The organism is Mycetocola zhadangensis (assembly GCF_003668565.1).
GTDB lineage: Bacteria > Actinomycetota > Actinomycetes > Actinomycetales > Microbacteriaceae > Mycetocola_A > Mycetocola_A zhadangensis.
In genome coordinates this window covers 511,591-567,990 of record NZ_RCWJ01000002.1, presented here as the reverse complement: position 1 = coordinate 567,990, position 56,400 = coordinate 511,591, and the positions used below count along the sequence as shown (strand labels likewise).

57 protein-coding genes and 1 tRNA gene (2 of these 58 cut by a window edge) are annotated in these 56,400 nt (G+C 63.2%); 20 read left to right on the top strand and 38 right to left on the bottom strand.

The features are described 5' to 3' along the window. From D9V28_RS09315 to D9V28_RS09300, 4 genes are all read right to left on the bottom strand, one after another. On the bottom strand, positions 1-53 hold the 5' portion of the coding sequence (locus D9V28_RS09315) for a nucleotide exchange factor GrpE (protein ID WP_121659421.1). The gene continues 577 nt to the left of window position 1, outside the view; the window shows 53 of its 630 coding nt (coding positions 1-53); its start codon is at positions 51-53; the stop codon falls past the left edge of the window. A gap of 2 nt (positions 54-55) precedes the next feature. Beyond that, on the bottom strand, positions 56-1,918 hold the full coding sequence (gene dnaK / locus D9V28_RS09310) for a molecular chaperone DnaK (protein ID WP_121659420.1): 1,863 nt from the start codon (positions 1,916-1,918) through the stop codon (positions 56-58). 247 nt (positions 1,919-2,165) lie between these two features. Further along, positions 2,166-2,567 (bottom strand): hypothetical protein, encoded by a 402-nt coding sequence (locus D9V28_RS09305; RefSeq protein WP_121659419.1) that lies wholly within the window; start codon positions 2,565-2,567, stop codon positions 2,166-2,168. Next, a complete protein-coding gene (locus D9V28_RS09300) occupies positions 2,564-4,054 on the bottom strand; it encodes a PspC domain-containing protein (protein WP_121659418.1) in 1,491 nt (496 codons plus the stop codon). The genes D9V28_RS09305 and D9V28_RS09300 overlap by 4 nt, the downstream gene beginning before the upstream one ends. Before the next feature lie 114 nt (positions 4,055-4,168). On the opposite strand from D9V28_RS09300, the gene D9V28_RS09295 reads away from it, so the two are divergent. The 4 genes from D9V28_RS09295 (at position 4,169) to D9V28_RS09280 (ending at position 8,623) form a co-directional block, all read left to right on the top strand. After that, on the top strand, positions 4,169-5,383 hold the full coding sequence (locus D9V28_RS09295; RefSeq protein ID WP_121659417.1) for an ATP-binding protein: 1,215 nt from the start codon (positions 4,169-4,171) through the stop codon (positions 5,381-5,383). Beyond that, positions 5,370-6,044, top strand: a complete 675-nt coding sequence (locus tag D9V28_RS09290) for a LuxR C-terminal-related transcriptional regulator (protein ID WP_121659416.1) — start codon at positions 5,370-5,372, stop codon at positions 6,042-6,044. Before D9V28_RS09295 ends, D9V28_RS09290 begins: the two co-directional genes overlap by 14 nt. Before the next feature lie 159 nt (positions 6,045-6,203). Further along, positions 6,204-7,553: an MFS transporter gene (locus tag D9V28_RS09285; protein ID WP_121659415.1), complete on the top strand. Its 1,350-nt coding sequence runs from the start codon at positions 6,204-6,206 to the stop codon at positions 7,551-7,553. Between the two features lie 125 nt (positions 7,554-7,678). Continuing rightward, a complete protein-coding gene (locus tag D9V28_RS09280) occupies positions 7,679-8,623 on the top strand; it encodes a ribokinase (RefSeq protein WP_121659414.1) in 945 nt (314 codons plus the stop codon). 79 nt (positions 8,624-8,702) lie between these two features. On the opposite strand, the gene D9V28_RS09275 is transcribed toward D9V28_RS09280, so the two are convergent. The 3 genes from D9V28_RS09275 to D9V28_RS09265 form a co-directional block, all read right to left on the bottom strand. Beyond that, a complete protein-coding gene (locus D9V28_RS09275; protein ID WP_121659413.1) occupies positions 8,703-9,689 on the bottom strand; it encodes an ABC transporter substrate-binding protein in 987 nt (328 codons plus the stop codon). Positions 9,690-9,864: 175 nt separating this feature from the next. Beyond that, positions 9,865-10,887 (bottom strand): ABC transporter permease, encoded by a 1,023-nt coding sequence (locus tag D9V28_RS09270; protein WP_121659412.1) that lies wholly within the window; start codon positions 10,885-10,887, stop codon positions 9,865-9,867. A gap of 2 nt (positions 10,888-10,889) precedes the next feature. Beyond that, positions 10,890-12,398 carry a sugar ABC transporter ATP-binding protein gene (locus tag D9V28_RS09265; RefSeq protein ID WP_121659411.1) on the bottom strand — a complete coding sequence of 503 codons (1,509 nt, stop codon included), beginning with the start codon at positions 12,396-12,398 and terminating at the stop codon, positions 10,890-10,892. Between the two features lie 406 nt (positions 12,399-12,804). On the opposite strand from D9V28_RS09265, the gene D9V28_RS09260 reads away from it, so the two are divergent. Further along, complete coding sequence (locus D9V28_RS09260; RefSeq protein ID WP_121659410.1) at positions 12,805-13,431, top strand: bifunctional 4-hydroxy-2-oxoglutarate aldolase/2-dehydro-3-deoxy-phosphogluconate aldolase; 627 nt, start codon at positions 12,805-12,807, stop codon at positions 13,429-13,431. Positions 13,432-13,439: 8 nt separating this feature from the next. On the opposite strand, the gene D9V28_RS09255 is transcribed toward D9V28_RS09260, so the two are convergent. Further along, positions 13,440-14,279 (bottom strand): oxidoreductase, encoded by an 840-nt coding sequence (locus D9V28_RS09255; RefSeq protein ID WP_121659409.1) that lies wholly within the window; start codon positions 14,277-14,279, stop codon positions 13,440-13,442. A 129-nt stretch (positions 14,280-14,408) separates the two neighbouring features. Here D9V28_RS09255 and D9V28_RS09250 point away from each other — a divergent pair, with 129 nt between their 5' ends. Further along, positions 14,409-14,921 carry a GNAT family N-acetyltransferase gene (locus D9V28_RS09250; RefSeq protein WP_121659408.1) on the top strand — a complete coding sequence of 171 codons (513 nt, stop codon included), beginning with the start codon at positions 14,409-14,411 and terminating at the stop codon, positions 14,919-14,921. A 16-nt stretch (positions 14,922-14,937) separates the two neighbouring features. On the opposite strand, the gene D9V28_RS09245 is transcribed toward D9V28_RS09250, so the two are convergent. Next, positions 14,938-16,800 (bottom strand): MinD/ParA family ATP-binding protein, encoded by a 1,863-nt coding sequence (locus D9V28_RS09245; RefSeq protein ID WP_121659407.1) that lies wholly within the window; start codon positions 16,798-16,800, stop codon positions 14,938-14,940. 202 nt (positions 16,801-17,002) lie between these two features. Here D9V28_RS09245 and D9V28_RS09240 point away from each other — a divergent pair, with 202 nt between their 5' ends. After that, positions 17,003-17,800, top strand: a complete 798-nt coding sequence (locus D9V28_RS09240; protein ID WP_121659406.1) for an isocitrate lyase/PEP mutase family protein — start codon at positions 17,003-17,005, stop codon at positions 17,798-17,800. Between the two features lie 48 nt (positions 17,801-17,848). Here the strand turns inward: D9V28_RS09240 and D9V28_RS09235 are convergent, their stop codons facing one another. Both D9V28_RS09235 and dcd read right to left on the bottom strand, forming a co-directional pair. Then, positions 17,849-18,367 (bottom strand): hypothetical protein, encoded by a 519-nt coding sequence (locus D9V28_RS09235; RefSeq protein WP_121659405.1) that lies wholly within the window; start codon positions 18,365-18,367, stop codon positions 17,849-17,851. Between the two features lie 18 nt (positions 18,368-18,385). After that, on the bottom strand, positions 18,386-18,991 hold the full coding sequence (gene dcd / locus D9V28_RS09230; protein WP_121659404.1) for a dCTP deaminase: 606 nt from the start codon (positions 18,989-18,991) through the stop codon (positions 18,386-18,388). 58 nt (positions 18,992-19,049) lie between these two features. Here dcd and D9V28_RS09225 point away from each other — a divergent pair. Continuing rightward, positions 19,050-19,120: transfer RNA gene (locus D9V28_RS09225), tRNA-Gly, on the top strand. On the opposite strand, the gene D9V28_RS09220 is transcribed toward D9V28_RS09225, so the two are convergent. The 3 genes from D9V28_RS09220 to D9V28_RS09210 form a co-directional block, all read right to left on the bottom strand. Continuing rightward, complete coding sequence (locus D9V28_RS09220) at positions 19,112-19,924, bottom strand: hypothetical protein (RefSeq protein ID WP_121659403.1); 813 nt, start codon at positions 19,922-19,924, stop codon at positions 19,112-19,114. The genes D9V28_RS09225 and D9V28_RS09220 overlap by 9 nt on opposite strands. Positions 19,925-20,376: 452 nt before the next feature. Then, positions 20,377-22,272: an FAD-dependent monooxygenase gene (locus tag D9V28_RS09215; protein ID WP_121659402.1), complete on the bottom strand. Its 1,896-nt coding sequence runs from the start codon at positions 22,270-22,272 to the stop codon at positions 20,377-20,379. A gap of 24 nt (positions 22,273-22,296) precedes the next feature. Next, the gene (locus D9V28_RS09210) at positions 22,297-23,676 is read right to left on the bottom strand and encodes an MFS transporter (protein ID WP_121659401.1); all 1,380 of its coding nucleotides are present in this window, start codon (positions 23,674-23,676) and stop codon (positions 22,297-22,299) included. Positions 23,677-23,868: 192 nt separating this feature from the next. Here D9V28_RS09210 and D9V28_RS09205 point away from each other — a divergent pair, with 192 nt between their 5' ends. Next, the gene (locus tag D9V28_RS09205) at positions 23,869-24,333 is read left to right on the top strand and encodes a hypothetical protein (protein ID WP_121659400.1); all 465 of its coding nucleotides are present in this window, start codon (positions 23,869-23,871) and stop codon (positions 24,331-24,333) included. 21 nt (positions 24,334-24,354) lie between these two features. Here the strand turns inward: D9V28_RS09205 and nhaA are convergent, their stop codons facing one another. Further along, complete coding sequence (nhaA, locus tag D9V28_RS09200; protein WP_121659721.1) at positions 24,355-25,686, bottom strand: Na+/H+ antiporter NhaA; 1,332 nt, start codon at positions 25,684-25,686, stop codon at positions 24,355-24,357. Between the two features lie 169 nt (positions 25,687-25,855). Between nhaA and D9V28_RS09195 the strand changes: the two genes are divergently transcribed. Next, positions 25,856-26,191: a Rossmann-fold NAD(P)-binding domain-containing protein gene (locus D9V28_RS09195; protein ID WP_147440958.1), complete on the top strand. Its 336-nt coding sequence runs from the start codon at positions 25,856-25,858 to the stop codon at positions 26,189-26,191. Between the two features lie 200 nt (positions 26,192-26,391). Here the strand turns inward: D9V28_RS09195 and D9V28_RS09190 are convergent, their stop codons facing one another. Further along, positions 26,392-26,646 (bottom strand): hypothetical protein, encoded by a 255-nt coding sequence (locus D9V28_RS09190; RefSeq protein WP_147440957.1) that lies wholly within the window; start codon positions 26,644-26,646, stop codon positions 26,392-26,394. Between the two features lie 311 nt (positions 26,647-26,957). On the opposite strand from D9V28_RS09190, the gene D9V28_RS09185 reads away from it, so the two are divergent. Together D9V28_RS09185 and D9V28_RS09180 are read left to right on the top strand one after the other, a co-directional pair. Next, positions 26,958-27,386, top strand: a complete 429-nt coding sequence (locus D9V28_RS09185; protein WP_121659397.1) for a VOC family protein — start codon at positions 26,958-26,960, stop codon at positions 27,384-27,386. A gap of 68 nt (positions 27,387-27,454) precedes the next feature. Then, positions 27,455-27,685, top strand: coding sequence for a PLDc N-terminal domain-containing protein (locus D9V28_RS09180; protein WP_121659396.1), 231 nt, complete (start codon positions 27,455-27,457; stop codon positions 27,683-27,685). Here D9V28_RS09180 and D9V28_RS09175 read toward each other — a convergent pair. From D9V28_RS09175 to D9V28_RS09160, 4 genes are all read right to left on the bottom strand, one after another. Then, the gene (locus D9V28_RS09175) at positions 27,672-28,277 is read right to left on the bottom strand and encodes a hypothetical protein (protein WP_147440956.1); all 606 of its coding nucleotides are present in this window, start codon (positions 28,275-28,277) and stop codon (positions 27,672-27,674) included. The genes D9V28_RS09180 and D9V28_RS09175 overlap by 14 nt on opposite strands. A 67-nt stretch (positions 28,278-28,344) precedes the next feature. After that, on the bottom strand, positions 28,345-28,956 hold the full coding sequence (locus D9V28_RS09170) for a DUF2238 domain-containing protein (protein WP_121659394.1): 612 nt from the start codon (positions 28,954-28,956) through the stop codon (positions 28,345-28,347). Positions 28,957-28,962: 6 nt separating this feature from the next. Further along, positions 28,963-29,847, bottom strand: coding sequence for an endonuclease/exonuclease/phosphatase family protein (locus D9V28_RS09165; RefSeq protein ID WP_121659393.1), 885 nt, complete (start codon positions 29,845-29,847; stop codon positions 28,963-28,965). Between the two features lie 73 nt (positions 29,848-29,920). After that, entirely contained in the window at positions 29,921-30,610 is a 690-nt protein-coding gene (locus D9V28_RS09160) for an NUDIX domain-containing protein (protein ID WP_229727849.1), read from the bottom strand. A 111-nt stretch (positions 30,611-30,721) separates the two neighbouring features. On the opposite strand from D9V28_RS09160, the gene D9V28_RS09155 reads away from it, so the two are divergent. Further along, positions 30,722-31,567, top strand: a complete 846-nt coding sequence (locus tag D9V28_RS09155) for an SDR family NAD(P)-dependent oxidoreductase (protein ID WP_121659391.1) — start codon at positions 30,722-30,724, stop codon at positions 31,565-31,567. A gap of 38 nt (positions 31,568-31,605) precedes the next feature. Next, positions 31,606-32,112 carry a universal stress protein gene (locus D9V28_RS09150; RefSeq protein WP_121659390.1) on the top strand — a complete coding sequence of 169 codons (507 nt, stop codon included), beginning with the start codon at positions 31,606-31,608 and terminating at the stop codon, positions 32,110-32,112. Positions 32,113-32,155: 43 nt separating this feature from the next. Here D9V28_RS09150 and D9V28_RS09145 read toward each other — a convergent pair whose 3' ends face one another. The 4 genes from D9V28_RS09145 to D9V28_RS09130 all read right to left on the bottom strand — a co-directional run bounded on the left by D9V28_RS09145 (position 32,156) and on the right by D9V28_RS09130 (position 36,762). Further along, positions 32,156-32,683 (bottom strand): DinB family protein, encoded by a 528-nt coding sequence (locus D9V28_RS09145; RefSeq protein WP_121659389.1) that lies wholly within the window; start codon positions 32,681-32,683, stop codon positions 32,156-32,158. 75 nt (positions 32,684-32,758) lie between these two features. Then, on the bottom strand, positions 32,759-34,033 hold the full coding sequence (locus tag D9V28_RS09140; RefSeq protein WP_183086480.1) for a serine hydrolase domain-containing protein: 1,275 nt from the start codon (positions 34,031-34,033) through the stop codon (positions 32,759-32,761). 93 nt (positions 34,034-34,126) lie between these two features. Then, positions 34,127-35,803, bottom strand: coding sequence for an alpha-amylase family protein (locus D9V28_RS09135; RefSeq protein ID WP_121659720.1), 1,677 nt, complete (start codon positions 35,801-35,803; stop codon positions 34,127-34,129). Positions 35,804-35,808: 5 nt separating this feature from the next. Continuing rightward, entirely contained in the window at positions 35,809-36,762 is a 954-nt protein-coding gene (locus D9V28_RS09130; RefSeq protein ID WP_121659387.1) for a TIGR03885 family FMN-dependent LLM class oxidoreductase, read from the bottom strand. Between the two features lie 132 nt (positions 36,763-36,894). On the opposite strand from D9V28_RS09130, the gene D9V28_RS09125 reads away from it, so the two are divergent. The 5 genes from D9V28_RS09125 to D9V28_RS09105 all read left to right on the top strand — a co-directional run bounded on the left by D9V28_RS09125 (position 36,895) and on the right by D9V28_RS09105 (position 40,816). Next, on the top strand, positions 36,895-37,197 hold the full coding sequence (locus D9V28_RS09125; protein ID WP_121659386.1) for a DUF2470 domain-containing protein: 303 nt from the start codon (positions 36,895-36,897) through the stop codon (positions 37,195-37,197). A gap of 103 nt (positions 37,198-37,300) precedes the next feature. Continuing rightward, positions 37,301-37,717 (top strand): DUF4383 domain-containing protein, encoded by a 417-nt coding sequence (locus tag D9V28_RS09120; RefSeq protein ID WP_121659385.1) that lies wholly within the window; start codon positions 37,301-37,303, stop codon positions 37,715-37,717. 46 nt (positions 37,718-37,763) lie between these two features. Beyond that, entirely contained in the window at positions 37,764-38,336 is a 573-nt protein-coding gene (locus D9V28_RS09115) for a hypothetical protein (RefSeq protein ID WP_121659384.1), read from the top strand. 74 nt (positions 38,337-38,410) lie between these two features. Continuing rightward, a complete protein-coding gene (locus D9V28_RS09110) occupies positions 38,411-39,061 on the top strand; it encodes a biliverdin-producing heme oxygenase (protein ID WP_121659383.1) in 651 nt (216 codons plus the stop codon). 57 nt (positions 39,062-39,118) lie between these two features. Further along, positions 39,119-40,816 carry a long-chain-fatty-acid--CoA ligase gene (locus D9V28_RS09105; RefSeq protein ID WP_121659382.1) on the top strand — a complete coding sequence of 566 codons (1,698 nt, stop codon included), beginning with the start codon at positions 39,119-39,121 and terminating at the stop codon, positions 40,814-40,816. A gap of 17 nt (positions 40,817-40,833) precedes the next feature. On the opposite strand, the gene D9V28_RS09100 is transcribed toward D9V28_RS09105, so the two are convergent. Beyond that, positions 40,834-42,162, bottom strand: a complete 1,329-nt coding sequence (locus tag D9V28_RS09100) for an ATP-dependent DNA helicase (RefSeq protein ID WP_121659381.1) — start codon at positions 42,160-42,162, stop codon at positions 40,834-40,836. Positions 42,163-42,262: 100 nt separating this feature from the next. On the opposite strand from D9V28_RS09100, the gene D9V28_RS16305 reads away from it, so the two are divergent. Next, positions 42,263-43,384, top strand: a complete 1,122-nt coding sequence (locus tag D9V28_RS16305) for a hypothetical protein (protein ID WP_229727851.1) — start codon at positions 42,263-42,265, stop codon at positions 43,382-43,384. 6 nt (positions 43,385-43,390) lie between these two features. On the opposite strand, the gene D9V28_RS09090 is transcribed toward D9V28_RS16305, so the two are convergent. The 13 genes from D9V28_RS09090 to D9V28_RS16510 all read right to left on the bottom strand — a co-directional run. Beyond that, positions 43,391-45,364 carry a bifunctional copper resistance protein CopD/cytochrome c oxidase assembly protein gene (locus D9V28_RS09090; protein ID WP_220700477.1) on the bottom strand — a complete coding sequence of 658 codons (1,974 nt, stop codon included), beginning with the start codon at positions 45,362-45,364 and terminating at the stop codon, positions 43,391-43,393. A gap of 150 nt (positions 45,365-45,514) precedes the next feature. Continuing rightward, entirely contained in the window at positions 45,515-45,802 is a 288-nt protein-coding gene (locus D9V28_RS09085; protein ID WP_108392266.1) for an HU family DNA-binding protein, read from the bottom strand. Positions 45,803-46,065: 263 nt separating this feature from the next. Further along, positions 46,066-48,510 (bottom strand): glycoside hydrolase family 65 protein, encoded by a 2,445-nt coding sequence (locus D9V28_RS09080; protein ID WP_121659380.1) that lies wholly within the window; start codon positions 48,508-48,510, stop codon positions 46,066-46,068. 59 nt (positions 48,511-48,569) lie between these two features. Beyond that, on the bottom strand, positions 48,570-49,280 hold the full coding sequence (locus D9V28_RS09075) for an HAD family hydrolase (RefSeq protein ID WP_308472479.1): 711 nt from the start codon (positions 49,278-49,280) through the stop codon (positions 48,570-48,572). A 218-nt stretch (positions 49,281-49,498) separates the two neighbouring features. Then, positions 49,499-49,804, bottom strand: coding sequence for a 30S ribosomal protein S14 (rpsN, locus tag D9V28_RS09070; protein WP_108392272.1), 306 nt, complete (start codon positions 49,802-49,804; stop codon positions 49,499-49,501). A 3-nt stretch (positions 49,805-49,807) separates the two neighbouring features. Next, a complete protein-coding gene (gene rpmG / locus D9V28_RS09065; protein ID WP_108392274.1) occupies positions 49,808-49,975 on the bottom strand; it encodes a 50S ribosomal protein L33 in 168 nt (55 codons plus the stop codon). Then, entirely contained in the window at positions 49,975-50,211 is a 237-nt protein-coding gene (gene rpmB / locus D9V28_RS09060; protein WP_090711639.1) for a 50S ribosomal protein L28, read from the bottom strand. The genes rpmG and rpmB overlap by 1 nt, the downstream gene beginning before the upstream one ends. 186 nt (positions 50,212-50,397) lie before the next feature. Next, entirely contained in the window at positions 50,398-50,835 is a 438-nt protein-coding gene (locus tag D9V28_RS09055; protein WP_229727853.1) for a Fur family transcriptional regulator, read from the bottom strand. A gap of 9 nt (positions 50,836-50,844) precedes the next feature. Then, the gene (locus D9V28_RS09050; RefSeq protein ID WP_183086500.1) at positions 50,845-51,675 is read right to left on the bottom strand and encodes a metal ABC transporter permease; all 831 of its coding nucleotides are present in this window, start codon (positions 51,673-51,675) and stop codon (positions 50,845-50,847) included. 26 nt (positions 51,676-51,701) lie between these two features. Further along, entirely contained in the window at positions 51,702-52,541 is an 840-nt protein-coding gene (locus D9V28_RS09045; protein ID WP_121659378.1) for a metal ABC transporter ATP-binding protein, read from the bottom strand. After that, positions 52,538-53,506 (bottom strand): metal ABC transporter solute-binding protein, Zn/Mn family, encoded by a 969-nt coding sequence (locus D9V28_RS09040; protein WP_229727855.1) that lies wholly within the window; start codon positions 53,504-53,506, stop codon positions 52,538-52,540. Before D9V28_RS09040 ends, D9V28_RS09045 begins: the two co-directional genes overlap by 4 nt. Before the next feature lie 104 nt (positions 53,507-53,610). Further along, positions 53,611-54,504, bottom strand: coding sequence for a glycine betaine ABC transporter substrate-binding protein (locus tag D9V28_RS09035; RefSeq protein WP_121659377.1), 894 nt, complete (start codon positions 54,502-54,504; stop codon positions 53,611-53,613). A 106-nt stretch (positions 54,505-54,610) separates the two neighbouring features. Beyond that, positions 54,611-56,400: the 3' portion of an ABC transporter permease/substrate binding protein gene (locus D9V28_RS16510; protein ID WP_121659376.1), read on the bottom strand. Its footprint extends 28 nt past the window's final position; the window shows 1,790 of its 1,818 coding nt (coding positions 29-1,818); its start codon lies beyond the right edge, outside the window; it ends in the stop codon at positions 54,611-54,613.

Sequence of the window (56,400 nt, the reverse complement as noted above, 5' to 3'; positions counted from 1 at the left end):
TCCACTGGCTGAACCTCGTCACCGTCTTCTGGAGTCGGGTTCGTGTCAGTCATTGTTACTTCTTGTCACTTTCCTCGTCGTCGACAACTTCGGCGTCCACAACATCCTCGTCGGATGCGGTGTCGGCCGGCTGCTCAGCTCCGGCTTCGCCAGCGGCAGCTTCCTGCTGCGCCTGGGCGTAGATGGCCTCGCCGAGCTTGGTCTGGCTTTCGTTGAGCTTATCGAAGGCGGTCTTCACCGCTGCGTCGTCGTCGCCAGCGAGGGCGGACTTCAGTGCGTCGACGTCGCCCTGCACCTCGCTCTTGACGTCTTCGGGCAGCTTGTCGTCGTTCTCCTTGATCAACTTGTCGATCGAGTAGGCGAGCTGCTCAGCGCTGTTGCGGGTCTCGGCCGATTCACGACGGGCCTTGTCCTCAGCAGCGTGCTCTTCAGCCTCGCGCACCATGCGCTCGATGTCTTCCTTCGCGAGCGAAGAACCACCGGTGATGGTCATCGACTGCTCCTTGCCGGTGCCCTTGTCCTTTGCGGACACGTGCACGATGCCGTTGGCGTCGATGTCGAAGGTCACTTCAACCTGGGGGATGCCACGTGGTGCCGGAGCGATACCGGTCAGCTCGAAGGTTCCGAGGTTCTTGTTGTCGCGGGTGAACTCGCGCTCGCCCTGGAACACCTGGATCGCAACCGACGGCTGGTTGTCGTCTGCCGTGGTGAAGGTTTCGCTTCGCTTGGTCGGGATGGCCGTGTTGCGCTCGATGAGCTTGGTCATGATGCCACCCTTGGTCTCGATACCGAGAGACAGCGGGGTGACGTCGATGAGCAAAACGTCCTTGCGCTCACCCTTCAGTACACCGGCCTGCAGTGCGGCGCCAACGGCGACGACCTCATCGGGGTTGACACCCTTGTTCGGGTCCTTGCCGCCGGTCTCCTGCTTGACGAGCTCGTAGATGGCGGGCATACGGGTCGATCCGCCGACGAGCACAACGTGTGCGATGTCATTGACCGAAACGCCTGCTTCACGAATGACGTCCTGGAAGGGCTTCTTCGTGCGGTCGACGAGGTCAGAGGTCATCTGCTCGAACTGTGCGCGGGTCAGGGTCTCGTCGAGGTTCGCCGGGCCGTTCTCGGTGAGCGAGAGGTACGGCAGCTGGATCGACGTGGACATGCCCGAGGACAGTTCCTTCTTGGCCTGCTCAGCAGCTTCCTTGAGACGCTGCTTGGCGATCTTGTCGTTCGAGACGTCGACGCCTGTGGTCTCCTTGAAGCGCTTGATGAGGTGCTCAACAACACGCTGGTCCCAGTCGTCTCCACCGAGGCGGTTGTCACCGGAGGTCGCGCGAACCTGAATGGTCGAGAAGTCGTCGTCCTTGCCCACTTCGAGGAGGGAGACGTCGAACGTTCCTCCACCGAGGTCGAAGACGAGGATGAGCTCGTCTTCCTTACCCTTGTCGAGTCCGTACGCCAGAGCCGCAGCGGTCGGCTCGTTGATGATGCGGAGAACGTTGAGTCCGGCGATCTCGCCGGCTTCCTTGGTTGCCTGACGCTCAGCGTCGTTGAAGTATGCGGGAACCGTGATGACGGCATCCGTCACCGTGTCGCCCAGGTACTGCTCAGCGTCACGCTTCAGCTTGGCGAGGATGCGGGACGAGATCTCCTGCGGGGTGTACTTCTTCTCGTCGACCGCGAACTTCCAGTCGGTGCCCATGTGGCGCTTGACCGACGCGATGGTGCGGTCAACGTTGGTGACAGCCTGGCGCTTTGCGGTCTCACCGACGAGCACCTCGCCGTCCTTCGTGTATGCAACGACCGAAGGGGTGGTGCGGAGTCCCTCAGCGTTCGCAATGACGGTGGGCTCGCCACCCTCAAGAACGGCCACACACGAGTTGGTGGTTCCGAGGTCAATTCCTACTGCACGTGCCATGTGTCTTTTTCTCCTTTGAGACCGCGGACGGTCTGGTTTCGATGATGGCCGATAATCTGGCCGGCAATTCGAAGTTGTGGGAGCCGCTCGTAGTTGAGCGGCGATGGCTCAAGTTTACCGGCCCACATTTCGATGTCAACTTCTCCCAGCTAATCCTGAGCCTTGTGGACTCAACTTTGGAACTCCGCCAGCTCGCACAAAAGGCGGTCACGCGAGTGACCGCCTTTTATGTGCGAAGCGGATGCTGTCAGTCGGTTCTCCGGACGGCCGCCGCGATTCCCGCGATCACCAGCACCACTCCACCGGCGACGAGTCCAGCGATGATCCATGTGCTCGGGTCGAGCACGATCGGCACAAGCGCGCTCGTCACCATGAAGGCCGCGAACACCAGGAGGATCACTCCCCAGAAGATCGTGCCGAATCGGGCACGAAGTCGTTCGGGCTCGCTCGCCGACGCTGGGTACTGAACTGTCGGAGTGTTCGGGACGGTCGGTGTGCCCGGGGTGGACGCTCCTATCGGGGCCGTCGGGGTGATCGGAGGAATCGGTGTTGCGTCCGGGAACAGGACGTCCGTGGCATCCGTCGCATTTCCGTCCTCAGGCTTCGAGGCGGAGGCAGGAAGCGGCGTCGTGTTGTTGTTGTCGCTCATCGGGGGCTCCTCGTCGTTGTCGAAAGGTCGACGCTTCCGGCGCCGAGCCAGATTCGGACCGTTGTTGTCTCGTCGTCTGAGGTATCGCCGAACCGCAGTACCTCGCGATAGAGGGGTGCGCCGCGCTCGCGCATTTCGCCGTCGTCGGTGTAGCTGAGCCCCGCGACACCACCGGCCACCTCTAGGACGATGGGCACGTCCTCCGGCAGGTCGAGGGTGACGGTTCCCGCTCCGAGCCAGAGTTCGACGAGTCCGCCAACGTCAGCTCCGCGGTCATCGAGCGCTGTCAGGTCGAGGGTCGGTGACCCAGCCGCCATCGAGAACCCGGTCGACGAGCCCGGAGGAGCATCTGCCACCTCCCAGACGGTGTTGCCGACGACAGAGACCGCCGTGCCGCGCGGGAAGACCCCAACGAACAGCAGAACCAGGATGGCGATGAACGCGAAGAACCCAAGCATTCCGCTTTCCTTGCCTCGGATGCCCGCGATGATCGTGGCGAGTGCGATCACGCCGAGCGCGGTGCCGACACCGACGAGCACAGCGGTGTCGGAGATACTGGTGTAGCCGAGTGCCAGAACGGTGAAGACTCCGGCGAGGAGCGCGAGCCCGAGGGCGATGGAGACGAACGCTGCTCCTGGCTGGCGGCGGCGATAACGTTCCTCGTGTTCGCGCCGCTGCTCGGCGCGAATGGCGTCCCGTTCGCGTCGCTGAGCTTCCCGTTGGGCTGCGCTGACGCCCGGGTTCCAGGTTGCTCCGTACACCCGGGGCTCCGGTTCACCCGAGTGAGCGGCTTCTGGTGTTGGGAACCACGCCGCTGAGGCAGCACCGTTCGGAGCGGTGCCCGATGTGCTTGCGGAGGTGGGTGGTGCGCTCGCCGTTGCCGGAGCATCCGTCGCTGATGTGAAGATCGTGCTCGTGGACGGCGCCTCGGGACTGGTCCAGAAGTCGGCGTGCGAGCGGGCGGCCGGTGCTTCTGCCACTCCGCCCGGTGTGCGACGGGCGATGACGATCGTGAGCCAGATGAGGCCAGCGACGAGCACGAGGATCCAGGCGGAGCGGAGTGTCGACTCGAGCCACTCGGGCATGTTCCAGAACTCAGGGGCACCCTGCCACCAGATGCCCCGCATGAACGGCAGGAAGGTGAGGCCGATCATCACGGTGATCGCGATCACGGCCGGGTCGAAGATGCCTTTGAGCGCCCGCTCGGTGTGGATGCGGCCTGAGCTGTCCGGGAGCAGTGCCCATGCGATTGCGTAGAGGAAGAGGGCTGGACCGCCGAGCAGCGCGACAACAAGGACGACGCCGCGGACGATGAGCGGGTCGAGTCCCGTGTGACGGGCGATGCCGCCGGCGACGCCGCCAAGCCAGGCGTCGTCACTGCGGGAGATCCCGGTTCCGCGAATCCAGTCGAAGAAGTTCGACTGCGGCGGAGGCGTCGGCGTTGAAGTCGCCGTCGAAGCATTCGAGGGAGGGGGTGTGTCGTTCATGCTTGAAGTCTGGCGTTCGAACCGACCCCCGGGCCATGGGGTATTGCCCTGACCGACCCCTGAGATTTGTCCATCCTGCCCCGGTACTGGCTCTCGGGGTGCTTGTATTGCAGCATGGACGCTGCACTCATGACCCGCCCGCGTGTGCGGCTCGTCGGTGGAGTGTGCGCGGGATTCGCCGAGCACACAGGGCTTCCGCTTCCTCTGGTGCGCACGCTGACGGTGGTTCTGAGCCTCTGCGGTGGTGCCGGACTGCTGATGTATTGCTGGTTGTGGGTGGTGACGCCTGTCGCCGGGGATTCGATCGAGCCGCTCAAAAGCGTGCTGACCCGCCCGAGTGACGAGGCGCAGGTCGAGCGCAGCGCCCGCAACGCACCGATCACCGAAATCCTGCTCGGCCTTGCCCTGTTGGCCGCTGCCGCCGCGCTCGTTGCGTCCCGCTTTGGTGTGAATGTTCCCCTGAGCTTTGTGATTCCGGCGATCGTGGTTCTTGGCGGGGCCGGGCTTGCGTGGCGGCAGTTCGACGACCTCCGTCAGCAACGGTCGTCATCGTCGTCGGCGCTCGTCGTGCGTGCGCTCGGTGCCCTGATCCTGGTGGCACTCGGCATCCTCCTGTTTTTTGTCACAGGTGAAGAGCCCAACGTCTGGACGGTGTTCGCTGCGTCAATTGCCGTTCTGGTCGGAGTGGCCATCGTTGTGGCACCGTGGGCGTTGAGACTCACCCGCGACCTCGCCGACGAACGCGCGGCGCGGGTGCGCGAGGCGGATCGCGCGGAGTTCGCCGCCCACCTGCACGACTCCGTGCTGCAGACCCTCGCCCTGATCCAGCAGAAGGCCGACCCAGCCAGTGAGGCCTCACGCCTGGCTCGAGCGCAGGAACGTGAGCTCCGCGACTGGCTGTTTGCCGGCTCCCCAGGCGCATCCGTCGACCTCGCCGACGAGCTGCGGCGGATCGCCGCGGTGATCGAGCAGGAGTACGCGGCGCGAATCGACGTTGTTGCCGCCGGGCAGAGCCCGAGCGCGGTGCCCGACGCACTCCTCGGTGCCGCACGCGAGGCCATGCTCAACGCAGCACGGCACGCCGGAGGCACTGTGTCTGTGTACCTCGAGTCGTCCCCCACCACCGTCGAACTGACGATCACCGACCGCGGCCCCGGCTTCGCGCTCGCCGACGTTCCCTCCGATCGAATGGGCGTGCGCGAATCGATCCTCGGCCGCATGCGCCGCATCGGTGGCAGCGCAGACCTATCCCCCGGCCCCGGCGGCGCTGGAACCGAGGTTCGACTCTCCCTGCCACTGACCGATGGAGGATCCCATGACGACAGTTGACCCTCACGCGACCGATCTCACGGTCGTGATCGTTGACGACCATTCGATTTTCCGCTCAGGCCTGCGTGCCGACCTGGCCCATGGCATCCGTGTTCTCGGAGAAGCCGCGACTGTCGATGACGCCGTCGAACTGGTCGTCTCGGCGCAGCCCGAGGTCGTCCTCCTCGACGTGCATCTGCCGGGCGGGGCGGGTGGCGGAGGGGCCGAGGTCATTCGCCGGGCCGCGCAGGCTGCGCCGAACACCCGGTTTTTGGCGCTGAGCGTCTCAGATGCTGCCGACGACGTCGTCACGGTCATTCGGGCGGGGGCGAGGGGCTACATCACGAAGAGCGCATCAGGATCCGACGTGTCGGATGCCGCGCGGCGCGTTCGCGATGGAGACGCCGTGTTCTCTCCGCGGCTGGCAGGTTTTGTGCTCGACGCCTTCGGTGCGGTGTCTGGTGAAACGGCTGAGGCGTCTGATGAACTTGACCGCCTGTCGGCCCGCGAGCAGGAGGTGATGCGGTTGATCGCGCGAGGATACTCGTACAAAGAGGTCGCCGCATCCCTCTTCATCTCGGTGAAAACCGTCGAGACGCACGTGTCGAGCGTTCTGCGCAAGCTGCAGCTGTCGTCGCGGCACGAGCTCACCGCGTGGGCTCTCGCTCGCAAGTTGCTCTAGACCACGCAATTTCGTGAGAGAACGGATGCGACCTTCGAAGGTCGCATCCGTTCTCTCACCACCGAGAATCAGCCCAGGCGTGCGGCAGCGACCCGAACGCTCACTCGACACGGGCGGCGTTCACCTCCCAGTTTCTTTGCGCCAAGTAACCTGAGCAGCATGACGACGAACGCCGGCAATGAGGCAGCACCATCGACGGCAGCCGCCCTGTCCGAGGCCCCGGACAAAACCCCCGCAAAGCAGGTTCTCGCCTGGGGACTCTGGGACTGGGGTTCCGCCGCCTTCAACGCCGTCGTGACCACATTCGTCTTCACCGTCTATCTCACGAGCGATGCGTTCGGAGACGAAGCGGCTGTGTCCGCTCAGCTCGGCTGGGCTCTCGCCGGTGCTGGACTGCTCATCGCACTCCTAGCCCCCGTGACCGGTCAGCGTTCCGACAGCTCGGGGCGCCGCAAGTTCTGGCTCGCCGTGAACACGTACATCGTTGTGGCGATCACCGCCTGTATGTTCTTCGTCCAGCCCGACCCGAACTTTCTCTGGCTCGGCCTGCTGCTTGTCGCGGCAGGCAACGTCGTTTTCGAGTTTGCCGGGGTCAACTACAACGCCATGCTCGTTCAGGTGTCAACACCGAAGACCATCGGCCGGGTTTCCGGCATCGGCTGGGGCCTCGGCTATCTCGGCGGGATCGTCCTTCTCCTCATCGTCTATTTCGGCTTGATCTCGCCCGAGGTTGGCGTGTTCGGCATCACGGGCGAGGACGGAATGGACATTCGTGTCACGGTCCTGGTGTCAGCAATCTGGTTCGGCCTGTTCGCCTTGCCTGTCCTGCTCGCCGTTCCGGAATACCGGGGCGTCGGCGCTCGACGGGCGAAAGTGGGCTTCTTCGCGTCGTACCCCCGGCTCTACCAGGACATCAAACGGCTCTGGACCGAGAGCCGCCAGACCGTCTACTTCCTGCTGGCGAGCGCCGTTTTCCGTGATGGCCTGGCTGGCGTCTTCACGTTCGGCGGGGTGCTCGCCGCTGGCTGGTTTGGATTCACCGCGAGCGAGGTAATCATCTTCGCCATTGCCGCCAACGTGGTCGCGGGAATCTCCACCATCACCGTCGGACTGCTCGACGACAAGCTCGGCGCGAAACCGGTGATCATGGCATCGCTCATCGGCCTCGTCCTCGCCGGTCTGGCTGTCTTCTTCCTGCACGACGGCGGCCAGATCATGTTCTGGATCTTCGGGCTTGCACTCTGCCTCTTCGTCGGCCCTGCGCAGTCAGCGTCCCGCTCGTTCCTGGCTCGCCTCATCCCGGCCGGCCGCGAAGGCGAGGTGTTTGGTCTCTACGCCACCACCGGACGTGCCGTTTCGTTCCTCGCACCGACGGCATTCGCCCTGTTCATCACGGTCGGAGGAGAACAGTACTGGGGCATCCTCGGCATCGTCCTGGTCATCTTTATCGGCCTGCTGCTCCTCATCCCGGTCAAGGCGAACCAGCAACGACTGCGGGGCGACTCCTAACCGCCACGGCTCACGCCCGACCTCAAAAGCGGGCGCACGCCGCACCCGTCATAATGTGATGACGGTCGCGCAGCACCCAGAGCCGGGCGCATCGCGGCACGTGGTCGCTTCCTCGAAAGGCACAGATGAGCCAGCCCCCGTCGCCGACGTCCGCGCCAACCGGGGTGCTGATCGTCGGGAGTATCACGGTCGACGTGACCACGTTCTCCTCACGACTTCCGGCCCGTGGCGAGACGGTCCTGGGGAACGATTTCACCCTCGTTCTCGGAGGCAAGGGCGCGAACCAGGCGGTCGCGGCCGGTCTCGCTGGCGGAAGCGCCCACATGGTGGGGTGCGTCGGTTCGGATGTCTTCGCTGACCTCGCTGTTGGTGGCCTTCGCGACGCCGGGGTGAACATCGACAACGTCCGCACGGTATCGGGCCCGACCGGTGTCGCCCACATTCGTGTGGACGACTCAGGCGAGAACGACATAGTGATGGTTCCGCTCGCCAATTCGTCACTCTGCGAGGAACAGGTCGACGCGGCGTTCAGCGCCCTCGGTTCGTCCTGCCGGGTTCTGCTCACTCAGCTCGAGATCCCGTGGGCGCTCACCCAGTACTCAATTCGCAAGGCTCACGATGCCGGGCTCACCGTCATCCTCGACCCTGCGCCTGCCGCGACACTCGATGAAGCGATCTGGCCGCTCGTCGACATCGTCACCCCGAATGAGACAGAAGCGTCAATCCTCACCGGTATCGCTGTGACCGATGAGGCATCCGCAATCGATGCTGGCCGCTGGTTCACGGCGAGGGGCGCTAAGAGTGCCCTCATCACGATGGCGGCTGCTGGAGCGGTGCTCGTCACTGCCGACCGTGTCGAGCGCTTCATCTCGATTCCCGTCGATGCGGTCGACACCACGGCCGCTGGTGACGCGTTCGCCGGATACCTCGGTGCCTCTCTCGCCGGAGGCCTCGACCTGCACGATGCGATCGCCCGCGCGATGGGTGCCGGTGCCCTCACCGTCACGCGCCGAGGCGCGTCGCCGAGTCTGCCGCACCGAGACGACGTGGACGCCCTACTCACGAGATAAATCACAAGCCCTTCGTTTGGACGAAACAAGGCCCCTTCCCGAAAACCGGGAAGGGGCCTTGTTGCCTGGTGATGTGGCGTTACTTATAGAGGACCGCGGCGATCTCCTCGTCTTCGATGTTGGCGGCGTCGTACCAGAAATAGCCTGTGTCGATGACCTCTTCTGGCGTGTCGCCGTTGATGATGTCGTACGCGGCCTGAACGACCTCCTCACCGATACCGATCGGGTTCTGGGTGATGGCACCGGCCATGGTCCCGTCCGAGATGGCGTCAAGCTGTGCCTGGCCGGAGTCGAACCCAACAATGGTCAGTTCGTCCTCACCAAGTCCAAGCTCCCCGACTGCGTTGACGACTCCGATAGCGGACCCCTCGTTGGTGCCGTAGATGCCCTTGAGGTCAGGGTGTGCCTGGATCATCGTCTTGGCGATGTCTGCCGACTTGAGGTGGTCTCCGTCACCATACTGGGTGTCGACGATTTCGATATCGGGGTACTCCGACTCGATGCGATCGATGAAGCCGTCACGGCGCTCGACACCCGTCGAGTTGATTTGGCTGTGGCCGACGATGGCGACCTCACCTTCCCCGCCGATGAGTTCAGCCATACGGTCGGCGGCGAGCGCGCCGGCACCGAGGCTGTCTGTTTTGGCGATGGCCTGCCCATAATCACTCGAGCAACCCGCGTCGAACTCAACGACGGGGATGCCTGCTGCTTCCGCATTTTCGTACAGCGGAATACACGCTTCAGGGTCGAGAGCAGCGAAACCGATGGCATCCGGTTTCTTATCGATGGCTGCCTGCAACATCTGCAGCTGGCCGTCGATTTCGGTCTCTGCGGCTGGGCCGTCGAACGTCACTGTCACACCGAGCTCCTCAGCCCGCTGCTCGGCTCCCTGCTTGACGGCCTGCCAGAACTGGTGCTGGAAGCCTTTCGACACCAGCGCGATGGTGATCTCCCCGTCGTCTGACCCGCCTGCTTCTGCGGCGTCACCGGCACCTGAACAGCCGGCAAGACTGAGCGACAACGCGGCCACAGCCGCGAAGAGCGTGACTTTTTTACCTGTTTTCATTCGAATAACTCCGTTGTTGTTTCGAGGTCGACCGAAAACGGCCGACGCGACTGTGATATCTGGTGAGTGACCGAAAATGGCAGAACGCTCCTGCCGGTGCAATCGACTTCGCGATGTGCGGGGAAAGGGCAGCCCGGCCTCTCGGGTGCTGCACGCCCTTTCCCGGTTCGTGGGACTAGCTGGCTGACCTCCGCTGACGAAGGGTGTCGGTGAACACGGCGATGAGAATGACGACTCCGACGACAACGTTCTGCCATTCCGTCTGGATGGACATGATGCGCAGTCCATTGATCAGCACACTCATGATTAGCGCACCGATTACGGTGCCCATGATCGAGCCCCTGCCGCCGAGGAGCGACGTTCCGCCGATGATCACGGCCGCGATGGCCTGAAGTTCGTACCCCATGCCGATCTGCGGTTGCGCCGAATCGAGCCGCGAAGCGATGACAACGCCGGCGAACCCTGTGAACAGCCCGGCGACCGTGTAGACAACAATGAGCCACTTGCGGGTGTTCACGCCGGAAAGGCGGGTTGCTTCCTCGTTGCTTCCGATGGCAAAGGTGTACCTGCCGAAGAGCGTCTTGCTGAGCAGGAGGTAGGCGACGATGGCCAGGATGAACAGGATGAGAACGGCGTTCGGCAGGCCAGGGATGAGGGTGCCGAGTGCGATGTCCTTGAACCCGTCGACACCCGAGAAGTAGATCGGCCGAACGCCTGAGATGACGAGCGCGAGCCCCTGGGCGATCATCATCATTGCGAGTGTGGCAATGAACGGCGGCAGTTTCAGGATGGCGATATTGACGCCGTTGATGAAACCCATGAGCGCCCCGGTCAGCAGTCCACCGATCACACCGACAAGAAGAGGCAGCTGCATATTCACCAGGAAGATGCCGGTCATCACTGCGGCGAGGGTCATTCCCGTTCCGATGGACAGGTCGATGCCGCCGGTGATGATGACGAACGTCGTGCCGAGCGCGAGAATTCCGATGACGGCCGTCGCGAGAAGAATGCTCGAGATGTTCGACCACTGGAAGAAGTTTTCACTCGCGATGGAGAAGAAGATCACGAGGACGATGAGTGTGCCGAAGGCCAGCGACTGCTGGAGTTTCGCCCGAAGGAAAGTCAACGCGTTGTCCGACCTGCCTGACACTGGCTGGTCGGTCTTCGGGTTTCCCTCGAGAACGGGAGATGCGTTCATTGCTAGTTACTCTTCTCGTCGATCATGTTGGTCGCATAGTCCATGATTTTTGCCTGGCTCGCGTCTTCGTTATTGAGGATCCCGGTGATGCGCCCTCCCGCCATCACGACGATCCGGTGGGACAGCCTGAGAACCTCCGGGAGCTCAGACGAGATCATGACAATTGATTTGCCCTGCTCCACGAGGTCATTGAGCAGGCGGTAGATTTCCTCTTTCGCACCGACGTCGATCCCGCGCGTCGGTTCGTCAAAGATGAGGATGTCGCAGTCCCTGGCGAGCCACTTGGCGATCACCACCTTCTGCTGGTTACCGCCAGAGAGGTTTTTGGTCACCGCGTGAATCGACGGGGTCTTGATCCGGAGCGATTCGACGTAGCAGCGGGACTTTTGTTTACCTTTACCCGTTCGCATGAAACCGAGGGGGCCCGTGTAGTCCTTGAGGGACGCCAGCAGGACATTGGTGTTCACGTCGCGCTCGAGCAGGAGGCCAAGCTGCTTGCGGTCCTCCGAGAGATATCCGATTCCGTGAGCGACAGCATCCGCCGGTTGGGAAATCTTCACCTTCTTGCCCTGAACGAAAATCGTCGCGCCTTCGGAGGGATCCGCGCCGATGATGGCTCGGGCGACCTCGGTACGACCGGCACCCATGAGGCCCGCGAAACCGAGAATCTCACCGCGTTTGAGTTCGAAGTTGATGTTCTTGAGCAGGTGCCGGGTGCTGAGTCCCTCAACCTTGAGCACAACATCGTCGTGAGCGTGCTCGCGGGCCGTCGGCCGCGCACCCTCCTCGATGTGGCGCCCAACCATCATCTCGATGACCGTCGGAATGTCGATCTCACCCTTGTCGAGGCTGCCGATGTACCGGCCGTCGCGAAGCACGGTGACACGGTCGGCAATGCGGCGCAGCTCTTCCATCCGGTGCGAGATATAGATGATGCCGGTGCCGCGAAGCTTGAGCCCCTCAATGAGTGAGAAGAGCGTCTCGGTTTCGGACTCGGTCAGGGCCGACGTGGGCTCGTCCATGATGAGCACCTTGGCGTCGAACGAGAGTGCTTTGGCGATCTCGACCATCTGCTGGTGCGCCACGGTGAGGTCGCCGACTCGCTTGCGCGGATTGAGGTGGATGCCGAGCCGGTCGAGCAGCTCAGCGGTCTGGCGGTTCAGTCGGCGCTCGCTGACGAACCCGAAAGTGCGTGGTTCACGTCCGATGTAAATGTTCTGCGCGACAGTGAGGTGCGGCATCAGGTTCATCTCCTGGTGGATGATGCTGATGCCCAGCTGCTGCGCCGTCTTCGGGCTGTCAATCTCAACCTCGGCGCCTTCGAGCACGATGGTTCCCGCGTCCTTGGCGTAGATGCCCGACAGGATTTTCATCAGGCTCGACTTGCCCGCACCGTTTTCGCCAACGAGCGTGAGAACCTCTCCACGATTCAGCTCGAACTGCACGTTCTCGAGCGCCTGGACGCCGGGAAAGCTCTTGCTGATCCCGCTCACCTTCAGCAGTTGGGTCACCGCTCATTCACCTACTTCATCGGAGGGAGGAACCTGACGTTCCGCACAGGAGAACTCTGCCACAAATTGGCCAAAGATCCGACCTATTTCCCCAAATGCGTCGTTTCGCGCTTGCGCCACAGCCCGAGGCGTTTTGGTGCTCCGCGCGCTGTCGGCACGTGGCATCCGTCGGTCTCAGCGGGCGACATCGATCGAGAGAACCGGCGCAGGGGGCGTTCAGCCCGACAGAGAATGATGCACTGACCTGCTGATATGGTCGGATGCTTGGCGGTCACCGAGCGAAGGGAAACACCGCAGCCCGGAACACATTGCGGCGGCGCCACGGGGTAACGGACCGTGTGTGCCCTGCTGCGGCTAGCCTGAACGGTAGTACCGAATCCGCTCGCGAACGTCGAAAGGCAACGCTGTGTCGCTCACCATCCTTCAGGAAACCCGGGTTCTCGCAGTTCTTCGGGCGCCGTCCGTCGAGACCGCGTTGCGCGCGGCTGACGCTCTCGTGGACGGTGGCATCACTGGGCTCGAGATCACCTATTCGACACCGGACGCCGCCCACGTCATCCGAGAGCTCAACGAGAAGTATGGCGACCGTATCTACCTCGGCGCCGGCACCGTCACGACCGCAGATCAGGCCACCGAGGCGGCGGACGCCGGTGCGCGGTTCCTTGTCAGCCCGGGATCCCGGCCCGAGCTCACCGCCGCCATGAAGGCAACCGGACGCACCGTGCTTACCGGGGCGCTGACCCCGAGCGAAGTGATGGCCGCCGTCGAATACGGCGCGGACGTCGTGAAGATCTTCCCTGCATCGCTGGGCGGACCGTCGTACCTGCGATCGTTGCGCGGGCCGTTTCCCGATGTGCCCCTGATGCCGACAGGCGGGGTCACTCCAGAGAACCTCGGCGATTGGTTCGCGGCAGGCGCACTCGCTGTCGGAGCGGGCAGCGACCTGGTGTCCGCTGCGGCACTGGCATCGAAGGACTGGGCTGCGATCACCCGCCGAGCCGAAGAGTTTGTCGCAGCGGGCCCAGGCGCTTAGCTGGAGGCTCAGTCGCTTTCGGGCGGATAGTCCGTGCTCAGGCTGAGGTTGCGCCACTTCGCGACCTCGGTGAGTTGTGCTTCCACCGCAGCCTCGTACCCAGCAACGGCATCGGAACCGAGAAGCAGGAACGCCGGGGTGTCCGGAGCTTCGACGACGGTAAGGATCGCCTCGGCCCCGAGGCCGGGGTTGCCGGGTTGCGTACCGTGCACCGTGTCGTTTTCCTTGCGGCGCTTACCTGCCGTTTCGGCGTAGTCCGGAATCGCTGTCGCCGACTGGGTGAGCGACCTGCCAGCGAAGTCAGTGCGGAAGCCACCCGGTTCGACAGCGGTGACCGAAATACCGAGGGGTTCTAGCTCTTTTCTGAGCGAGCCGGACAGCCCCTCCAGTGCCGCCTTCGTCGCGGCGTAGTAACCGGAGCCGGGCGGCATGAGTCGCGCACCGATTGAGGAGATGTTGACGATCGCGCCGGACCTCCGCGAGCGCATTCCCGGCAAAACAGCCTGAATCATCGCGACGGCTCCGAACAGGTTGGTGTCGAAAAGCCGCCGAACGTCGACCGGGTCGGCCTCCTCGACCGCAGACCGGTAGCCATAACCCGCGTTATTGACCAGCACGTCAACCACCCCGAAACGACGTTCGGCGTCAGCAACCGCCGTTGCAACCTGCGCCGGATCCGTCACATCCAGAGCCAGTGCAAGCGCCGAGTCCGGCGCGGAATCGGCAATGTCCTGCACCGCGGAAACATCGCGCGCTGTGACCACCGCGTTGTGTCCGTGCGCGAGCACAGCCGTTGCGAGTGCGCGGCCGAGGCCGGTCGAGCAGCCTGTGATGAGCCAGGTGGACATAGAGATCTCCCTTCGAGAAAAGCGAATGCGATTCGGATGTCGTGCTCCGACACTACGCGCGACCTCCGGAGCGAGCGAGGTCCCGCCAGCACCCGGCGAACGCGCTCGGGTTCAGGTTAGATTGGGTCGATGCGCGATACCCATTTTTCGATCCGACCAACCACGGAGAACGACTGGCGCGAGGTGCGTGCCCTCCGGCTCGAGATGCTCGAGGACACCCCGATCGCATTCGGCGAGACTCTGGAAAGCGCGCTCAGGCACGGCGAATCCGAGTGGAAGATGCGGGGCCGACGAGGCGCGAGCGATGGTGGAACCGTGCTCGCTGCTATCACCGAACAAGGTCGGTGGATTGGAACGATGGGCGCGTACACGCCCGAGTTCACAACGGTGCCGATGCTCGTCGGTGTCTACGTCACACCGAAGTTCCGCGGACAGGCAGCTGGCGTCACAGCCGCGCTTCTCGAGAGCATCGAAAGCTGGGCCGCGCAGCGGTCAGATCGAATCACGCTGCACGTTCACGAGGACAACACCCGAGCGCACGCGCTGTACTCGAAGCACGGTTACCGCGACACCGGCCAGACGTTCCCCTATGTGCTCGATCCGAGTCGCCGCGAGCTCGAGATGGTCAAGTCGCTCTCCTGACGACCGAGCCCCCGTCCTACAGTCCGTCCGCAACGGCCGCGCTGACCTGAAGCCACGCCTCGCGCGTTTTCGGCGACAGCACGTCGACATTCAGTGGCCCGCCGCTCTGGAATCCCGGGTCGAACGGCACCTCGAGCACCGTGCGCGTGAGTGCAGCGAAGTGGTCGTGCAGCCGGCGGGACAGTTCGGGTTGCACGGCGTCGCCTGGCGAGGACAGGATGGTGACGGCCTGAGCGACCTTGTCCTGGTGCCCCTTTTGCCGCAGCCCGTCGAGCAACCAGGCGGCACTCGCAGCGGTTTCCTCGTTCACCGTCGTCACGACAACGAGCTGGTCAGCGGCTTCGACGGCCGCTTCCCAGTTGGAGGCGCGCATGTTGTTGCCCGTGTCGATCACGAGCACCCGGTAGAACCGACTCAGCGTCGCATGCAGGTCACGGAATGCCGCCCCGTCGATGGTCGATGAAGCTGCAGCATCCTCATCCGAGGCGAGCACGTCGAACTGAGCGTCACCCTGTGCGCGCACGTAGTTGTCCAGATCACCGACCCGCGCTGAACGCACATCGCTGAACCGGTCAAGGTCCCGCAGCAGGTCGACGGCCGTGTTGGTGTGCCGCGACGGCTGCGCACGCCAACCGAGGGTGCCGCGGGTCTCGTTGTTGTCCCAGGCGAGCGTCGATCCGCCGCGGTGAATACCGAACGTCGCTGCGAGCAACAGCGTCGCGGTGGTCTTGTGGGCGCCGCCCTTCGGGTTGAGCACGACAATGGTGCGCGGTCCCTTGAGACTGCGTTGCACCCGTTCGACTGCGCTGCGATGCGCGAGCTCAGACTTGCCCGGCCGCGGCGAGATCAGGCCACCGGTCGCGCGGCGAATGAGGCCCTGCCAGCCATTTTTCGCCGGACCAACCGGGGCGTCCGGCCGGGACTGCAGAAAATCGTCAAGGGTGGGCGCTTCGTCGCCCTCGGCCCGCGGTGGCGTGACGAGCGGATCGTGCGATTCTTTGGCGAGCGAAGCGGATGCCTGTGGCTGGGTACTACTGTCGGCTTCCATTTCGGTCGACCTCCGGAAGTAGGCGTGGGGGATGTGCTGTTCTGAGGGGGCGTCGCCCGGAAGCGGTGCGCCGGGCAAGCCGGGGAGCGCTGGCTCATCGTTCCGATCGGCCGGACTGCCTGACGCCCGGACCGGGCGGCTGGCTTCCATCGGGTGCGCTGGCGCCGGCGGGCGCGCGGCGGCTGGGGCAGGCAGGGGTGAGGAGGCCGGTGCCGGTGCCGGTGCCGGTGCCGGTGCCGAGTTCGAGTTCGAGTTCGAGTTCGAGTTCGAGTTCGAAGCCAGCGTAGGCGACACGTCGAACGCGGCGTCGAATGCCGCAACACCGTCTGGCGGTGGCGGAATCACCGCTCGCTTCGGTTCCGGCTCGACGCCCCTCACCTGATCGACCTGCGCAGCCCCATCCGCCGGCTCGGGCCGGGCAGAACCCTCTGCCGGCTCGGCCGGGGTCGCCTGAGCGGTCCGGGCAGTCTGCGCTTCGGGTTCGGCCGCGGGCGCGGCGCCCGACCCGGCCTCGTCGGAAACGGGACCGGTTGGATCGGCGTGCTGGGTGGCATCCGCTATCTGATCCAATGGGACGATGCTGCCGTAGGTTTCAACGCTTCCGCGAGCGTCAACGCGCAGGGGGTAGAGGCCGTCGAGGTCGGTGATAGTGATGATGACCGGCTCGCCCCGCGTGGAGGCAATGTCGGTGGCTCGACCGATGATGGTGGCGCGGATGTCTGCGACGCTGCCCGCGTAGACCGGTGATGCGACACCGTCGACGGTGATGGTGCCGGTTCCGTCGGCGCGCACGACGGCCGTCAGGTCAGGCTCGGTCGGTTTCGCACTCATCGGGTACCGTCTTTCTCCGTGGCTGACGGCATCGGGACGACGCCGACACATTCAGTCAACGGTTACCAGTATTACGTGCCCCGTAGGGGGTCTTGTAATTTCGCGGCCGGTGCAGTATCTGCCACGTGGCCACAGCATCGTTCATTTTGACGCTGAGCACAACGGGTGGCGCACCGGCGCTCGCACTCGTCAGACTGAGGGGATGACGACTCAACGCGAGAAGGCCGAACTGCTCAACACCCTGCACAAGCCGGGCGATCCGCTCATCGTCACGAACGTGTGGGATGCCATCACGGCGAAGATCGTGTCGGAGGCACCCGGCGTTCGCGCACTGGCCAGCGCGTCGCATTCGGTGTCCTTCGCGCGCGGTGTTGTGGACAATGAGGGCCTCACGGTGAACCAGGCCATCGAGGCGGCCCGCATCATCGCGAGCGCCGTCGATCTGCCACTGTCGGTGGACTTCGAGAAGGGCTACGCAGAAGACGCAGACGGCGTCGGTGAGAACGTGCGCCGCCTGATCGAAGAGTCCGGTGCCGTCGGCATCAACATCGAGGACTCCCTCGCGTCGGCAACCGGACCTCAGCGCAGCATCGACGACGCGGTCGCACGCGTGGCGGCTGCGCGGGCAGCTGGTGAAGCGACGGGCATCCCGCTGGTGATCAACGCACGGGTCGACACCCTCGCCGGTGGCGGCAGCTGGGATGAAGCGGTCACCCGCGCGAACGCCTACCTCGACGCCGGTGCCGACGTGATTTTCTTCCTGGGCCTGCGCGACGAAGACCTGGTCCGGCGCGCGCTCGACGAGGTGAACGGTCGCATCTCGACCATCGGTGGGTTCGGCGGGATCCCACTTCAGCGACTCGCCGAACTCGGAATCTCCCGCGTCAGCTTCGGCCCGCAGACCCTCGGGCTGACGCTTGCGGCCCTCTCCCGCACGGCCGCAACGCTGAGCGCACTCGGCGACTACCCGGAAGATCTGTCGTTCAAGTTCGACCTGTAGGCCACCGCGGTGCGTCAGACCACACGAGTCCGCCGCCTGCCGCGGAAATCAACCAATCCGAACACCCTCGTTGTGCTCGTTCAGCACCCAGGTTGCACCCTCGTCTTCCGAGACAAAGCTCTCCCACAGGTAGGTATTCTCGGTGATTTTCGAGAAGTTCCAGCGAATGAGAAGCCCGTCGTTCCGCGTGCCATCTTGACGGATGCCATCACGCTTGTGAGCGGTCGCCACCAGGTGCGCATACTCCCCACGTTCCGGCTCGAAATAGCTGACCCTCCAGGCGCCCATTTCACGGTCATACACCCGCACGGCCGTGGCGATCGTGGAGTAACCGCCCTCGGTTGCCACGAGCGCGACGTCCTGAACGGCCTGCCCGTCAAGGATGTACCCGACCACCCAGACGAAGTCTGATTCGTGCCAGTGCCCGGTTGCTTCGTCCATGCGACGTGAGTGCACATTCCATCGGCCGACGAGGCGACCGAATCGGGACATGCGATTGGGGTATTTCGCGGTGGGAGCATCCGAAATGAGTGCATCTGCGAACGAGAGGTCGACGGAGTCACTCATGGCGGTGGCCTTTCCTGGTTAGCTGCCCACGCTGCCGGCATCGAGAACGCCGACGTCCGTGCGGTGGAAGTTCTGGAACGAACGCGACGCTGTCGGGCCGCGCTGACCCTGATAGCGCGAGCTGTATGCGGCCGAGCCGTACGGGTTCTCTGCGGGTGAGGTCAGCCGGAAGAAGCACAGTTGGCCGATCTTCATGCCGGGCCACAGCTTGATCGGGAGGGTTGCAACGTTGGACAGTTCAAGAGTGACGTGGCCGGAGAAACCGGGGTCAATGAAGCCGGCGGTCGAGTGCGTGAGAAGTCCGAGGCGACCGAGCGAGCTCTTGCCTTCGAGCCGGGCGGCGATGTCGTCGGCGAGGCTGACCTGCTCGAAGGTGGCGCCGAGCACAAACTCACCGGGGTGCAGGATGAACGGCTCGTCCGGCTTCGTCTCGATGAGGTGGGTGAGCTCGGGCTGATCTTCGGCCGGGTCGATGTACGGGTACTTGTGGTTGTCGAACAGCCGGAAGTAGCGGTCGAGGCGCACGTCGATGCTCGAAGGCTGGATCATCTCGGAGTGGGACGGCTCAAGGCCGATGCGTCCGGATGCCAGCTCTGCCTTGATGTCGCGGTCGGAGAGAAGCACGGGGTCAGTTTATCGGGACCGTCTTGCTAAGATTACGAAAGTCGTCGCAGGGCGTCACGCGGATGTAGTTCAATGGCAGAACTTCAGCTTCCCAAGCTGATAGCGCGGGTTCGATTCCCGTCATCCGCTCTCTTTTTCCTCGAGCTGTCCGGCAGCTCTTGCTGCCGCGTCCCCAGCGCACTTCGATGCGATGTATCGCTCGATCAAGAGCTTGTGCACCTGCGGGTCGTCCCGGAGGTACGCGAAATCGGGGTCGTGGTATGTCGCAGTTTGCAGCGCCTGCAGGTAGGCAATGATGCCGTTTTGATACCTCTCCTCGCCGTTGCGAACCCGCTTCGCAACGTCGGGATGTGCCTGAAAAGCCAGGTCAACGAGAGCCATTGCCCGCTCGGGCGCCGGCACCGCACTGAGTGTTGGAATGATCGTTTCCGCGAGGGCACCGAACACCCAGTACTGAGCCCAGGGCGACTCGTTTCTCAGCACAGCTGCCTCGGAAAACGGCTCTGGCCAGAACTGGAGCAGGTAGAGCTCGGACGGTTGCGCCTCCGGTTCGCGAAGGAACTGCTGCGAACCAATTTCTCCATCGACAATGGTGAAGCGGACGCGATACGTGACGCCGGGCGTTAGAGGTACGGAGAATCCGGTTGCGCCGGGGTCCCAGGGGTCGATCGAGACGGACGCCCCTGCTGTGATGGAGAACTCGACAACATCGCCCCATGCGGGATGGAGAGCTGGCGGGCTCGAGAATATTTGTGCCTCCGCGGAAACACCGCCGAAGTGCCGAGCAGCGGTGAGCCTGACATAACCGGGCTCGATCCCGCTGACCAGCCCCAATGGCGACCCCCAGGGGATATAGGCCCTGCCGTCTTCACCAACACGGAGAAAGAACTGCGAATAATAGGCGTCAACCACGCCGCGAACGCTCGTGTCCATGGGTCTCCCGTTGAAGCGCCGAAGACGTACCTGCTACCGCGGACAATCTATCGTTCGTGATGCCATCGGCGCGCTTTGGTTACACCTCTGGCGGAACGGTTGGGAGGAGATACAGGCCCATAGGGGCTGGCGTGCGACGCACACGCGGCGTACGTTTGGCTGCATCCCACCCATCGAGAAGGGATTTGTCATGCCCACGAACACGGAAGTTCGGATTTGTCGGTACTGCGACAGCAAATCGCTCAGGCTCGCGGTTGGAACGGATAGCCGCTCCAAACCGGGCTTCGCGTGCACAAATCCGCAGTGTGTGTACAAAGGCATTCTGCAACACATCGGTTGAAGGGCAACACGGTCTAGGGAGCACACGGAGCGTCCGATGCACCTACCCCTGAGGAGGCGCGGACCGGCGAGAGGATCGCTGCGTGTCTCTGACCGGATCATTAGGACCTCGCTCAGGGCGCCTGAACCATCGACCTTTCGAAGAATTCGGCAAGCGCGTCGGTCGCTGTAAGGGGAAGCACCGCGGCGACATACTGATCGGGACGCACGACCACGACGAGCCCGTCGCGCGAAAGCCCGCGCTCGTCGTAGATGTCCGTGTTCGTCCACGCACTTGGCGCAGCGGCGAAGACCTTCTCCCAGTCCGTGAGTCCGAGCGGCCCCGTTTTCGGCCGGAAGATCGCGGGCACCCGCGAGATGTCGACGCCTTCGAACGGCTGCTGATAAATGACTTTCACATCGAAAACATCGTCGATGTCTTCGGCCCGCGAGGTGTAACGAATCACCGGCGAGGTGGCTGAAGACGAGATCCACTCCGCCCAGGACGTGAGTTCCGAAGGTTCCCCCGCGGACGGCGAATCAGCGAATGCGTAGAGACGCCACCGCCCATCCGCCTTCGCATGGTGTCCGAGGTGGACAGCGTTGCCATCCGCAACGAGCGTGACCTCGGACGACTTGAAGCGTTTGCCGATCGGGAACCCTTCGGCCAGCGATTGATGGGCGGCGTCCCCGACGATCTCGGATCGCTCATATTGGGTCATGAACCCGGAGGGGAACTCCGCCGTTGCGAGGTAATAGGTCGCCAGGTCCTGTGGGTCGGAGATCTCTTCAGGCTTCCGAGCCATGAGAGAAGACCACTCCCGGTCGAAATCTATGAGTTGCTGGGCCACTGGCTGGCGCTCGGCCGAATAGGTGGCCAACAGAGCGTCGGGGCTGCGCCCGGTAAGCACCGAGCCGAGCTTCCACCCGAGGTTGAATCCATCCTGCATGGACACATTCATGCCCTGCCCAGCTTTCGCGCTGTGGGTGTGGCAGGCGTCTCCTGTGAGGAAGACGCGCGGGGCGCGCTCTGAGCCATTAGGAACGTCGTCGAACTTGTCGGTGACCCGATGGCCGACCTCGTAGACGCTGTGCCAGGCGACTTCTTTCACATCGAGCGTGTAGGGGTGCAGGATGTCGTTTGCCTTGCGGATGATCTCATCGATGGGGGTGAGCCGGACGCGGTGCTCATCGTTTTCGGCGACCGCTCCGAGATCAACGTAGACGCGCGAGAGGTACCCGCCTTCGCGCGGGATGTGCAGGATGTTGCCAGCAACCGCATTGATGGCGCATTTGGTTCGCCAGTCGGGAAAGTCGGTGTTGACCATCACATCCATGACACCCCACGCGTGCAACGAAGCGGCCCCGACGTGCTTTCGTCCGATCGCCTCACGAACTCCGCTGCGCGCCCCGTCGCAACCGGCGACGTATTTGGTACGGATGGTGCGCTCTTCGCCCGCGCGTTCACCCGTCACGTAGCGGAGACGGACTTCAACGGGGAACTCACCCTGCTCGTGCACTGTGAGCGACACGAACTCGATGCCATAATCGGGCGCGATACGCCCAGGGCCATTCGCCGCCGCCTCAGCGAAGTAGTCGAGTACGCGCGCCTGGTTGACGATGAGGTGTGGGAATTCGCTGATCTTGAATCCATAGTCCTCGGTGCGGCTGGTGCGGACGATGTTCGCCGGGTTCTCTGGATCTGGGTTCCAGAAGTTCATGTAGGCAATGTTGTAAGCCTCGGCGACTATTCGCTCCGCGAATCCGAACGCCTGAAACGTCTCGACGCTCCGCGGCTGGATTCCGTCCGCCTGTCCGAGGGGAAGCCTGCCTGCGCGCCGCTCAATGATGCGCGTCGCTGCCTCTGGGAACTGTGCCATCTGGGCTGCGAGAAGCATCCCAGCAGGTCCTGACCCGACGATCAGCACGTCGATCTCTTCGGGGATCTCGCTCGGACGATCGATGCCTGTGCCCTCGGGCGCAATGACGCGCGGGTCGCCAGACACATACCCGTGATGGTGGAACTGCATGCTGATTCCTTCGCTCTTCGAGGATTAGGCGCGGGCGAGGCCGCGGATCGGGCTGATCGACTGCTGCTCCTCGTGGTCCGGTCCGAGTGGGATTCCACTCCGGTCGCGAAGCAGCAGCGTTGCGATCAGGCCGATGACGGTCATGGCTGCGAGGTACCAGGTGACGGACAGAGTGCTGCCCGTTGCCTGCACGAGCGCCGTAGCGATGGTCGGAGCGAATGCACCACCGATGATCGCGCCGATTGCGTAGGAAATAGAGACCCCGGAGAAACGGATGGAGGCGGGAAAGAGTTCTGCGTAGAGCGCTGCCTGCGGTCCGTACGTGAAGCCGAGCCCGAGTGTCAGGATTGCCAGGCCGGCGAAGAGAAGCCCAACGCTGCCGCTGTTGACCAGCGGGAACAGGGTGATCACACCGACCAGCTGCAGCACCCAGCCGATGAGGTAGGTGGCACGACGCCCGAGGCGGTCCGACACCCAGCCAGCGAGCAGCGTGGACAACAGCCACGTCACGGCGGATCCCGCGACGGCCCACAGAACCGGGCCGCGCTCAAAGGCGAGCGGACCGTCAGGGTTCGTGGCGTACCCCTGGATGTAGCCGCCTGTGGTCATGTAGCCGACGGCGTTGTTGCCCGCGAACACCAATGCAGCGACGACGACCAGGAGCGCGTGCTTCTTGAACAGCTGCACGATCGGCATCTGGGCCTTTTCCTTACGCTCGGCGAGTTCGGTAAATACCGGGCTCTCCTCGACCTTCCGGCGTACGTAGTAGCCGACCAGAATCAGCACCACGCTCAACAGGAACGGAATGCGCCAGCCCCACTGGAGGAACGCGTCGCCTGGCGCGATGATCGTCATCAGCGCCATTACCCCTGACGCGAGCAGGAGGCCAAGCGGAACTCCGATCTGCGGAGACGCACCGAAGATGCCACGCCTGCTTTGCGGCGCGTGCTCGACAGCCATGAGGACGGCGCCACCCCATTCGCCGCCCGCGGAAATGCCCTGGAGGATCCGGAGAAATACGAGCAAGATCGGCGCAGCAATTCCAATCGCCTCGTACGTGGGGAGCAATCCGATCAGAGCGGTCGACGCACCCATCAGGATCAGTGTCCACATGAGCACCGTTTTGCGTCCGTACTTGTCGCCGAAATGACCGGCAAGGAAGGCACCGAGCGGGCGAAACAGGAAGCTCACTCCCACGGTAGCGAAACCGAGAATCGCGCTGTCCGCACCCAGCGGCGCAAAGAAGAGCTGGCCGAACACGAGCCCCACCGCGGTCGCGTAGATGAAGAAGTCGTACCATTCCACCGTGGTTCCGACGATCGTCGCGAATACGACGCGTCGCCGCTCGGCGTGAGTGGCGATCGTCCCCGTAGGGGCCACACCTTCTGGTTGTGATGTACTCATCGGGGTGACTCCTATGTCAGTTCGACGGCATTGTCTGAACTCGAGTCCCTTGCAACAGCTTCAAATCGTTGCTCGCTCGAATAACGAAAATCATATACGAGTTCAAATACGACACAAGGGCAAGGCGACGCAGAACGACCGAGATCGACACTGAAACACAGCTCGCCGATTCGTTGTGGCAGGCTAACGGACGTGGAAACCCTCCCCCCTGACCTCACCGCCGAACAGTACAGAGCCCTCAAAAAATCGGCAGGAGGCTACTGGGGCATCCAGTTTGTCGCCTGCACTTTGTTTGTACTCCTCGGAATCGCCGGTGTGGTCGCGGCATGGGGCTACGGCATCGGATTCACCGGGGGTGACGCAGCAGCCGGCGACGGACTTCTGTCCCTCATCACGGCTGCGGCATTCGGGGCGTGCATCGTCTATCTGCTGACGGTGTATCGGAAGAACACAGGATTGGGCAGACTGCGTTACGCCTGGGTGCTTCGCCAAACAGGGCTGGTGAACGCCGGGAACGTCCGCAACCCTGTCAAGGACGTGCGCGCAATGTCGCTTGCGCAGAAGGCGTCCCAAGGCGAGCTCACGCACGACGAGCTGGCAGCACTCCAGGCGCTGGATCCGAACTTTCCCTTCCCGTGGCGGATCCCACCCCGGTAACCACGTTCCGTCAGCGCGGTTTCAACGGCCCGTCTGATACACGTCCGGCGTCCCGTCGTTATCCGCATCCGCGCGCTCAGCGACCTCAATTCGCTTGTAAACGCGGTTGCGTGCCCGCAGGACAACCGCCGCGAGCATTGCGGCCAGAACGGATGCTGTCAGGACAGCGACCTTGGCGTGATCGTTTTCGGGACCCCCGGCTCCGAAGCTCAACTCGGCAACCAGCAATGACACCGTGAACCCGATTCCGGCGAGCAGGCCCATACCGAGAAGGTCAACCCACCGAAGCGACGGATCCAACCGTGCCCGAGTGAACTTCGCGACCGCCCAGGTGGTCACCAGAATCCCGACCGGTTTCCCCGCCACCAGAGCGACGATGATCCCGATCGACACGGGGTCGGCCAGGGCGGACGTGAACCCGTCAATACCTCCGATAGCGACACCTGCCGAGAAGAATGCGAAAACCGGCACGGCGAAGCCGGCGGAGATCGGCCGGAACCGGTGCTCGAAGATCTCCGCCAGTCCGGGCCCGGCTGAAGGGCCACCACTCGCCGCGCTGCGGATCACCGGGATAGCGAATCCAAGCAGCACACCGGCGATCGTGGCGTGGATGCCCGATGCGTGCAACAACGCCCAGGTGGCCAGTCCGAGCGGCAGCAGGATGAGCCAGGCCGCAGCCGGTTTCATCCCGAAGAACCGGCGATAGCGTTGCGCGAGCACCGTGTACAAGGTCAGAGGCACGAGGGTCAGGCCCAGGGCGAGAACGTTGATCTCGCCCGTATAAAAGACGGCAATAATCACGATGGCGATGAGGTCATCAACCACGGCGAGGGTCAGGAGAAAGATCCGCAGAGCACTCGGCAGGCGCGATCCAACGATCGCGAGCACGGCAACAGCGAACGCGATGTCGGTCGCCGTGGGAATCGCCCATCCCTGGATGGTTTTCTCGTTCCCCCAGTTCACTGCCGCATAGATGAGCGCTGGCACCACAACGCCGCCGACCGCCGCGGCCACGGGGATGACCGCCTTACGAAAATCACGCAGGTCTCCCGCAACAATTTCCCTTTTGAGCTCAAGGCCGACGAGGAAAAAGAAGATTGCGAGCAAGCCATCGGAGGCCCATGCGCCCAGGCTCAGTTCGAGATGCCACGGCGCATAACCCACCCTGAAGTCGCGAAGTGCGAAGTAGCTGTCGGCAACGGGAGAGTTGGCCCACACCAGAGCAATGATCGCCGCTCCGACGAGAAGCATCCCGCCGACGGTCTCCTTGCGAAGGATCGCACCGATACGCGTTGCTTCCGAGAAGCTTCCTCGCGAAGGAACGGTTGCCGGCGCGGACGGGGTGGATGCCATAAAGGGAAACTCCTTCAGAAATGGGTCGCTGATCGAACTTGCCGACCAGACTTCCCGGCGCACCCCCTCGATCTTATCGGCGGCTCCGCCAGACCACACCTCTCACCGCGACGATCCAACAATGCGCAAGCCCCTCGGCAAAAGTGCAAGCGGAACGTACCGTGAGCACATGAAGCACGTCACGTTCGGAGACAAGTCCCTTCTTATCGGCGACCAGGCAACTGACCTCCTCCTCGAGTACGCCTCATTGCTCGCCACTGAAAGCAAGGCCGACACGGTGACGCTGCGCGCGATAAGCCCGGACGGCAACGAGACGGAGGCGACTTTCCTGCTCGACAGCGGAGTTGCGCTCATTGCCGAGACCACGATTTCCAGCCTCCCCGATCTCGACAACGCAGACGCTGTCGCATACATGCAGGAACGAATAATGCTGTTGTCGTCCCCGCCTCCCGTGCGCCCGCACGACGAGACCATGCCTGAAAACTACGAGGACCTCAACCTCTAGGGCTGCTCTTGGGCTCCCGCAATCACGGCTCGCAACCAGTCGGCTGCGACCTCGTCGTTGGCCAGGGTCCCATATGGCCCCGCCCCCGACGACCCGAAACTGCTTCGATTCTGGCCGGTTGACATGTGCAGGCTCTCGCCAGCGGCAGCCAGCCCTGGCACTTCGGTCGTATTTGAACTGCGGCGAGCGCCTCTCGCGACTCAACCACCCGGAAGCTCGTCGCTGGATGGCTCGATGAGTGCGTCCAACGCACCCTTCAGCGAATCAAAGATCTGCACCCGGGGTTCGTGTTGAAGTCGCACCAACTCATAGCCAGCGCTCGTCCGATCGATGTAGCCCAGCATCCGTGGTGCGTCTCTTTGAGCGAAACGCCCGTCGCAAACCCGCCACTCGTGGTCGCTGATGGCAAGGATCTCCAGTACCGGCTTCGTCGCGCGATCCTGCAAAAGAGTCATATCCTTCCCCATCTCTCTTCCACTACGCAAAGATCTTCCCCACCGGGGACCTCAACCGTAGGTTGACAAAAAGGTTGGCGGCAGTCCTTGACTTCGAAGGTTGGAGGGCAAACACGAATGCCCTTACTCCCGTGACGGCCTTGTTGATTCGGCGCCCGAAGCACGAGCCCGCGGGGTCTTCCAGCCCGAACGCATCAATGCTTTGCTGGGAGATCCGCGCGGCTCAATGATGCCAACGGGAGTGAACACCTGTGGTCGAACGCTGTCCTCAAGGTGTGGCTGCAGCACAACGATGAAGGAAGGGAACGAGAATGACGGATCCCGTGAGCCACCCACCGGCGTTGCTCCGATTCGTGGATGCGGTGATGCTGCCAGTGCCGAACCTCGAAGACGGGCTCGGCTTCTACCGCGATAAGCTCCACCACGAGCTGATCTGGCGAAACGACGCGATCGGGCAGGCGGGATTACGACTGCCCGAGAGCGACACCGAGCTGGTTCTCAGCACGAACCTTGGTGCGGCCGTGAACTGGCTCGTGGCATCCGTCGCCGATGCACTCAACACGATTGTTGCAGCGGGTGGGACGATCGTGGCCGAGCCGACGAACATCCCGGTGGGCAAAGTTGCTGTGGGAGCGGATCCGTTCGGCAACCAGCTCGTTCTTGTCGAGCTGTCGAAAGGGCGGTATTCGACCGACGCGAGCGGCCAGGTCGTCGCGGTCGAACCAGAAAATGCGGGATAGCTGAAAGCACGTCTTGACCACTCACGGCCACTGACCTAGGTTGAGGGGCACCTCACGGAAGGGCTCCCATGACCGCCGATCTCATTCTCGCAAGTGCTGTGGCCGGTGCTGCAGGGGCCGCGTACCTCACCGCTATCGCGTACGCCGTCGTCACCATTCTGCGTTCACCCAAGCTTGAGACGTGGGGACGGGCATTTTGGGTCGCCGCGCTCGTCTGCGTGCCACTCGTCGCCATGGTGGTCTGGTTCGTTGCAGGACCGCGCCCGTTCGACACGGCGCTCAGCTTCAGTCGTCGGTGACGCGCAGCCTGGCCAGGTCGGTCTTGATGAACTCCTTGACCCGTTTCGCCCGCATCTTCTCGTACTTCGGATCGGTCTCACGCACGTAGCCCGTGTTGCGCAGCCGGGCCCGCAGCTCACGGCCGATCTCCTCCCACGCGTCATCACGTGCCTGCTCGACAATCGCCCGAATCCGTTCGGAGTTGTCGGCCTCCGCCTTGAGCGCCTCGGCGAGCGCCCGGTGCACCTGCGGCCGCCGGCGGTGCTCTTCGTCAATCTCGTCCTCGTCAACGAACGGATCGCCGAGGTTTGCGTCGCCTGGCGAGTACGCCCAGTGACCAAGCCGTTCCAGCCGTTTAGCCGTGTAGGTGTTCTCATCGGCGAGCGCGAGGAACTCCTCTCGAGCCGCTTTTCCGAGCGCCTCAGCGTCGAACTTGAGGTCATCACGAAGGGCACCAACGATCACCCTGTTCTTGATCGCCATCCGCACCGATGACGCCGTGATGAGAACGCCCTCCTCAACCACGCGATCGATGGGTGCGATCGGGTCCTGCGGCAGCGGTTTGTACCTACCGACATTCACGCGGGCGGGGCGACGGCGGAAAAGGGGCACATACACATTGTCTCGCGAACGGGGTCAGGAACGCATGCTTTCCGAAAAAGATACGAGCGGATGCCACTCAGCGGCTTCGGTCTGTACCAACCAGAAGCGGCATGAAACAGCCGGCGAGAATTGAGCCGAGGCCGCCAGCGACAAGATCGCCGATCGTGTCGTTGTATGCGACATAGATGGTGTCATCGATGTAGGTGTGCCCGAGCCACTCACCCATTTCCCACAACGCACCGGTTGCGAGGCCGAGCGCTGTCGTCAGCACGATGGTGAGCGCGTAACTCCGACGCTCACTCATCCCGGCGAGCGAGACGCCGAGCCGAAGGCACAGTACCCAGGCGAGGGCGGCAACGAGTCCGTTGAGGGCGAAGTGCACAACGATGTCCCACCACGGGATCGAGTTGTACAGGTCGAGCACCGCGCTCCAGGCTGCGACCAGAACGACGATGCCTGAGGCGGCGTCGAGCAGCGCACGGGCCCCGAGGAACCGCGGAGCAACAACACCGAGCAGCGCGAGCGAGAACACAGCCATCTCGACAAACCCCCACCCGATCGCCACAACCACGAGGCTCCCGAGCCCCAGGATCCGAATGAGGTCGGCGAAGCGCTCACCGAACGAGGTGGCTGGGCGAAGGAAGTTCGTGACAAGCCAGTGTCGTCGCCGGACCGGGTGGGAGGTCACTCGTTCTTACTCCTTCTTACCGTGCAGCACCGCTTGGACTGGTTCGTGGTCAGATGCTGCGGCGCCGGAGAACCGGACCGCATTGATTCCCGCAGAGTCCACCTCGACCGCATCATTCACAAGGATCCAGTCGATGCGTTTGCCTCCGCGTTTGGGTGGGCGGTACCCAGAGTACGTGGTCCATGCCTCGGTCAGGCGGGTCTTCGCCGCCTGCCAGCTGTCGAAAAGTCCCCCCTCACCGGTCAGGTACCGGTACGGCAGTGACCGCGGCGTGGTGTTCATGTCGCCCATCACCACGACGGCACCTGACGCTGACGCCGCCAGCTCACCGAGCAGCCGGGCGGAGCGGTATCGCGACTTTCGGGAGAGGTGATCGAGGTGAGCGTTGACGATTTGAATGGGCAACCCTGTTGCTCTGTCGGTGAACCTCGCCACAACGGCGACCCGGGGAATGAGATTTCCCCACGACCGCGACCCGGGCACCCCCGGTGTCGCCGAGAGGGCCACCTGTTTCCACGAGTCCAGGCTGAGGCGGCTGGTGTCGAAGAAAATGGGGCAGTGTTCTCCACCGTGGTCGGGGTTCCTGCCGTAACCGACCCACTGCCAGGACGGGCCAAGCGCGGTCTCGAGCACGTGCAGCTGGTCAGGCATGACCTCCTGCATTCCGATCACCGACGGCTGTTCGCGCGCGAGCAATTGGATCAGTAACCATTTGCGGTCTTCCCAGCGGTCGGGATGCCGTTTGGCCAGGTGTGGGAATGGCCGGCGGATGTTCCAACTCATGACGTGCAACCGGTCGGGCTCGATCGGACCGATCATGGCGCGTTCCCCAGCAGCGCCGTCGCCAGCGCCGTCCCCGATACCGTCGCCAACACGGTCGCTCAAAGCCATGTGGTCAGGGTATCCTCGCCCGGGCGGCGGCGCCACGGGTTGCCAAGGGGCTGGCGCCAGAATTTCGGCGTGGTCAGGCGAAAATGCCCTCGAGAGCAGCCCACTGCAGCAGGATCACCGTTTTACCATCGACGATTCTTCCGTCCTTCAGCATCTCAAGCGCCACCGCGTATGGAACAGTCAGCACCTCGATGTCTTCCCCATCGTCCTCGAGCCCTCCACCAGCGCCTCGAAGATCATTTCCTGAATAGGCGGCGGCGTAGAAGTGCACGCGCTCAGTCACCGAACCGGGACTCATGTAGAGGTCGAAGACGTGTCTGAGCTCGCCAACAGTGACCCCGAGTTCTTCCTCGGCCTCGCGGCGGATCGCCGTCTCGGGGTCATCATCGTCGAGCAAACCCCCAGCCACCTCGATGAGCATGCCATCCGGATGCTCGTTGACGTACGCCGGAAAGCGGAACTGCTTCGTCAGCAACACGGTGCGGGCGACAGGGTCGTAGAGCAGGATGGTCGCGCCGTTTCCGCGATCGTATGTCTCACGTTGTTGCTCAGACCACCTGCCGTCTCGACGCCGGAAGTCGAATGTCGTTCGGCGCAGCACATGCCACCCGGTCGACGTCAGCTCCACGTCCTTCACGATCACGTCCGGGTTTCGGGTCAGGTCGCGACCGACCCGGTCAAGGCCCGTACGACCGCGCGGGTCGGGCGAATCGAGGCCTGGCCCCGATCGAACATCGCTGGCGTGTTCGGGCTGATCAATCATTCGGTCCTCCTGCCTGTGCTGTTTCATCCGCCCTGTCAACCGGGGCGTTTACCCAACCGGTCGCCATAGGCTGTTCCCTCGACACACTAGGACACACAGGATCGAGGGGCCATGACCGGGCGCACAGTGGTGATCACAGGAGCCAGCGACGGGATCGGTGCGGTCGCCGCGCGTCGACTTCACGACGCCGGCGACACAGTTGTTGTTGTGGGCCGGTCACCGCAAAAAACGAAAGCGGTCGCAGGCGCCCTTGGCGTGGCATCCGTCACCGCTGATTTTTCCCGCCTCGATGACGTTCGTGAGCTGGCCTCCACCCTGCTCGACCGCTACGACCGCATCGACGTGCTGGCGAATAACGCCGGCGGCATCTTCGGCGATCGCACGCTGACCGTCGATGGCAACGAGACCACCTTCCAGGTCAACCACCTCGCGCCGTTCCTGTTGACGCACCTGCTGCAGAACCGCCTGAGCGAGAGCAACGCGCGGATCCTCAACACGTCGAGCGTCGCAAACACCCGCTTCGCGAAGTTCGACATTTCCGACCTGAACCTCGAAAACGGCTACACAGAGAACCGGGCGTACGGCAACGCGAAGCTCGCCAACATCCTCTTCACCACCGAACTGCACCGGAGATATGCCGACGACGGCATTTCGGCAGCGGCGTTCCACCCGGGTGTGGTCGCTACGAACTTCGCCGACGGATCGACGACGGCCATGCGCCACCTGTACCGCAGTGTCTTCCGCTTCCTGCTGACCTCGCCTGAGCAGGGCTCAGACACCCTGGTCTGGCTGGCCCAGGCCGCACCAGGCGTCGACTGGGTGTCTGGCGCGTACTACGCGAAGCGGCAGATCGCAAAGGCCAACCCGCTGGCATACGACACAGCCCTGGCCTCCGAGTTGTGGGAGAAAAGCGCGGCACTCGTCGGTATCCCCAGTGCGGCGCCCGATCGACACTGACTCTTCCTCCCCCGTTCTCCGCGGGGCATACTGGCAGCATGAGCGACAGCGACGATGCGGGCCAGGTCGAATCAGGGCACCAGCGGGTACCGTCGATTCTCGTCGGAGTCGACGGTTCAGAGTCGTCGATTCGGGCGCTCCGCCACGCGCGGCGCCTGGCCGACGCTCTGAACGCCCCGCTTGAAGCGGTTTCGGTCTGGCTGAAGGCGTACTCGATGTACGACTTTTACCAGAGTGACACCGGCTGGACGCCTGCACAGAACATCGAGAAGATGCTCGATGTTGCCGTCGAGCAGGCGTTCGGCGCAGACATCCCGGCGCGGTTCACCCGAACGGTCCTCGAGGGAGCCCCGAGCAGCACCCTGATTCGGTACAGCGCCGGTGCCGAGATGCTCGTTCTCGGCGGTCGCGGGCACGGCGGTTTCACCGGGTTGATCCTTGGCTCGGTCAGCTCGGCGTGCGTCGCACACGCTCCCTGCCCGGTGCTCATTGTGCACAACGATGCTCAACGCCGCGGCGGCGCCACAGGGTCGCGCTCCCGCTGACCGCAAATTGAGCGGATGCCACGTGGCGGTCCGCTCGGTCGGCTTACGCCTTCGGCGCGGTCACGTCCCACAGGTGGTGAATCGGGTCGTGTGTCAGGTACTGACCGAGCGTCTCGACGGTGAAGACGGCCCCATCACTGCGGCGACCGGTGCGGGCGACGTCGTGAACGGGAATCGCTTCGAACGCGTCAGCGAGCTGGTGACCTGCTGAGACCAGCTCGGCCGACACGAAGGCCGGGTCCTGCTCCAGGTAGCGGTCGGCGACGGCCGTTGCGTCCTGATCCCAGTTTTCGAACTCCGGATCGGTCTCGGAGAGCATGACGGCTAACCGGGTGTGAAAGATCCGGAAGACGTCACGGACGTGGGCCGCGTACTCCAGCGGCGACCAGGTCTCATCATTCGGGCGTTCGCGCACGTCAGCGCGAAGCAGCACCTGTGGCCAGGCCGCTGGGTTTTCTCGCAGGATGCGTGGCACGTCAGACAGCTGAACGGAACTGGCGTCGAAACCACAATCGGGGCAGGGGCGTTCAAGCACCCAGGTCCAGTTCTTGGTGTCTGGCGTAATCGGCATGTCCCCACCCTAGAGGCACGCCTCCTCGTGGCAGCAGGAAAAGCCGCCGTTTACCGACGAGTTTCGGCCAGCGACCTACGCGGCTGGGGGCTGGCAGACCGCGCGTGCGTTGAGCTGTTCAGACATCTGCTCCTCCGACCACGGCAGGCCGCCTGTCGGGCGTTCCCTGCTCTCGGCTGGGGCTGCCTTGGCCGCGATGGCCGCGAGTTTCATCGCCAGGGTCTGCGCGAACTCTTTGCCGGCCGTCGAGTTGTTGAGCATCACGACGACGGTGAGCCCCGACTCAGGATCGGCCAGCATCGCAGAGAGGTGCCCCGGAATGTATCCGGCCTGGCCTCGCATCGGGCCCAACTGCAGCGCGCCGGGGCCATACCCCTGCCACGCCGGTGCGTCGTCGGCGACCGGCACCGTCTTCCACGCCTTCTCCTCAGTTTTCTCTCCCAGCAGCGATCCGGCTGCGAGCGCCTGCACGTACTGTTTGAGGTCACCGACCGTCGACACAACACCGCCGGAGGAGAACACCATCGAGTTCGACAGTTTGGACTCGTCGGTTGGAGTGGCGCAGGCGAGGGTTCCGTCGGCCTGCCGTTGCGCTTCCCACCCTGTCGCGAACGGAGCGGGCAGTTCGATGGTCTCTGGCGAGGGGAAGAACGTATTCTCCATGCCGATCCGGTCGAAGATGTACTCCGAGTACAGTGTCGCCATACTCGACTGCGTCGCGGCCTCGAGCGCAAGACCGAGGAGCACATAGTTGGTGGCTGACACGGAGTACTTCGCACCTGGCGCTCCCGTGGTCGGGAAGGAGACGCCGTGGGAGACGAGCTCCATGGGTGTCCATTGGCGCTGGGGGTTGCTGGCGAAATACTGCTTGAGCTGCGCTGCGTAATCGCCGAGCCCAGATGTGCTCTGGCAGAGCTGGCCGAGCGTGAGCCCGTCCACTCCGACGACGCCGGACAGGTGCTCGGACACTTCATCGTCGAGAGACATTCGGTCCGCATCCACGAGCGCGAACAGCACATCGCAGGTCATCGGTTTGGTGTTGTCCCCTACCCGGAAGTGCATGTCGGCTGACATCGGTTCACCTCCAGGTGCGACAGTGCCAGCTGCGGAGGTCCAGGTGCCTGACCAGGGCGCCCACACGCCGACGACAGCGCCGGAGGCTGCGGCGAGCCCCATTCCATTGGCGAGTGCGGCATCGAGCTGCTCGACCGTTGCGGCCGGAAGGTCACCAGACGCCTGTTCGGGGAAGTCGACAGTTGCCGTCACCGGCCCTGAGCAGCCGGCGAGACCGGCAATCAGGCTCGTTGCAACGGCGAGAGCGGCGACGCGCTTCACAATTCGAATTCTCATCCATCCCCCTGATGGCCTCACATTTCGGGAGTCTATCCGAGCCCTGACCCTCGATTGGGAGGGCGCGGCTGGTGTGAGCATTCCGTTATCTGATCAATACAATCGCCGGCTTCCCTGCTCGATCACACGCAGCCAGCGATAGCCGTACCCATCGAGCTCGACGTCGGCCTTGCCCGATTCGGATAGCTCCACCTCGCCACCGTTGAGCAGGTCGACTAGCCGCGTCGTGGCATCCGTTCGGGGGATCGTCAGTGCGACGCTGACGGGATTCTGACCAAAGTTATGCAGGGCGACCATGCGCCCCTCCGCCGCTGACACGCTGTGTGCGAGCACAGAACTGTGCGGCTGGTCGAGCACCTCGAACGTGCCCCAGCCGATCTCCGACGAGTTGCGGTAGATGCGGCTGAGGGTGCGGACGAAGGTCAGCAGGGAATCGGGGTCGCGCCGCTGGTCTGCGACATTGACGAACCGTGGCGAGTAGCCGTCCTCGACAACCGGAGCGGTGAGTTTCCTCTTCGACGCATCCGAGAACCCACCGTTTGGGCCTGGGTTCCACTGCATGGGTGAGCGGACGGCACCGCGGCCACCGATCGCGAGGTTCTCCCCCATGCCGATCTCCTCGCCGTAGAACAGCACGGGTGTGCCAGGCATCGAAAACAGCAGGCTGTATGCCATCCGGATGCGGCGGGGATCGCCACCGAGCATCGTTGGCAATCGCCTCACGATGCCGCGGCCGTACACACGCATCTCCTCGTCAGGCGCGAAGGCAGCGAACACCTCCTCGCGTTCCAGGTCGGTGAGTTTGTCGAGGGTTAGTTCGTCGTGATTGCGCAGGAAGTTTGCCCACTGCGCCGGCCGACCAAGTTCGGGCCGTGTGGCGAGCGCATCGGCCAGCGGTGCCGCGTCCTCCCGAGCCAGCGAGAGGTAGAACTTCTGCATCGCCACGAAGTCGAACTGCATCGTGAGCTCGTCGAGTGCCTCGCCACCGAAGTAGGTGACCTGCTCGTCCCTGGGGAGGTTGACCTCCCCGAGGAGAATACCGTCGCCGGTGCGTCTGCCCAGGAACGCTCGGAGCGACTTGAGGTAGTCGTGCGGATCGCCGTTCGAGTCGTCGTCTGAACTCTTGCCCGGGTCGCGCTCGAGGAAGAAGGGCACTGCGTCGACCCGAAATCCGCTGAGACCTAGTTCGAGCCAGAACCCCATGATTTTCGCGATCTCCTCGCGCACGGCAGGGTTCTCGACGTTGAGGTCCGGCTGGTGGCGATAGAACCGATGCAGGTAGTACTCCCCCGTCTTATCGTCCAGTTCCCAGATTCCGGACTCTTCGCCGGGGAACACCGTCTGCGGCTGATTTGCCGGGGCTTCCTTCCGCCAGACGTAGAAGTTCCGGTACGGCGAATCAACACTCGAGCGGGACGCTTTGAACCACGGGTGCTGGTCTGACGTGTGGTTGACGACCAGGTCGGCGATAACGCGAATTCCCCTGTCCTTCGCCATTCGGAGCACCTCGACCAGGTCGCCGTGGTGCCCGAGCCGCGAGTCGACGCCGTAGAAATCGGTGATGTCGTATCCATCGTCCCGGTCAGGAGTCGGATAGAACGGCATGAGCCACAGGCAAGTTACGCCGAGCTCGGCGAGGTAGTCGATGCGCTGCGCGAGTCCGGCGAGGTCCCCAACTCCGTCATTATTCCAATCGAGGAAGGTCTCGATATCCAGGCAGTAGACCACGGCGTTCTTCCACCACAGGTCGGCGGTGTCCGTGGTCTTCATGTCGTTCATGCGAACTGGCTCACAACACGATCGCCGAACACATCGAGGAACCGATCCTGTTCGGTGCCAACGTGGTGCAGGTAAATCTCATCGAAACCAAGCTCGACGAACTCTGCGATTCGAGCGGCGTGCCAGGCGGCATCCGACGACACGAGAACGTTCGACGTCATGTCCGAGGGCTGAACGTGCTTTGACGCCTCGTCGAACCCTGCAGGGGAATCGATGTCCCAGCAGATCGGAGGCGCGAACACGTTGCTTCGCCACTGGTCGTGCGCGATGGCGAGCGCTTCCTCGTCAGTCGACGCGTAACTGAGGTGCACCTGGAGCACGACAGGCCCTGTCCCTCCAGCCCCGCGGTAGGCCTCAATAATTGCGCGGAGGTCATCAGGCTCCTGCAGCACAGTCGCTAACCCATCAACCCACGGCGCCACGAAGGCTGCTGTCTCGGGGCTGGTCGCCGCGCCAAGCAGCGGGGGCGGGGAGTCGGGCAGCGTCCAGAGTTGGGCCCGGTCGACGGTGACCAGTCCGTCGGAGGTCACTTCTTCTCCGTTCAGCAGGCGACGCATGACATCGACGCTCTCGCGCAGTCGATCATTGCGCACGCTCTTGCGCGGCCAGGCATCCCCGGTGATGTGCTCGTTCACGTTTTCGCCCGATCCGAGCGCCGCCCAAAAACGCCCGGGGTACATCGCCTCGAGCGTTCCGGCTGCCTGAGCGACGATCGCCGGGTGATAACGCTGGCCGGGCGCGTTGACGACGCCAAACTTGAGGTTGGTGGCTTGCAAAGCTGCGCCGAGCCACGACCACGCAAATCCCGAATGCCCCTGGCGGGCGCTCCACGGAGCGAAGTGGTCGGAGCACATGGCGGCGCCGAAACCGACCTCTTCAGCTTTGATCACCGCGTCCAGCAGCCGCCGGGGGTGAATCTGTTCGTGCGATGCGTGAAAACCAAGAATCACAGTGTCTCCGCCTTTCGGGTTTCCCCGAGCTTAGGCAGGCGAGACTCGGCCGGACCAGCCCTCGCGCAGGACAGGTGTTCCGTGGTAACCCGCCAATTGACAGGGCACGATGTGATGCACTGTCATGAAGACATGACAGTGCACACCTTTGACGACACGATTGTTGCTGCCGTGCTCAGGCACATGAACACCGATCACAGCGACGACAACCTTTTGATCGCGAAGGCGTTTGTGGACCGTGACGCCGAGGCGGCGACCATGATCGGTCTCGATGGCGGTGGTGGCACCTGGCGCGTCACGGTCGACGGTGACGAGCGCGACGCTGTTGTGCCGTGGAAGACAACCGTCACCGAGCGCGCGGAGATTCGACGCGAGGTTGTCGTTCTCTACGAGGCAGCGTGTGACCGGCTCGGGGTTCCCGCTCGCGGTCACTAAGATCGCCGGGCGTCGAGGAATTCCCGGTTAGACCAAACCGATCGGTGTAGAGGTCCGAATGGGTTCTGTGCGGCATTCGCCGCCCGGAACTCCAGGAGGAACCATGCGCAATTCACCCAACCGTCTTCTCGCCACAATTTTCGGCGCGGTCTACCTGCTCGTCGGACTGCTCGGCTTCGCGGTCACCGGTGGTCTCAGCATCATTGCGACCGAGGGAAATCTCCTGCTTGGGCTGTTCGCGGTCAACCCGCTGCACAACATCGCCCACCTGCTGATCGGCCTGGCCTTACTTATCGCAGGCGTTTCAACGGTTTCGGCATCGAAGACCGTCAACACTGTGGTCGGAGCCGTCTACCTGCTGCTGGGAATCGTCGGTTTCTTCCTGGTCGACACCGCCTTCAACATCCTCGCCCTCAACACGGCAGACCACTTCCTCCACCTCGGTAGCGCCATTGTGCTCCTCGGCGTTGGCCTGGCAGCTGACAAGGCCACCCGGGCACCGGTCACGGCTCACGCCTGACCCAATCTCCGCGCCGCGACTGCTTTCACTCAACGACGGGAACTTCATGTCTGACCTGCAGAAAAGCCTGATGGCCCTGGCGGCACTTGGTGCCGGCCTCGTGCATCTTGCTGTCGCCGCCGGTTCACCGCTGGTTGCCGCCGTGCTGGTTGGCGCGGTCGGGATCGGAGAGCTGGGTTGGGGCCTGGCCATACTTTCCAGGGGAAGGGTTCTTACGCCGACTGTCGCGCTCATCGGTTCACTCGCACCTGTGGCCCTGTGGGGGTTACTCATGACGGTTCGAGTGGCCGGTGGCCTTTCCGCGACGACCGATTGGGTGCCGGTCGGCCCGTTGGCCGCTGCCTCGCTGCTCAGCCTCTCCGTCGCTGTGGTGCTGTCCGTTGATCGTCGGCGACGGAAGACGGGAGGTCGAGCCGGCCCACCCGCCCGAACCGCGACCAGGCCGGGTCGGTTCCTGCTCGGAATGCTGTTGGGTGCGATGGCCGTCGCTGGACTGGTAACGCCCGCGCTCGCAGCTACGAACGCCGGAACTTACGCCGTGCCGCACGGAGAACACAGCACAGTACCGGCAGGGAATGAGCTCAACTCGCCGGGTCCCGGCACCCATTCTGCGCACTGACCAATACCGCCATTTCGCCAGTCCACCCGGCTATACTAAGGGCACCCTAACCGCCTCAACGACGGAGAGCCCCTATGTCAGTGATCCCGTTCTCGCAGGAACTCCGTGAGCGCACCCGAACGAGCCACTCCGAAAGCGAAGGCGCCGATTTCATGGGTGATCTGATGTGCGGCAAAGGGACAGTCGACGACTACATTGCCCTCGTCGTCCAGCACTACTTCATCTATGAAGCACTCGAGTCGGCGACTGAGCGAATGAGGAGTGACCCTGTGGCCGCACCGTTCATCTCGGACAAGCTGACGAGGCTGCCAGCCATCGAGGAGGACCTGCGCTTTCTGATCGGCGTCACCTGGCGCGACACTGTGACGCCGTTGCCGACAACCGTGGCGTACGTCGAACGGATCCGTCGCGTGGCCGCTGTCTGGGCCGGGGGGTTCGTTGCCCACCACTACACCCGCTACCTCGGCGATCTGTCAGGTGGGCAGGTGATTCGCACGTTGATGCAACGCCAGTTCGGGTTCGAAACCAACGGGGTGGGCTTTTATCTGTTCGGCGACATCGCTGAGCCCAAGCGATTCAAAGACACCTACCGCGACCAGTTGGACGCGGTGCCGTGGGACGACGAGGAACGGTCCCGCGTGATCGACGAGGTTCGTGTGGCGTACCAGTTCAATACGGACCTGTTCACCGACCTGTCGCGCGCGAAAGCCGCGAACGTCGCATAATCAAAAGACCAGTGTTGCCCGAATACCGGGAGACATCGGTTCAACCCGAGGAGAAGCGTGAGTTCATTCGACAACAAACCCTGGCTGGACGCATACGCTCCCGAAGTTCCACACGAGATTACGCTTCCGACGGGGTCACTGGTCGACATGATCGACGACGCGGTTTCCCGGTTCCGTTCGAGGCCAGCCCTCGAGTTCTTCGGCAAGAGCATGACGTACGGCGAGCTCGGCGCGGAAATCGCCCGAGCAGCGGAGGGCCTGCGTCGGCTCGGCGTTCAGAAGGGCGACCGCGTCGCACTGGTCTTGCCGAACTGCCCCGAGCACGTCGTGGCCTTTTACGCCGCGCTCCGCCTCGGCGCGATCGTTGTCGAGCACAACCCGCTCTACACCGCCCGAGAGCTGCGCCACCAGTTCGAAGACCACGGTGCACGGGTGGTTATCGCGTGGGACAAGGTCACAGACACCATTGCTGACTTCCCCGCCGACCTGCCCATGGATGCCATCGTCTCGGTCGACATCACGCAGTCGATGCCGTTTGGCACCCGGCTCGCGCTCCGCTTGCCAGTGAAGAAGGCCCGCTCATCACGCACCGCTCTTACCAGCGGGAAGGTGACACGGGGCGCAACCACCTGGCCGCAATTACTGTCGCACGGAGCGCTGCGCAAGAAGCACCCGCGACCAGATGTGTCCGACCTCGCCCTGCTGCAGTACACCAGCGGAACAACGGGCAGCCCCAAGGGGGCAATGCTCAGTCACTTCAACCTGCGGGCGAATGCTGAGCAGGGTCGCGCATGGGTACCGGGACTGCGTGAGGGCAACGAAGTGTTCTATGGTGTTCTCCCCCTCTTCCACGCGTACGGGATGACGCTCTGCCTCACGTTTGCCATGAGCATGGGCGCGCGGCTCGTGCTCTTCCCAAAATTCGACGTCGACCTGGTTCTCTCGGCGTTCGCGAAGCACCCGGCCACTTTCCTGCCCGCTGTACCGCCGATCTACGACGCTCTGCAGCACGCGGCAAAGCGCCGGAAGATTGACCTGTCAGGCATTCGGTTTGCGATATCAGGTGCGATGAGTCTTCCCGTTGCTGTCGTCGAACGGTGGGAAGACGCGACGGGCGGGCTTCTCGTCGAGGGGTATGGAATGACGGAAACCTCACCGGTTGCCGTCGGAAACCCGATCGGTCCGACGAGGCGGCCGGGTACGGTCGGTGTGCCGTTCCCGAGCACCGAGATCAAAATTATCGATCCAGAGAACCCCTCGGTCGAGCGTGCGCCCGGTGAGGCCGGCGAGCTGGTTCTGCGCGGGCCTCAGGTCTTCTCCGGCTACTGGAAGCGGCCTGCAGAAAGCGCTGCCGTTCTGCTTGGAGACGGCTGGCTTCGCACCGGTGACATTGTCGAGGTGTCTGCGGACGGCTTCATCACCATCGTCGACCGCGTGAAAGAGCTGATCGTCACCGGCGGATTCAACGTGTCGCCATCGGAGGTCGAGCTGGCGCTGATGGGTCACCCTGATGTGCGGGAAGCCGCTGTCGTCGGCCTGCCGCTCGCCGGCGGCGGAGAACAGGTGGCCGCTGCCGTCGTGTTGAAGCCGGGAGCTGCGTTCGACGAGCAGGCCGTTCGCGACTTCTGTCGGCGTGGGCTCACCGCATACAAGGTGCCGAAACGCATCCTCGTGGTTGACGACCTGCCACGCTCCCTCATCGGCAAAGTCCTTCGCCGCGAGGTCCGTGAAACGATGCTCAAGGCCGCTGCATAACCGGCTTCGTGATTGGATCAGCGTTCGATGCCGCGCATGAACCGCTCGACGTCCTTGTCGACAATGATGTCGCGCGGGCGGAGAGGGCGACTCAGGTACAAGCCGTCGAGTGAGGTGAGCCGGCTGAGCGCGACGTAGGTTTGGCCGGGGCTGAATGCGCGGTCGCCGAGGTCGACGATCGCCCGGTCGTAGGTCTTCCCCTGCGACTTGTGGATGGTCACCGCCCAGGCCAGGCGTAACGGGAACTGCGTGAACTCCGCAACGATCTCCTTTTTGAGCTTCTTGGTCGCCGCCAGGTAGCTGTATCGGTATTTCTCCCAGACCACGGGCTCGACTTCGAAGATCTCGCCGTCGACGTCGACAAACACATTGACGTCGATCTTGGTGACGGTGCCGATGGTGCCGTTAACCCAGCGCTGCCCGTCACCACCGCCGCCTGAGTCGTTGCGGAGGAACATCACCTGAGCGCCCACTTTGAGCTCGAGCGACTCGTCTGCCGGATATGAGGCCTTGCCGAAGTCACCGCTCACCTCGGCTTCGGCCTTGAGCGCCCGACCCGGGAGTTTGGCCAACGCCGCAGCGTTGATGCGATTAACAATGTCGTTGCGGGTGGCCAAAGTAATGGTTCCGTCATCGGGAGGGGTGCGTGCGCCTGTCGAGTTGAGGATGCCGGCGATCTCGGCGGTGACCTGACCGAAGCGCACAGCGTTGAGCATGTGTTTGAAGTCAGCGTCGGCCTGGCGGTGGATCTCAACAAGCTCGATCACCTTGAGCTGGGTTTCCTGCCACACCTTCGCGTCAAAGAACCAGAACGACCGATAGGTGTCGGCGATGTATGCACGTTCGTCACCATGGCCGGGCACAGGCGCCAGCTGGTACGGGTCACCGAAGAGCACGAGTTGCACCCCACCGAACGGTTCGTGCCTGCGCTGGCGCGCCTGGCGGAGGCTGCGGTCGATGGCATCCATCAGGTCGGCGTTGACCATGGACACCTCGTCGATGACCAGCGTGTCGATGGTGTTGAGGAGCTTCTTCAGCGCGTCGTTCTGGTCGATGTCGTGATCGGCGATCAGGCCGATCGGCAGCCGGAACAGCGAGTGGATGGTTTGCCCGCCCACGTTGAGCGCGGCAACTCCGGTGGGGGCGCAGATGACGATCTGCTTCTCGGTGCGCCAGGACAGGTGGTTGAGCAGTGTCGATTTTCCGGTGCCGGCACGCCCGGTGACAAAGATGTGCTCGCGTGTTCCTTCGATGAGGTCGAATACGTACTGCTGCTCACGAGACAGTTCAATTGTCGGTTTGGTCTGGGTCACGGATGCCTTCACTTCTGTTTCGTGCGTAATCATCGTATGCGGCGTTTCGCGCCATTCCTGCAAACCGAGCTGATGGCATCCGTTATCGCCTGCGTCCGAACCGAGCTCCGCGCCTTCCGCATAGGATAGCGGGGTGAGTCAGGTTGAAGCCCCGCAGGAGTCGTACCCGCATCCGGGACACCCCGGTGAGGCCGCCGGACCACCCCAGCGCACTGGGCTCACTGAGAAGTCGAAGGTCATGATCACGTGGCTGGTCGTGTTCGTTTTGCTGCTTGGCGCCGTGCTCGCTGCGCTTGGCGCGCTGAACCGTGATGTCTACGGTGCTGCGTCGTTCGTGCGCGGCTACCTGTCGGAGTTGGCGTCGAAGGACGCTGCTGCGGCCCTGGAGCTGCCTGGTGTGAAGCTCAGCGCCGGACAGCTCGAAGCCGCAGGGTTACCTGAGGCGAGTTCGAACGCGCTGCTGCGAAGCGCTGCGCTCGGTGAGCTCACCGAGATCTCCGAGCTCGCCAGCGAGGAGGTCGGCGACGGTGTGCACGAGGTGACGTTCTCGTACGAGGCAGACGGAGTTTACGGCGAATCGACGTTTATCGTCGCGCCGAACGGAACACGCTTCCCGATGATTCCGACCTGGAAGTTCGAGGTGAGCCCGCTCGCCGTTCTCAACCTCTCCGTTGAGCATTCGACAACCTTCAGCGTCAATGGGTTCGACGTCGACACCCGAGCTGTCGCGCCGGCCGACCAGAAACCGGCATTCGACAACATCGTCAACCTGCAGGTCTTCACCCCGGGGAATTACACGATGGAGACGTCGACCGATTTCCTGCAGTCGGACCAGGAGAAAGTGCTCGTGGATGTGCCGGCCACCGTTCACGAAGCATCCGTCGCCGCCGAACCGACCGAGAGCTTCGTCGATGGGGTGCAGGAGGCCGTGAACAAGCAGCTCGACGAGTGCGCCGAGCAGGTTGTTCTGCAGCCGACCGGATGCCCGTTCGGCATTGTGATCGACGACCGGGTTGAGGGCGACCCCGCCTGGTCGATGGAGGACTACCCGGCCGTCACGATTGAGGCTGGCGCCGAGTCATGGTTGATTCCATCCACAACGGGCAGCGCGAACATCGAGGTTGACGTGCGGTCGCTCTTCGACGGTTCGGTCACTCACTACAACGATGACGTCGACTTCTCGATGACCGGCCATGTGTACCTGCTCTCAGACGGCACAGTGCAGGCCACGATGAGCGGCGAGCCCACCGAGTAGCTGGCGCTACTTCACGACGTCGGACTGAGCGAGCTTGGCCAGCCGCTCGTTGTACTCTTTGAGTTCGGCATCATCGGTGCGATCGGCGTTACGGTCCAGACGTTTGGCGTCCTTCGCATCGCTTCGGCTCCACTGAATTGCGACGGTGATCGCGAGCGCAATGGTGGGCAGCTCGCCGATGCTCCAGGCGATACCGCCGCCGTTCTGCTGGTCGATCATCGGCGGGGCACCCCAGGTGCGGCCCATAGCTCCGAACCAGTCGGGCAGGAAGAGACCGACGTTCGACATGATCGACAGGCCGAAGAAGGCGTGCGCAGCCATGGTGGCGAGCAGAAGCAGGAGCCGCATCGGGTAACCCAGCCGCACGGGCACCGGGTCAATACCGATGAGTGACTGGACGAAGAGGTAGCCGGTCAGGACGAAGTGCACGATCATCCACTCGTGGCCGATGTGGTCCACGGTCGCCCAACGGAACAGCGGCGAGTAGTAGAACACCCAGAGCGATCCGACAAAGAGCACGGCAGCGACGATGGGATGAGCGAGGAACGACGCGTACTTCGAGTGCACGGCGAGGAGGATCCACTCGCGAGCACCGCGGGAGCCGTCGGTGCGGTTCGCGATGGCGCGCATGGCCAGCGTGACGGGCGCGCCGGGAACGAGCAGAACAGGAACCAGCATGGTGAGGCCCATGTGACCCAGCATGTGCACGCTGAAGAGGTAGTCCTGGTAGGCGGCGACGCCGCCATTGGTCAGGTAGAACAGCACGAGCAGCCCGAGCACCCATGAGACCGCCCGGAGCACAGGCCACTTGTCGCCGCGGCGGTGCAGCCGCACCACCCCGGCGAGATAGAAGAAGATGCCGAAACCGCAGACGAGCAGCCAGATCAGGTCGATGTCCCAGACGGTGAAATAGCGGCTGAAGGTCAGCTCGGGTGGCAGCGGTTCTCCGGTGAGCAGCTCCGCTGCCGTTGGCGAGCCGGCCAGCTCTTCGGGAACCGGCGTCGCCGTCCGCGCGAGCGCCGCGGCGAGTCCTGACGCAACACCCATAAACGCGAGTTCGGCGACGATGATCCACCAGAAGTACTTGCCGACAGTCTTTGCCGCCGCGGTCATCCGGCCGATCAGCCAGGTGCGCTGCATCGCCCCGAAGAGGCCAAGCACGATGAGCGCGGCGACCTTCCCGATCACGAGCACACCGTATGGCGTGAGCAGCCGGTCGAGCGAGCCGACGCGCAACTCGGCGCTGGCGTAGCCGGAGATCGCCACGACGATGAAGGAGATCAACGCAATCGTGGAGTAGCGCTTCATCACCGGGATGATCCGGTCACCCTCGAGCGTCTTGCGCAACAGCACGATGGTGAGAAGTCCGCCCAGCCAGACTCCGGCGAAGAGCAGATGGAGGCCGAGCGCGTTCACCGCGGCGTTGTGTCCCGCAGAACCCGCCGCGTGTCCCTGCTGAGCCATCGGCACGAGCGAAATGAGAGCGAGGACACCGACGAACACCATCAGTGTCTGACTACGGACGGCGAAGCAGAGCACAGTCAGCGTGGCCGCAATGAGTGTGGTCGCGAGCCACGCCTGGCCGATTTCAACGTCGGTAAAGAACAGGCCGAGTTTCGACCCGAACTGGTCGTCAAAGGAAATAGCGGTGCCTGTGACGTTCAGAAAGGTCAAAAACCCGGTGATTCCGGATGCCACGGCGTAGAGCGCAGCGCCCCCTGCGGCGATGTCGAGAGCGCGGTGGTACTCATCCTTCTTGGCCGAGAGCGCGAAGAGGGCAAGCAGTATCGGTCCGAGCGTCATGGCTGCCCCGATATTCACGAGCATCTTCGCCATGGGCAGCCCATACCGGACGACCGGTCCCGGATCTCCGATGGGACGGGCGACGGCGCCGCCGCCGTAGGCCAACCCGATCAGAAGCACAACAAACGCTGCGGCGAGGAGGGCGGCCGGGCCGGCAATTCGGGTTACGCGAGACACCCCTTAAGCCTACGTTGCGGCACCTGTGCGCCCGGTCGGAGCCGACGGAGGGAACGGGCTGTACGGTGCGAAGTGGCAGTACGAGGCGTGGTTAAACCACAGAGGGGATGCCGCGTGTGCGGCATCCCCTCTGAAAAAAAGCGGTGAGAACTACTTTGCAGCAGCCTTCAGCTTCGAACCAGCGGAAACCTTGACCGAGTGGCCTGCAGGAATCTGGATCTCTGCACCGGTCTGCGGGTTGCGGCCGGTACGTGCTGCGCGAGCGGTGCGCTCGACGGCGAGCCAGCCCGGGATGGTGACCTTGACGTCGTTGCTGACGGAGTCAGCGAGAACGCCGAACAGCGAGTCGAGGACGCCACCGACGGTAGCCTGGCTCTGGTTCGTCTCCGCTGCGATCTTTGCAACGAGCTCGGTCTTGTTAAGCGACTTATCAGCCATTGAGTTGTCCTCCTCGGACTTTGCTTTCTACAGCCTGTTATAACTGTCCGCGAGCAGATATTCGCCCGCGGCCGGTCTGTCTGACCGCCTCGAATGTATCAGAGTTCCGCATGTTTTCGCGGAAATGCAGGACGTATGCGTCATTTTTCTCCGGCGTGTCCCAGCATCCGTCGCTCGAAGGGGACCCAAAACGGTCATTTTGACGCTGTGAGCGAAAATCCGCGGAATTCCGCGGGAACGGGTTGCGGCGCCGCCGCTACCGATCAGTTTTCCGCAAACTGTGCCGCGGCGGGAACCATCAGGCTGCCGTCGTCCCTCCGGTTGCGTCGTTTCTGAACGGGTGCGTCGTCTCGAGTCGGCCCCTGTCCATCGAGCGGGATCTCAACGTCGCGGCCGGGCGCAACCTCGAAGAACTCGCCGCGGACCAGGAACGACACAGGGTCGTCGCCGTCGATCACGGCGACATGCATCGACGCTGCTGTGAGGGTCACCAGCATGCGGGTACCTCGCCATGCCAGCCGGTAGCGCAGCTCCGGCCAGTCCTTGGGCAGTCGCGGGTCGAACGTCAGCGCACCGTCGTAATCACGCATGCCGCCAAAACCAGAGACGAGCGAGTTCCACACACCACCGGCTGCTGCAACGTGCACACCCTCCGACGTGTTGCCGTGTCGATCCTCGAGGTCGACGAACGCCGTGTCGAGGAAGTAGGTCAGCGCGAGGTCCTGATAGCCGACTTCCGCAGCGATGATCGACTGCACGATCTTTGAGAGGCTCGAGTCGCTGGTCGTCAGCGGGTCGTAGTAGTCGAAGTCGGCGAGTTTCTCCTCGAAGGTGAACTGATCCCCCTGAAGGAACAGCGCCAGGACGACGTCGGCTTGTTTGAGGACCTGGAACCGGTAGATCACCAGCGGGTGGAAGTGCAGCATCAGCGGTTTGCGGTCCTCAGGCGTCGCCGCGAGGTCCCACACCTCACGTTCGAGGAACTGCGAGTCCTGCGGGTGGATCTGTAGCGATTCGGAATACGGGATCGTCATTGCCGCAGCAACCCGCTCCCACTCGACAAGTTCCGAGTCCTCAAGGTTCAACCGCTTCACGGCTCGCCGGTAGGCGTCTGGACGCTCCATTTCCAGTGCACGCAGAGCTTCGATTGCATACCTCAGGTTGAACCGCGCCATCACGTTGGTGAAGAGGTTGTTGTTGACCACAGTGGTGTACTCGTCCGGACCGGTGACCCCGTGAATCTCGAATCGGTCCTCACCGTTGGACCGCCAGAACCCGAGGCTGGTCCACATGCGCGCGGTTTCAACGGCGATGTCGACCGCTCCGTAGCTCAGGAAGTCGATGTCCGCTGTGGCGTCGATGTACTTCGCGAGCGCATAGGTGACGTCAGCGTTGATGTGGTACTGGGCGGTGCCGGCGGCGTAGTATGCGGATGCTTCTTCACCGTTGATGGTGCGCCACGGAAACAGCGCACCGGCTTCGTTGAGCTTTCGTGCCCGGTCGCGGGCAGCGGGAAGCATGCGCTCACGGATCCGCAGGGCATTCCGCGCCCAAAGCGGACTCGTGTACGCAAGGAATGGAACCACGTAGATTTCGGTGTCCCAGAAGTAGTGTCCGCTGTAGCCGTCGCCGGTGACACCCTTTGCTGGGATACCGAGCCCGTCAGCTCGCGCGGCGGCCTGGGCGAGTTGGAACAGGTTCCAGCGCACCGCCTGCTGGACGTCATCGTGCCCAGCAATTTCGACATCGGACCGTTCCCAGAAGCCAGCAAGCCACTCCTGCTGTTTGGTGTACTGTGCCGCTACCCCGCTCGAGCGAATGCGGTCGAGCGTGCGACGGCACCGGTCGACCAGTTCTCGAGTGGGCGTGCTCCTCGAGCTGTGATAGCTGACGATCTTGGTGATTTTCACCGCCTGCCCCTGTTGAGCGTCGACCGCGTAGACGTTCTTGGCGATGTTGCCGTCGATATACCGCTCGACCCGATAGTCGTTGGACGTCTCGATCAGGTGGTCCGCCGCCAGGGCAAGGGTCATCTCTGAGTTGGCGACGCTGTAGCTCAGGATGCTCCGGTCTTCGTCCTGCCAGTGACCCTGCGGCTCGAACACGCGCTCGGTGACGTGGCCTGCGTTCCGCGGGTCATCGGCGTCATCACTGTCAGCGCCGTCGTACTCGTCTTCGCCATCCTGCCGGTTGAGCAGTTGGCAGGAGATCGTCAGCGGCGCGTCGGCGTCAAGCATCGTGACCTCGAGGCTCATCACGGCGAGATGCCGTTCAGGGAACGAGACCATCCGGGTTGCGCTGACCTGCACGCGTTTGCCGGACGGTGTCAGCCACAGAAGATCCCGACGCAGCACGCCGGTGCGAAAGTCGAGGATGCGCTCGTAGCTCAGGAGGTCCGCCTCGTCGAGAGCGAGTGGTTCGTCGTCGACGTACAGGCGCATGACCTTACTGTCAGGCGCGTTGACCATCATCTGCCCGACCTCGGCGAAACCGTACGCGGATTCGGCGTGCTGGATCTTCCAGGTCTCGTGCAGTCCGTTGATGTAGGTGCCGTGCTCGTGGGCGGTGCGCCCCTCGACGGCGTTCCCGCGCATCCCCAGATAGCCGTTGCCGACCGCGAACAAGGACTCGGTCACGCCGAGCGTCTCGGCGTCGTACTCGGTTTCGATCAGACGCCACGGGTCAACGGGGAAACGGTCTCGGTTCATGGGCGAAGGCTCTCTCAAGGATGCTGCGTGCGGGGAATAGGTGGTGCGGGTGGTCAGAGCTAGCGCTGCGGGTCGGAGGCTTCGGACGTGTACGCCTCGAGGTCGTCGATGACGACATCCGCACCGGCCTGAAGAAGCGCGTCCCTTCCGGCACCGCGATCCACTCCAACAACGAGCCCGAAGTGTCCGGCGCGGGCCGAGGCGACGCCGGAGATAGCGTCCTCGAACACCACAACCTGGGCGGGCTGGAGGTTCATCTGAGCGGCGGCGAACAGGAACATGTCGGGCGCCGGCTTGCTCGCAAGCCCTTCCCTGGCAGCGACGACGCCGTCGACGATGACGGGGAACCGCTCGATCAGGCCTGCCGAGGTGAGCACCCAGCGAGCGTTATTCGAACTCGAAACGACACCCATCGGCATCCGTTGTTCAAAAAGTTCGTCCACCAAAACCTGTGAACCGGGGTACGGGCGAATGCCGCGCTCCTCGAGCGCTCGGGCGAAGTAATCGTTCTTACGGTTGCCAATCCCGGCAACCGTGTCTGCGGTGGGCGGGTCGGCCGGCAAACCGAGCGGAAGAACGATGCCCCGGGACGCGAGCATGCTCTGCACCCCGTCATACCGGCGCTTACCGTCGAGGTACTCGAAGTAGTCATCGTCCGTGTACGGGGAGGTCACCCCTTTTTCGGCGAACACTTCGGTGAACATCGACTGCCAGGCGTAGCGGTGGAGTTCGGCCGTCGGAGTCAGTACTCCGTCGAGGTCGAAGAGCACGGCGCTGAAACCGTTCAGGCGCGGCAGGACCGATTCGTGTGTGTTCAGAGGGTGCTCCTGAGGAACCTGGTGGCGGAAGGATGTGTCGCTGACTCTACGACATGAAAGAAACCTTGACATAACGGCCGCGAACACTTGCGCTCAGAGGGCCTCAGGGGTTAAAGCAAAACGGGCGCCGACCCGAAGGTCGACGCCCGTTTTACAGAAATCGTTAGTGCTTACCAGCTCGACTTGGTGATGCCGGGCAGTTCACCCTTGTGTGCCATGTCGCGGAAGCGGACACGCGAGATGCCGAACTTCGAGAGGTGGCCGCGGGGGCGTCCGTCAACGGCGTCACGGTTGCGCAGGCGCACCGGTGAAGCGTTGCGGGGAAGCTTCTGCAGGCCGACACGAGCGGCTTCACGTGATTCGTCGGTGCCGTTCGGGTCAACGAGGGCCTTCTTCAGCTCGAGGCGCTTTGCTGCGTAGCGCTCGACGATAACCTTGCGCTGGTTGTTCTTCGCAATCATGCTCTTCTTAGCCATGGCTTAGCGCTCCTCTCGGAATTCAACGTGCTTGCGCACTACGGGGTCGTACTTCTTCAGTACGAGACGGTCGGGGTTGTTGCGACGGTTCTTCTTGGTTACGTAGGTGTAACCGGTGCCTGCCGTCGAACGAAGCTTGATGATCGGACGAACGTCCTGAGTCTTTGCCATTAGATCTTCTCCCCACGAGCCAGGAGGTCCTTGACGACCGACTCAATTCCGCGAGCGTCAATAACCTTGATGCCCTTGGCGCTCAGCGTGAGCGTGACGTTACGGCGAAGCGACGGTACGAAGTACGTCTTCTTCTGCACGTTCGGGTCGAAGCGACGCTTGGTGCGTCGGTGCGAGTGCGAAATGTTGTGTCCGAAGCCGGGAACGGCTCCAGTCACCTGGCAGGTTGCTGCCATGGTTCTCTCCTTCAATACCGCAGGACTTTCGTCCTGCCCAAGATCTCTTGTCGGCACACGCAACTCACCCGAATATTTCAGTAGGGGGAGTGTTTGTGCGATCCGAACGGGAGGTGCCCGTTCAGCCAAGGGTCTATCGTACAGGAGTTAACGCGGATCCGCGAATGATTCGGGTGACGCAGCACCCTACTTAGGCTGCGGCGCCGCGCACGCCGCGCAGAGTCCGAAGATATCCACGATGTGCTGGGCTTCGGTGAAGCCGTGATCGGATGCCGTACGCCTGGCCCACTGCTCGACCTCGGTCGCCTCGATTTCAACGGTCAACCCACACGACCGGCAAATCAGGTGGTGGTGGTGGCCACTCGACGCGCACGCACGGTAAAGACTTTCACCGTCAGGTGACTGCAGCGAGTCGGCTTCACCGACTGTGGCCAGGTCGGCGAGGGCACGGTAAACGGTCGCTAAACCGATTGGCGATCCCGCGTCGCGGAGCCCCTGGTGGAGGCCCTGTGCACTGATGAAGCCACCACTCGAATCGAGCGCTTCACGGACGGCCTCGCGCTGCCAGGTGTTTCTCTTGACGGCCATGATTTCACCACCGCCTTCCGGGCTGAGACCCAACATTTGACATGGTTAGCGTAGCCCCGCTCTGGGCTTCGTGCGAAGACCGATGACCCGCGCACCCAGATAGATCACAAACGAGATCGTGGTGATGTACGGACTGATCGGAAGTGAGCCGCCAAGAGCGAGCAGGATGCCACCGACCGCCGAGACCAGCCCGAAGAGCATGGCAAGCACCGGCACCCAGAGCGGTGAAGCGGAGAGCCGAAGTGCGGCAGCGGCTGGCGTGACCAGAAGCGCCATCACCAATAGGGCTCCAATGATCTGAACCGACACCGCGACGATCAGCCCGAGCAGCACCATGAAGGCCAGAGAGACAAAGCGGGTGGGCACACCTCGAGCCGCTGCGACATCGGCGTCGAGACTATCGAAGCTGAGCGGCCGCCACATGCAGAGCAGGCCAGCCAGAACGACGATGCTGATGCCGGTGAGCCACGCCAGCTGGGGGTCATCAACCGAAATGATCTGCCCGGTGAGCAGCCCGAACTTGTTGCCGCTTCTGCCCGGATACAGAGCGAGAAAAAGAATGCCGAGTCCGAGGCCGAACGGCATCAGCACACCGATGATCGAGTTACGGTCTCGGGCTCGTGAGCCGAGCACGCCGATGAGAATGGCAGCAACGAGCGCTCCGGCCAGAGAGCCAGCCACCACGTTGACACCGAACAGCAGAGCGGCGGCCGCCCCCGCGAACGACAGCTCGCTGATGCCGTGCACAGCGAAGGCCATGTCGCGCTGCATGACGAAGACGCCGATGAGGCCGCCGACGATGCCAAGAATCGCGCCGGCGATGAGAGAGTTCTGCACCAGGGCGAGTAGCTCACCATAGTTTTCGAAGTTGAACATTCGAGCCCAGAGCTCGTCGAGCGTGATCACAGGCCAACCTCCCCGTGGGAGTGGTGGTGGGTTTCGCTGTCGGGGATACCGACGACGACAACGCGCCCTCCTGTCCTGATCACGTCGACCGGAGTGCCGTAGAGCTCGGTGAGCACTTCGCTGCGCAGTACCTCGTCCGGCGTTCCCTCTCGAAACTGCCCGCCGGCGAGATAGAGAATGCGGTCCACCATGCCGAGCACGGGGTTGACATCGTGGGTGACGAAAACGACGGGGGTGCCGTGCTCTCGCCGACGGCGATCGATCAGCTCGGAGACTCCGCGCTGGTGCTGCAGGTCAAGGCTCAACAGCGGTTCGTCGCACAGCAGCAGCCGGGGGTCGCCCGCCAGTGCCTGCCCGACGCGCAACCGCTGCTGCTCTCCTCCGGAGAGGTTGCCGACCGGCTCGTCAGCGTAGGCCGTTGCTCCGACTGATTCCAGCAGGTCGTCGACCTTACGCTTTTCGGATGCTCTCGAAACGGGCAGCCCAAAGCGGTGCCCGTTCACCCCGAGTGCAATGAGATCACGGGCGCGCATCGGTGTGCCGCCCGGGATCAGTTTCTGCTGCGGAATGTACCCGATCCGCCGGTCCCCGCGTCGCACAGCGTGCCCGTCGAATCGCGCCGTCCCTGAGTCGAGCTGCTGCTGGCCGAGGATGGTTTTGAGCAGGCTGGTCTTGCCCGATCCGTTCGGTCCGAGCACGGCGAGAAACTCGCCAGCACAGACGTCGATCGTGAGGTCGTTCCACAGCACACGGTCGCCGAAACCCAGCGCAGCGCCTGCGAGGCTCAGCACAGGTTCGGTTGGATGGCGGTGGGTGCCGTCGGCGCGAGCGGTCACGAATTCAACGCGTCCGTGATCGCGGCGATGTTCTCGGTCATCCAGCTCACATAATCCTCGCCGTCCGGGAGGGTCTCGGCGAAGGAGACGACCGGAACGGAATGCTTGTCAGCTGCGCTTCGGACCTGTTCGGTTTCGGGGCTGCTCGTCTGCTCATTGTAGGCAAGCAGCGCGACCTCACCCGTACCGAACAGGTTCAGGGTGTCTCGCAGGCTGGCAGGCGAGACGTCTGATCCCTCTTCGATGGCGTCACTGAAATCGGCTGGGGTGAGATTACGAAGACCGGATGCCTCGAGCAGGTAAAACGGGACGGGTTCCGTCAGCGCAACACCGGTTCCGTCGAAGTTCGCCTTGAGCTGCTCCGTGCTTGCAGTGAGTTCGGCGATGTCCTCGGCAAACGCCGTGTAGTTCTCCGAATAGCTCGCCGCATTGTCTTCGTCCAGGTGCGAGAAGGTGTGCGCCAGGGTGCTGGCGAGCGTGTCTGCGGTTGTCAGGTCGTACCAGACGTGTTCGTTGAGCCCCTCGATGTGCTCGTGCTCTTCCCCATCGGCGTGCTCGTGATCGTGTTCGTCAGCGCCGTCGGCCGCAACGGGCGCACGCCCCGACAGGTCAACGACGTTGACCATCTCGACGTCCTTATCCGCGGCTGCCTCGACCAGCGTGTCGATGAACGGGTCGTACCCTCCCCCGTTTTCAATGACGACGTCTGCCTTGGAGATGGCGAGTTGGTCCTGAGCGCTTGCCTCGTAGCTGTGCGGGTCCTGCGCTGCGGACTCGATGATGCTCGTGACGTCCACGTTCTCGCCGCCGATGATCGCGGCGATGCTTCCGTAAACGTTGGTGGAGGCGACAACGTGCAGACCTGCGGGGGTGTCAGTTTCCTCGTCGGCTGGCGCGGAGCATCCGCTCAATAGAAGGGCCATCGCGGGGATCGCGATCAGGGTCACACGGAGTCGGATGTTCACGAGCAATCACACTACCCGTAATGATAACGGTTATCAATTTGGCGGGACCGCTATTAACGACACAGAGCCCAGCCATCAGGATGGCTGGGCTCTGAGTTGTGCGTTTAGGACGTCAGCGAGTTCACGTACTCCTGGTTGTCTTCGATCCACTTCTCGACGATCGGCGCATAATCGTCTCCGTCATAGTCGACGAACAGCGCGTTCTCGAGCGAGTAGAGGGTGTCGAGGTCCATTTCGAAATTCTCGAACCAGCCAGCGACGGTCGGGTGGCTTTCGGTGAAGCCGCTCGCGGCGAAGGTGTGGATGGACTCGGTCTCACCGAGGGCACCCTCGGGGTCTTCCAGGTTCTTCAGCGGGAACTCGCTGTAGGCCCAGTGCGGCTCCCACAGGGTGACGGCGATGTTCTCGCCAGCCTTCGTCGCGCTCGTGAGTTCGGTCAGCATTGCTGAGGTGGAGGAGGTGATGTACTCCATGTCTTCGAGTCCGTAGGTCGGGATGACCCGCTCCTCGGTTGCCATGGTCAAACCGGCGCCCGGTTCAATGCCGACGATGCGATTGCCGAACAGTTCGGCGTTGTCGGCGAGTTCAGCGATCGAGTCGATCGGTGCGTCCGCGTTCACTGCGATGGCGTTCTTGCCCTCGGCATTCCAGGCACCGAGGTCGACGATGTCATCGCCGTACTGTTCGAAGTAGCTCTTGTGGGTGAACGGCAGCCAGACGTCGAGGGTGAGGTCGTAGTCGGACGCCGCAAGTCCGGTGAAGACGGGAGCGGGGTCCGCATACTCGAGGGTGACGTCGTACCCCTCGTCCTCCAGGATGCTCTGCCAGAGCACGCTCGAGGCGACCGCTTCGTCCCATCCGTTGAACACGGCGATGGTGATTTCCTTCTCGTCGCCGTTCTCCAGCGCGGCGCTCTCGCTGCCAGCCGTGCAGCCGGTGAGCGCGACGAGCCCTGCGGCGACTGCTGCCGCTGTTGCTATGCGTGTTGCGGTGTTCATGTGAACCTTTCGTCCGCCGGGGAAGGCGGTGTGAGGTGAAGCGTGGAGCGGAAATAGCTGTTGCCGGGGCGAGTTTGTGCCCCGGCAACAGTCGGATTTTTCGTTCTTAGGAGGTCAGCCCGTCGACATACTCCTGGTTGTCTTCGACCCATTTCTCAACGACGGGACCGTAGTCGTCTCCGTCGTAGTCGATGAACATCGCCTTCACGAGTGACATGAGGGTCTCACTGTCCATTTCAAAGTCCTCAAGCCAGCCGGCAGCCTTCGGCGATGTCTCGGCGAATTCGCTGCTTCCGTAGCTGTAGAGGCTCTCGGCCTCCCCGAAAGCACCCTCGGGGTCCTCAAGGTTTTTCACCGGGAACTGCGCGTAGGCACGGTGCGGCTCCCACAGAGTCACCACGACGTTCTCACCCTTGTCGGTTGCGCTCTTCAGCTCGGACAGCATGGCCGCTGTCGACGACGTGAGGAACTCCATGTTGTCCAGACCGTAGGTCGGGATGACTTCGTTCTCCATGGCGGCGGTGAGCCCGGCGCCAGGCTCGATGCCAACAATGCGATTGCCGAACAGATCAGCATTATCGGCCAGTTCCGCGATCGTGTCGATCGGGGCGTCTTCGTTCACGGCGAGGGTGAGTTTCGAGTCCTTGTTCCAGGCTCCGAGCTCCACGATTTCGTCGCCGTAACTGTCGAGGTACTCGGCGTGAGTGTTCGGCAGCCAGACGTCGGTGGTGAAGTCGTAGTCGCCCGACGCAAGTCCTTCGAAGACGGGCGCGGGATCAGCGAGTTCGAGTTCGACCGAGTAGCCCTCGTCCTCCAGGATGGTCTTCCAGAGCCAGCTTGTCGCGACTCCCTCGTCCCAACCGTTGAAAACGGCGAGGGAGAGGTCGGTTTTCTCTTCACCCTCGGCAGATCCGGGTGCTGGGTTCACGAATCCGACGATGCCGATCACGGCGGCCGTAGTGACGGCGGCGACGCCGACAGCGATCGCACCGTTCTTCTTCGTCAGGAATGCTCCGCCTGATCGAGACGCGGCGAGCTGCTTACCTGAATCGGATCCGGATGACTCCACTGCCTGTGCGACAGCAGCTTTTTTCGCCTTGGGCTTACGGAGACCGAGGGACGCCGTCAAACGGTCAAGCACGATCGCAAGGATCACAACGCTCAGACCGGCTTCAAAACCGAGACCGATATCGATGCGGTTCAGGCTGGCGACAACATCGCCACCCAGGCCGCCAGCGCCAACCATGCCGGCGATGACCACCATGGAGAGCGACAGCATGATGACCTGGTTCACACCGGCCATGATGCTCGGCATCGCGAGGGGCAGCTGGATCTGGCGAAGGATGCGGAACGGTGACGATCCGAAGGCATGGCCAGCTTCAACAACTTCCTTGTCAACACCACGGATGCCGAGCTCGGTGAGCCGAACGCCTGGGGCGAGTGCGAACAGGATCGTCGCAACGATGCCGGGAACAACGCCGACGCGGAACAGGATGAGTGCCGGGATGAGGTACACGAACGCCGGCATGGTCTGCAGGAAGTCGAGGATCGGCTTGAGAATCCTCGATGCCGTGTCTGACCGTGCGCCGAGGATGCCGAGTGGAACGCTGACCAGGATGGCGATGACACTCGCCACGAGCACGAGGGACAGAGAGTCCATCGCGTTGTCCCACTGATCAACGGCAAAGATCAGGCCGAAGCCGACGACGATGCCGACGGCGAGCTTCCAACCTTTGGCGAAGAAGCCGAGAACGGCGAACGCAACGATGATGATCCAGAACGGTGGGGTTATGAGGATCAGGTTGACGAGATCGTAGAGGCCGAGGAAGACGGCGCGCAGCACATCAAAGAGGGGCTGGAGCGTGTCGGTGAGGATGTCGACGAAGCCTTCGACCC

Coding starts and splice junctions, on each gene's coding strand:
- D9V28_RS09155 (WP_121659391.1), top strand. CDS start 30,722: ATGACCGGGCGCACAGTGGTGATCACAGGAGCCAGCGACGGGATCGGT.
- D9V28_RS09100 (WP_121659381.1), bottom strand. CDS start 42,162: ATGATTACGCACGAAACAGAAGTGAAGGCATCCGTGACCCAGACCAAA.
- D9V28_RS09235 (WP_121659405.1), bottom strand. CDS start 18,367: ATGAGTGACTCCGTCGACCTCTCGTTCGCAGATGCACTCATTTCGGAT.
- D9V28_RS09305 (WP_121659419.1), bottom strand. CDS start 2,567: ATGAGCGACAACAACAACACGACGCCGCTTCCTGCCTCCGCCTCGAAG.
- D9V28_RS09120 (WP_121659385.1), top strand. CDS start 37,301: ATGCGCAATTCACCCAACCGTCTTCTCGCCACAATTTTCGGCGCGGTC.
- D9V28_RS09250 (WP_121659408.1), top strand. CDS start 14,409: ATGCGCGATACCCATTTTTCGATCCGACCAACCACGGAGAACGACTGG.
- D9V28_RS09255 (WP_121659409.1), bottom strand. CDS start 14,279: ATGTCCACCTGGCTCATCACAGGCTGCTCGACCGGCCTCGGCCGCGCA.
- D9V28_RS09300 (WP_121659418.1), bottom strand. CDS start 4,054: ATGAACGACACACCCCCTCCCTCGAATGCTTCGACGGCGACTTCAACG.
- D9V28_RS09055 (WP_229727853.1), bottom strand. CDS start 50,835: ATGTTGGGTCTCAGCCCGGAAGGCGGTGGTGAAATCATGGCCGTCAAG.
- D9V28_RS09140 (WP_183086480.1), bottom strand. CDS start 34,033: ATGAGAATTCGAATTGTGAAGCGCGTCGCCGCTCTCGCCGTTGCAACG.
- nhaA (WP_121659721.1), bottom strand. CDS start 25,686: ATGGCATCCACCCCGTCCGCGCCGGCAACCGTTCCTTCGCGAGGAAGC.
- D9V28_RS09145 (WP_121659389.1), bottom strand. CDS start 32,683: ATGCCGATTACGCCAGACACCAAGAACTGGACCTGGGTGCTTGAACGC.
- D9V28_RS09035 (WP_121659377.1), bottom strand. CDS start 54,504: ATGAACACCGCAACACGCATAGCAACAGCGGCAGCAGTCGCCGCAGGG.
- D9V28_RS09240 (WP_121659406.1), top strand. CDS start 17,003: ATGACGACTCAACGCGAGAAGGCCGAACTGCTCAACACCCTGCACAAG.
- D9V28_RS09085 (WP_108392266.1), bottom strand. CDS start 45,802: ATGGCTGATAAGTCGCTTAACAAGACCGAGCTCGTTGCAAAGATCGCA.
- D9V28_RS09195 (WP_147440958.1), top strand. CDS start 25,856: ATGAAGCACGTCACGTTCGGAGACAAGTCCCTTCTTATCGGCGACCAG.
- D9V28_RS09290 (WP_121659416.1), top strand. CDS start 5,370: ATGACGACAGTTGACCCTCACGCGACCGATCTCACGGTCGTGATCGTT.
- D9V28_RS09270 (WP_121659412.1), bottom strand. CDS start 10,887: ATGAACGCATCTCCCGTTCTCGAGGGAAACCCGAAGACCGACCAGCCA.
- D9V28_RS09135 (WP_121659720.1), bottom strand. CDS start 35,803: ATGAAGACCACGGACACCGCCGACCTGTGGTGGAAGAACGCCGTGGTC.
- D9V28_RS09280 (WP_121659414.1), top strand. CDS start 7,679: ATGAGCCAGCCCCCGTCGCCGACGTCCGCGCCAACCGGGGTGCTGATC.
- D9V28_RS09050 (WP_183086500.1), bottom strand. CDS start 51,675: ATGTTCAACTTCGAAAACTATGGTGAGCTACTCGCCCTGGTGCAGAAC.
- D9V28_RS09215 (WP_121659402.1), bottom strand. CDS start 22,272: ATGCAGTTCCACCATCACGGGTATGTGTCTGGCGACCCGCGCGTCATT.
- D9V28_RS09210 (WP_121659401.1), bottom strand. CDS start 23,676: ATGAGTACATCACAACCAGAAGGTGTGGCCCCTACGGGGACGATCGCC.
- D9V28_RS09275 (WP_121659413.1), bottom strand. CDS start 9,689: ATGAAAACAGGTAAAAAAGTCACGCTCTTCGCGGCTGTGGCCGCGTTG.
- D9V28_RS09080 (WP_121659380.1), bottom strand. CDS start 48,510: ATGAACCGAGACCGTTTCCCCGTTGACCCGTGGCGTCTGATCGAAACC.
- D9V28_RS09190 (WP_147440957.1), bottom strand. CDS start 26,646: ATGACTCTTTTGCAGGATCGCGCGACGAAGCCGGTACTGGAGATCCTT.
- dnaK (WP_121659420.1), bottom strand. CDS start 1,918: ATGGCACGTGCAGTAGGAATTGACCTCGGAACCACCAACTCGTGTGTG.
- D9V28_RS09150 (WP_121659390.1), top strand. CDS start 31,606: ATGAGCGACAGCGACGATGCGGGCCAGGTCGAATCAGGGCACCAGCGG.
- D9V28_RS09115 (WP_121659384.1), top strand. CDS start 37,764: ATGTCTGACCTGCAGAAAAGCCTGATGGCCCTGGCGGCACTTGGTGCC.
- D9V28_RS09180 (WP_121659396.1), top strand. CDS start 27,455: ATGACCGCCGATCTCATTCTCGCAAGTGCTGTGGCCGGTGCTGCAGGG.
- D9V28_RS09165 (WP_121659393.1), bottom strand. CDS start 29,847: ATGGCTTTGAGCGACCGTGTTGGCGACGGTATCGGGGACGGCGCTGGC.
- rpmB (WP_090711639.1), bottom strand. CDS start 50,211: ATGGCAGCAACCTGCCAGGTGACTGGAGCCGTTCCCGGCTTCGGACAC.
- D9V28_RS09245 (WP_121659407.1), bottom strand. CDS start 16,800: ATGAGTGCGAAACCGACCGAGCCTGACCTGACGGCCGTCGTGCGCGCC.
- rpmG (WP_108392274.1), bottom strand. CDS start 49,975: ATGGCAAAGACTCAGGACGTTCGTCCGATCATCAAGCTTCGTTCGACG.
- D9V28_RS09125 (WP_121659386.1), top strand. CDS start 36,895: ATGACAGTGCACACCTTTGACGACACGATTGTTGCTGCCGTGCTCAGG.
- D9V28_RS09295 (WP_121659417.1), top strand. CDS start 4,169: ATGGACGCTGCACTCATGACCCGCCCGCGTGTGCGGCTCGTCGGTGGA.
- rpsN (WP_108392272.1), bottom strand. CDS start 49,804: ATGGCTAAGAAGAGCATGATTGCGAAGAACAACCAGCGCAAGGTTATC.
- D9V28_RS09285 (WP_121659415.1), top strand. CDS start 6,204: ATGACGACGAACGCCGGCAATGAGGCAGCACCATCGACGGCAGCCGCC.
- D9V28_RS09220 (WP_121659403.1), bottom strand. CDS start 19,924: ATGGACACGAGCGTTCGCGGCGTGGTTGACGCCTATTATTCGCAGTTC.
- D9V28_RS09160 (WP_229727849.1), bottom strand. CDS start 30,610: ATGATTGATCAGCCCGAACACGCCAGCGATGTTCGATCGGGGCCAGGC.
- D9V28_RS09110 (WP_121659383.1), top strand. CDS start 38,411: ATGTCAGTGATCCCGTTCTCGCAGGAACTCCGTGAGCGCACCCGAACG.
- D9V28_RS09185 (WP_121659397.1), top strand. CDS start 26,958: ATGACGGATCCCGTGAGCCACCCACCGGCGTTGCTCCGATTCGTGGAT.